Source organism: Azospirillum brasilense (genome assembly GCF_005222205.1).
Classification (GTDB): Bacteria; Pseudomonadota; Alphaproteobacteria; order Azospirillales; family Azospirillaceae; genus Azospirillum; species Azospirillum brasilense_G.
Genome location: NZ_CP032346.1, coordinates 1008960 through 1063060, shown reverse-complemented (window position 1 = coordinate 1063060; position 54101 = coordinate 1008960). Strand labels below are relative to the sequence as shown.

Annotated in this window: 55 protein-coding genes and 1 pseudogene (2 of these 56 cut by a window edge); 29 read left to right on the top strand and 27 right to left on the bottom strand. The window is 69.1% G+C overall.

The window, feature by feature from the left end; translation table 11 throughout:
• Positions 1-881: the 3' portion of an ornithine--oxo-acid transaminase gene (gene rocD / locus D3869_RS18950; RefSeq protein WP_137141433.1), read on the top strand. The gene continues 337 nt to the left of window position 1, outside the view; the window shows 881 of its 1218 coding nt (coding positions 338-1218); its start codon lies off the left edge, out of view; it ends in the stop codon at positions 879-881.
• A 306-nt stretch (positions 882-1187) separates the two neighbouring features.
• On the top strand, positions 1188-2303 hold the full coding sequence (locus D3869_RS18940; RefSeq protein ID WP_137141432.1) for a M14 family metallopeptidase: 1116 nt from the start codon (positions 1188-1190) through the stop codon (positions 2301-2303).
• A 153-nt stretch (positions 2304-2456) separates the two neighbouring features.
• Here the strand turns inward: D3869_RS18940 and D3869_RS33885 are convergent, their stop codons facing one another.
• Positions 2457-3215: a hypothetical protein gene (locus D3869_RS33885; protein WP_247895783.1), complete on the bottom strand. Its 759-nt coding sequence runs from the start codon at positions 3213-3215 to the stop codon at positions 2457-2459.
• Between the two features lie 234 nt (positions 3216-3449).
• On the opposite strand from D3869_RS33885, the gene D3869_RS18930 reads away from it, so the two are divergent.
• The 5 genes from D3869_RS18930 (at position 3450) to D3869_RS18910 (ending at position 6244) form a co-directional block, all read left to right on the top strand.
• A complete protein-coding gene (locus D3869_RS18930; RefSeq protein WP_247895782.1) occupies positions 3450-4130 on the top strand; it encodes a calcium-binding protein in 681 nt (226 codons plus the stop codon).
• Between the two features lie 121 nt (positions 4131-4251).
• Complete coding sequence (locus tag D3869_RS18925) at positions 4252-4902, top strand: TetR/AcrR family transcriptional regulator (protein WP_137141431.1); 651 nt, start codon at positions 4252-4254, stop codon at positions 4900-4902.
• A complete protein-coding gene (locus D3869_RS18920; RefSeq protein ID WP_137141430.1) occupies positions 4889-5353 on the top strand; it encodes an SRPBCC family protein in 465 nt (154 codons plus the stop codon). The genes D3869_RS18925 and D3869_RS18920 overlap by 14 nt, the downstream gene beginning before the upstream one ends.
• Positions 5354-5402: 49 nt before the next feature.
• Positions 5403-5837, top strand: a complete 435-nt coding sequence (locus D3869_RS18915; protein WP_137141429.1) for a VOC family protein — start codon at positions 5403-5405, stop codon at positions 5835-5837.
• A gap of 41 nt (positions 5838-5878) precedes the next feature.
• Positions 5879-6244, top strand: coding sequence for a DUF1428 domain-containing protein (locus tag D3869_RS18910; protein ID WP_137141428.1), 366 nt, complete (start codon positions 5879-5881; stop codon positions 6242-6244).
• 9 nt (positions 6245-6253) lie between these two features.
• Here D3869_RS18910 and D3869_RS18905 read toward each other — a convergent pair whose 3' ends face one another.
• From D3869_RS18905 to gabD, 3 genes are all read right to left on the bottom strand, one after another.
• Positions 6254-7138, bottom strand: a complete 885-nt coding sequence (locus D3869_RS18905) for a hypothetical protein (RefSeq protein ID WP_137141427.1) — start codon at positions 7136-7138, stop codon at positions 6254-6256.
• Between the two features lie 131 nt (positions 7139-7269).
• Complete coding sequence (gene gabT, locus D3869_RS18900; protein ID WP_137141426.1) at positions 7270-8556, bottom strand: 4-aminobutyrate--2-oxoglutarate transaminase; 1287 nt, start codon at positions 8554-8556, stop codon at positions 7270-7272.
• A gap of 28 nt (positions 8557-8584) precedes the next feature.
• Positions 8585-10045 (bottom strand): NADP-dependent succinate-semialdehyde dehydrogenase, encoded by a 1461-nt coding sequence (gene gabD / locus D3869_RS18895; RefSeq protein ID WP_175426529.1) that lies wholly within the window; start codon positions 10043-10045, stop codon positions 8585-8587.
• Positions 10046-10185: 140 nt separating this feature from the next.
• On the opposite strand from gabD, the gene D3869_RS18890 reads away from it, so the two are divergent.
• Positions 10186-10770 (top strand): cupin domain-containing protein, encoded by a 585-nt coding sequence (locus tag D3869_RS18890; protein ID WP_094306922.1) that lies wholly within the window; start codon positions 10186-10188, stop codon positions 10768-10770.
• 63 nt (positions 10771-10833) lie between these two features.
• Here D3869_RS18890 and D3869_RS18885 read toward each other — a convergent pair whose 3' ends face one another.
• From D3869_RS18885 to D3869_RS18865, 5 genes are all read right to left on the bottom strand, one after another.
• Positions 10834-11664: an ABC transporter permease gene (locus tag D3869_RS18885; RefSeq protein WP_175426528.1), complete on the bottom strand. Its 831-nt coding sequence runs from the start codon at positions 11662-11664 to the stop codon at positions 10834-10836.
• Complete coding sequence (locus D3869_RS18880) at positions 11661-12923, bottom strand: ABC transporter permease (protein WP_137141425.1); 1263 nt, start codon at positions 12921-12923, stop codon at positions 11661-11663. The genes D3869_RS18885 and D3869_RS18880 overlap by 4 nt, the downstream gene beginning before the upstream one ends.
• A 170-nt stretch (positions 12924-13093) precedes the next feature.
• Positions 13094-14140: an ABC transporter substrate-binding protein gene (locus tag D3869_RS18875; protein ID WP_137141424.1), complete on the bottom strand. Its 1047-nt coding sequence runs from the start codon at positions 14138-14140 to the stop codon at positions 13094-13096.
• 96 nt (positions 14141-14236) lie between these two features.
• A complete protein-coding gene (locus D3869_RS18870) occupies positions 14237-15346 on the bottom strand; it encodes an ABC transporter ATP-binding protein (protein WP_094306940.1) in 1110 nt (369 codons plus the stop codon).
• A 278-nt stretch (positions 15347-15624) separates the two neighbouring features.
• The gene (locus D3869_RS18865) at positions 15625-16542 is read right to left on the bottom strand and encodes a LysR substrate-binding domain-containing protein (protein WP_137104748.1); all 918 of its coding nucleotides are present in this window, start codon (positions 16540-16542) and stop codon (positions 15625-15627) included.
• Positions 16543-16650: 108 nt separating this feature from the next.
• On the opposite strand from D3869_RS18865, the gene D3869_RS18860 reads away from it, so the two are divergent.
• The 3 genes from D3869_RS18860 to D3869_RS18850 all read left to right on the top strand — a co-directional run bounded on the left by D3869_RS18860 (position 16651) and on the right by D3869_RS18850 (position 20252).
• Entirely contained in the window at positions 16651-17853 is a 1203-nt protein-coding gene (locus D3869_RS18860) for an acyl-CoA dehydrogenase (protein WP_137141423.1), read from the top strand.
• 185 nt (positions 17854-18038) lie between these two features.
• On the top strand, positions 18039-19241 hold the full coding sequence (locus tag D3869_RS18855; protein ID WP_137141422.1) for a CaiB/BaiF CoA transferase family protein: 1203 nt from the start codon (positions 18039-18041) through the stop codon (positions 19239-19241).
• Between the two features lie 84 nt (positions 19242-19325).
• Positions 19326-20252 carry a DMT family transporter gene (locus D3869_RS18850; RefSeq protein ID WP_137141421.1) on the top strand — a complete coding sequence of 309 codons (927 nt, stop codon included), beginning with the start codon at positions 19326-19328 and terminating at the stop codon, positions 20250-20252.
• On the opposite strand, the gene D3869_RS18845 is transcribed toward D3869_RS18850, so the two are convergent.
• Genes D3869_RS18845 through D3869_RS18835 form a run of 3 tightly spaced genes read right to left on the bottom strand, consistent with a single transcriptional unit; the run spans position 20249 to position 23086 of the window.
• The gene (locus D3869_RS18845) at positions 20249-20629 is read right to left on the bottom strand and encodes a hypothetical protein (RefSeq protein ID WP_137141420.1); all 381 of its coding nucleotides are present in this window, start codon (positions 20627-20629) and stop codon (positions 20249-20251) included. The two genes, D3869_RS18850 and D3869_RS18845, sit on opposite strands and share 4 nt — an antisense overlap.
• A gap of 19 nt (positions 20630-20648) precedes the next feature.
• A complete protein-coding gene (locus D3869_RS18840; protein ID WP_137141419.1) occupies positions 20649-21980 on the bottom strand; it encodes a hypothetical protein in 1332 nt (443 codons plus the stop codon).
• Between the two features lie 2 nt (positions 21981-21982).
• Positions 21983-23086, bottom strand: a complete 1104-nt coding sequence (locus tag D3869_RS18835; protein ID WP_137141418.1) for a hypothetical protein — start codon at positions 23084-23086, stop codon at positions 21983-21985.
• A gap of 188 nt (positions 23087-23274) precedes the next feature.
• On the opposite strand from D3869_RS18835, the gene D3869_RS18830 reads away from it, so the two are divergent.
• Positions 23275-25293 carry an AsmA family protein gene (locus D3869_RS18830; protein ID WP_137141417.1) on the top strand — a complete coding sequence of 673 codons (2019 nt, stop codon included), beginning with the start codon at positions 23275-23277 and terminating at the stop codon, positions 25291-25293.
• 33 nt (positions 25294-25326) lie between these two features.
• A complete protein-coding gene (locus D3869_RS18825; protein ID WP_137141416.1) occupies positions 25327-27108 on the top strand; it encodes an SLC13 family permease in 1782 nt (593 codons plus the stop codon).
• A 102-nt stretch (positions 27109-27210) separates the two neighbouring features.
• On the opposite strand, the pseudogene D3869_RS18820 reads toward D3869_RS18825, so the two are convergent.
• From D3869_RS18820 to D3869_RS18805, 4 genes and pseudogenes are all read right to left on the bottom strand, one after another.
• Positions 27211-27706: pseudogene (locus tag D3869_RS18820) on the bottom strand (IS630 family transposase); the annotation flags it as partial.
• A 20-nt stretch (positions 27707-27726) separates the two neighbouring features.
• Entirely contained in the window at positions 27727-28086 is a 360-nt protein-coding gene (locus D3869_RS18815; RefSeq protein ID WP_137140950.1) for an IS630 transposase-related protein, read from the bottom strand.
• 124 nt (positions 28087-28210) lie between these two features.
• A complete protein-coding gene (locus tag D3869_RS18810) occupies positions 28211-29035 on the bottom strand; it encodes an aldo/keto reductase (RefSeq protein ID WP_137141414.1) in 825 nt (274 codons plus the stop codon).
• A 41-nt stretch (positions 29036-29076) separates the two neighbouring features.
• The gene (locus D3869_RS18805; RefSeq protein WP_137141413.1) at positions 29077-30270 is read right to left on the bottom strand and encodes an MFS transporter; all 1194 of its coding nucleotides are present in this window, start codon (positions 30268-30270) and stop codon (positions 29077-29079) included.
• Positions 30271-30399: 129 nt separating this feature from the next.
• On the opposite strand from D3869_RS18805, the gene D3869_RS18800 reads away from it, so the two are divergent.
• The 6 genes from D3869_RS18800 to D3869_RS18770 all read left to right on the top strand — a co-directional run bounded on the left by D3869_RS18800 (position 30400) and on the right by D3869_RS18770 (position 35716).
• Positions 30400-31299, top strand: a complete 900-nt coding sequence (locus D3869_RS18800; protein WP_137141412.1) for a LysR family transcriptional regulator — start codon at positions 30400-30402, stop codon at positions 31297-31299.
• Positions 31300-31356: 57 nt separating this feature from the next.
• Positions 31357-31821 carry a MarR family winged helix-turn-helix transcriptional regulator gene (locus D3869_RS18795; RefSeq protein WP_137141411.1) on the top strand — a complete coding sequence of 155 codons (465 nt, stop codon included), beginning with the start codon at positions 31357-31359 and terminating at the stop codon, positions 31819-31821.
• Between the two features lie 90 nt (positions 31822-31911).
• Positions 31912-32817, top strand: a complete 906-nt coding sequence (locus tag D3869_RS18790; RefSeq protein WP_137141410.1) for an efflux RND transporter periplasmic adaptor subunit — start codon at positions 31912-31914, stop codon at positions 32815-32817.
• On the top strand, positions 32814-34886 hold the full coding sequence (locus tag D3869_RS18785; protein WP_137141409.1) for an FUSC family protein: 2073 nt from the start codon (positions 32814-32816) through the stop codon (positions 34884-34886). Before D3869_RS18790 ends, D3869_RS18785 begins: the two co-directional genes overlap by 4 nt.
• Positions 34883-35089 carry a DUF1656 domain-containing protein gene (locus D3869_RS18780; protein WP_137104762.1) on the top strand — a complete coding sequence of 69 codons (207 nt, stop codon included), beginning with the start codon at positions 34883-34885 and terminating at the stop codon, positions 35087-35089. Before D3869_RS18785 ends, D3869_RS18780 begins: the two co-directional genes overlap by 4 nt.
• Before the next feature lie 393 nt (positions 35090-35482).
• Positions 35483-35716 (top strand): hypothetical protein, encoded by a 234-nt coding sequence (locus D3869_RS18770; RefSeq protein ID WP_035678364.1) that lies wholly within the window; start codon positions 35483-35485, stop codon positions 35714-35716.
• Here D3869_RS18770 and D3869_RS18765 read toward each other — a convergent pair.
• Positions 35707-36471 (bottom strand): glycosyltransferase family 2 protein, encoded by a 765-nt coding sequence (locus tag D3869_RS18765; protein ID WP_137141407.1) that lies wholly within the window; start codon positions 36469-36471, stop codon positions 35707-35709. The two genes, D3869_RS18770 and D3869_RS18765, sit on opposite strands and share 10 nt — an antisense overlap.
• A gap of 81 nt (positions 36472-36552) precedes the next feature.
• Here D3869_RS18765 and D3869_RS18760 point away from each other — a divergent pair, with 81 nt between their 5' ends.
• On the top strand, positions 36553-38220 hold the full coding sequence (locus D3869_RS18760; protein ID WP_137141406.1) for a tetratricopeptide repeat protein: 1668 nt from the start codon (positions 36553-36555) through the stop codon (positions 38218-38220).
• Between the two features lies 1 nt (position 38221).
• Here the strand turns inward: D3869_RS18760 and D3869_RS18755 are convergent, their stop codons facing one another.
• The 3 genes from D3869_RS18755 to D3869_RS18745 form a co-directional block, all read right to left on the bottom strand.
• Positions 38222-38467 (bottom strand): hypothetical protein, encoded by a 246-nt coding sequence (locus D3869_RS18755; RefSeq protein WP_137141405.1) that lies wholly within the window; start codon positions 38465-38467, stop codon positions 38222-38224.
• Between the two features lie 114 nt (positions 38468-38581).
• A complete protein-coding gene (locus tag D3869_RS18750; RefSeq protein ID WP_137141404.1) occupies positions 38582-40744 on the bottom strand; it encodes a tetratricopeptide repeat protein in 2163 nt (720 codons plus the stop codon).
• A 54-nt stretch (positions 40745-40798) separates the two neighbouring features.
• Positions 40799-41344 carry an RT0821/Lpp0805 family surface protein gene (locus D3869_RS18745; protein ID WP_432613425.1) on the bottom strand — a complete coding sequence of 182 codons (546 nt, stop codon included), beginning with the start codon at positions 41342-41344 and terminating at the stop codon, positions 40799-40801.
• A gap of 149 nt (positions 41345-41493) precedes the next feature.
• On the opposite strand from D3869_RS18745, the gene D3869_RS18740 reads away from it, so the two are divergent.
• The 5 genes from D3869_RS18740 to D3869_RS18720 all read left to right on the top strand — a co-directional run bounded on the left by D3869_RS18740 (position 41494) and on the right by D3869_RS18720 (position 45723).
• Positions 41494-43110, top strand: a complete 1617-nt coding sequence (locus D3869_RS18740; protein ID WP_137141402.1) for an acyl-CoA synthetase — start codon at positions 41494-41496, stop codon at positions 43108-43110.
• 186 nt (positions 43111-43296) lie between these two features.
• Positions 43297-44040, top strand: a complete 744-nt coding sequence (locus D3869_RS18735; protein WP_137141401.1) for a sulfite exporter TauE/SafE family protein — start codon at positions 43297-43299, stop codon at positions 44038-44040.
• 93 nt (positions 44041-44133) lie between these two features.
• The gene (locus tag D3869_RS18730; RefSeq protein ID WP_094306858.1) at positions 44134-44838 is read left to right on the top strand and encodes an ABC transporter ATP-binding protein; all 705 of its coding nucleotides are present in this window, start codon (positions 44134-44136) and stop codon (positions 44836-44838) included.
• 92 nt (positions 44839-44930) lie between these two features.
• A complete protein-coding gene (locus D3869_RS18725) occupies positions 44931-45344 on the top strand; it encodes a MerR family transcriptional regulator (protein ID WP_137141400.1) in 414 nt (137 codons plus the stop codon).
• The gene (locus tag D3869_RS18720) at positions 45295-45723 is read left to right on the top strand and encodes a carboxymuconolactone decarboxylase family protein (RefSeq protein WP_137141399.1); all 429 of its coding nucleotides are present in this window, start codon (positions 45295-45297) and stop codon (positions 45721-45723) included. The genes D3869_RS18725 and D3869_RS18720 overlap by 50 nt, the downstream gene beginning before the upstream one ends.
• Before the next feature lie 3 nt (positions 45724-45726).
• Here D3869_RS18720 and D3869_RS18715 read toward each other — a convergent pair whose 3' ends face one another.
• Both D3869_RS18715 and D3869_RS18710 read right to left on the bottom strand, forming a co-directional pair.
• Positions 45727-46005: a GNAT family N-acetyltransferase gene (locus D3869_RS18715; protein WP_175426527.1), complete on the bottom strand. Its 279-nt coding sequence runs from the start codon at positions 46003-46005 to the stop codon at positions 45727-45729.
• 43 nt (positions 46006-46048) lie between these two features.
• Positions 46049-46681 carry a trimeric intracellular cation channel family protein gene (locus D3869_RS18710; protein ID WP_137141397.1) on the bottom strand — a complete coding sequence of 211 codons (633 nt, stop codon included), beginning with the start codon at positions 46679-46681 and terminating at the stop codon, positions 46049-46051.
• A gap of 168 nt (positions 46682-46849) precedes the next feature.
• Between D3869_RS18710 and D3869_RS18705 the strand changes: the two genes are divergently transcribed.
• On the top strand, positions 46850-47548 hold the full coding sequence (locus D3869_RS18705; RefSeq protein ID WP_137141396.1) for a pirin family protein: 699 nt from the start codon (positions 46850-46852) through the stop codon (positions 47546-47548).
• 36 nt (positions 47549-47584) lie between these two features.
• Here D3869_RS18705 and D3869_RS18700 read toward each other — a convergent pair whose 3' ends face one another.
• From D3869_RS18700 to D3869_RS18690, 3 genes are read right to left on the bottom strand one after another with little or no spacing between them, the layout of a single operon-like run.
• Positions 47585-48145, bottom strand: coding sequence for a hypothetical protein (locus D3869_RS18700; protein ID WP_137141395.1), 561 nt, complete (start codon positions 48143-48145; stop codon positions 47585-47587).
• Between the two features lie 58 nt (positions 48146-48203).
• Entirely contained in the window at positions 48204-48641 is a 438-nt protein-coding gene (locus D3869_RS18695; protein ID WP_137141394.1) for a hypothetical protein, read from the bottom strand.
• A gap of 14 nt (positions 48642-48655) precedes the next feature.
• On the bottom strand, positions 48656-49495 hold the full coding sequence (locus tag D3869_RS18690) for a TIGR02587 family membrane protein (protein ID WP_137141393.1): 840 nt from the start codon (positions 49493-49495) through the stop codon (positions 48656-48658).
• A 174-nt stretch (positions 49496-49669) separates the two neighbouring features.
• On the opposite strand from D3869_RS18690, the gene D3869_RS33460 reads away from it, so the two are divergent.
• From D3869_RS33460 to cueR, 3 genes are all read left to right on the top strand, one after another.
• Positions 49670-49876: a heavy-metal-associated domain-containing protein gene (locus D3869_RS33460; RefSeq protein ID WP_137141392.1), complete on the top strand. Its 207-nt coding sequence runs from the start codon at positions 49670-49672 to the stop codon at positions 49874-49876.
• A gap of 78 nt (positions 49877-49954) precedes the next feature.
• Positions 49955-52354 carry a heavy metal translocating P-type ATPase gene (locus D3869_RS18680; protein WP_137141391.1) on the top strand — a complete coding sequence of 800 codons (2400 nt, stop codon included), beginning with the start codon at positions 49955-49957 and terminating at the stop codon, positions 52352-52354.
• Between the two features lie 11 nt (positions 52355-52365).
• Positions 52366-52785 (top strand): Cu(I)-responsive transcriptional regulator, encoded by a 420-nt coding sequence (cueR, locus tag D3869_RS18675; RefSeq protein WP_175426526.1) that lies wholly within the window; start codon positions 52366-52368, stop codon positions 52783-52785.
• A gap of 103 nt (positions 52786-52888) precedes the next feature.
• Here cueR and D3869_RS18670 read toward each other — a convergent pair whose 3' ends face one another.
• Together D3869_RS18670 and D3869_RS18665 are read right to left on the bottom strand one after the other, a co-directional pair.
• The gene (locus tag D3869_RS18670) at positions 52889-53866 is read right to left on the bottom strand and encodes an NAD-dependent epimerase/dehydratase family protein (RefSeq protein ID WP_137141389.1); all 978 of its coding nucleotides are present in this window, start codon (positions 53864-53866) and stop codon (positions 52889-52891) included.
• 18 nt (positions 53867-53884) lie between these two features.
• Positions 53885-54101, bottom strand: the final stretch of a protein-coding gene (locus D3869_RS18665; RefSeq protein ID WP_247895781.1) for an ABC transporter substrate-binding protein. 449 nt of this gene lie beyond the right edge of the window; 217 of the gene's 666 nt are visible here — the last part of the coding sequence; the start codon falls outside the window, past its right edge; it ends in the stop codon at positions 53885-53887.

The window sequence follows — 54101 nt, the reverse complement described above, 5'->3', positions numbered from 1 at the left end:
CGGCGATCAAGACGGTGCGCAAGTGGGGCTACGAGGTGCGCGGCGTGCCGGAGAACCAGGCGGAGATCATCGTCTGCTCGGACAATTTTCACGGCCGCACCATCTCCATCGTCAGCTTCAGCACCGACCCCGACGCCCGCGGCGGCTTCGGCCCCTTCACGCCGGGCTTCCGCACCGTGCCCTTCGGCGACGCGGCGGCGCTGGAGGCGGCGATGACCCCCAACACGGTGGCCGTCCTGCTGGAGCCGATCCAGGGCGAGGCCGGGGTGGTGATCCCGCCCGCCGGCTATCTGCGCCGGGTGCGCGACCTGTGCACGGAGCGCAACGTCGTGATGATCCTGGACGAGATCCAGACCGGGCTGGGCCGCACCGGCAAGCTGCTGGCCGAGGAGCATGAGGGGGTGGAGGCCGACGTCACCCTGATCGGCAAGGCGCTGTCCGGCGGTTTCTACCCGGTGTCGGCGGTGCTGTCGAACTCCGAGGTGCTGGGCGTGCTGAAGCCCGGCCAGCACGGCAGCACCTTCGGCGGCAACCCGCTGGCCTGCGCCGTCGCCCGCGCCGCCATGCGGGTGCTGGTGGAGGAGGGCATGATCGACAACGCCGCCGCCCAGGGCGCCTATTTCCTGGAGCAGCTCGGCGCCATCCGCAGCAACGTGATCCGCGATGTGCGCGGGCGCGGCCTGATGCTGGCGGTGGAGCTGCACCCGGAGGCGGGCGGGGCGCGCCGCTATTGCGAAGCGCTGCGCGCGCGCGGGGTCCTGGCGAAGGACACCCACGACCACACCATCCGCATCGCCCCGCCGCTGGTCATCACCCGCGAGCAGGTCGATTGGGCGCTGGAGCAGTTCGACGCGGTTCTGACGGGAACCGCCGTTCCGTAAAGGGCCTGAGTCATCGCATTCGCCCTTTTTAACCCTCTCCCCCCTGGGGAGAGGGTGGCCCGGAGGGCCGGTGAGGGGGGTGTGCATGGCGGTACGTCCGGCAGACGCGCAACCCCCTCACCCTGACCCTCTCCCCGCTTTCGGCGGACCAAAGGTCCGCCTGTCGCGTCAGCGCAAACTGTGTTTGCGCGTGAGCAGGGGGGAGAGGGGATTTCAACGAACCGCCCAGCGCAAAAGGCGCTTGCGGCCCGCCCCGGCCTTCGCCACGGTGGGGCGGGCTTCCCATCCATCCAGCAGCGATCCGCCATGCACAGCGCCATCATCGACCTCCCGTCCGCCACCCCCGGCACCCGGCGGACCCTGACCGTCCAGCGCTTCGGCACGGCGGGCGCGCGGCCCTGCGCCTACATCCAAGCGTCGCTGCACGCCGACGAGATCCCGGCGATGCTGGTGGCCGACAAGCTGCGCCGCATCCTGATCGCGCTGGAGGCCGAGGGGCGGATCGCCGGCGAGGTGATCCTCGTCCCGGTCGCCAACCCGGTGGGTCTGGGCCAGTCGCTGATGGACCATCACCTGGGCCGCTTCGACCAGGACGACGGCAAGAACTTCAACCGCGACTACCCCCACCTGACCGAGGCGGTGGCCGAGCGCGTGGCCGATCGGCTGACCAACGACGGCGAGGCCAACAAGGCCGCCATCCGCGCCGCCCTGGCCGACGCGCTGGTCGAGCGCACCCCGCGCACCGAGACGGAGCACATGAAGCACCGTCTTCTGGCCCTGGCGCTCCAGGCCGACTGGGTGCTGGACCTGCATTGCGACCTGGAAGCGGTGATGCACCTCTACACCCTGACGCCCTCGGCGGAGGTCTTCGCCCCGTTGCAGCGGCTGCTGGGCGCGCGGGCGGTCTTCCTGGCCGAGGAATCCGGCGGCGACCCCTTCGACGAGGCGGTCAGCCGCCCCTGGAACGAGCTTGCCAAGCGCTGGCCCGACCGCCCGATCCCCTTCGGCTGCCATTCCGTGACCGTGGAGCTGCGCGGGCAGGCCGACGTGGAGCACGCCCAGGGCGAAGCGGACGCCCAGGCCATCGCCGGCTTCCTCACCCATGTCGGCATCCTGTCCGGCGAGCCTCCGGCCCTGCCGGAGCCGCTGTGCGCCCCGACCCCGCTGGAATCCTCCGAACCGCTGACCGCCCCGGTGGGCGGCGTGGTGGTCTTCCATCACAAGGCGGGCGACCGCGTGGAGGCCGGCGCCGTGGTCGCCGACATTCTCGACCCGCTGACCGGAGAGGTGACCCCGGTGCGCAGCGGGTCGGCGGGCGTGCTCTACGCCCACAGCGCGACCCGCTTCACCCTGGCGGGCAAGCGGATCGCCAAGGTGGCGGGGACGACGCTGCGGCGGACGGGGCCGTTGTTGAGTGCATAATTCAGTTGCACGATGATGGCCTCGTCATTGTCCAACCGTGACATCCGGCAGATCAAAGCATTGGCGCTGATTGAGATGACTACGCCGGCAGCGCCTTGCGGGACTGCCGGCATGAGGTGGCAACCTTGACCATGCTCGCTCTCCCGATCCGTGTCACCACGCCGATCCGGATTTGATTTTATCGAGGATCTTTTCGTTTTCCTTCGCGTGATTGTTTACGTCCGCTTCGGCCAACATCTTGATGGCGGATTCGAATTTTTCCGATTTGAAGCCAAGTTCGTTCAAGCGCTGTCCGGCTTGGCGCTCTTCGTCACTCTGCACGTAGCGTTCATCGCCAGCGCTCATAAAATACGGCGTGCTGACATTTCCAAACGATCTTTTGGCAGCTTCGAAGTCCGCAGAGCCCTCGGCATTCTTGCCGAAGATTTCGCTTTGCATTTGCTGCATCGCGGCGATTTCCTGAGCGCCGGTCATGCCACTGTTTTTGATCGCGTTGCGCCGCGCGGAGGTCTGACTCATCTGTTCTGCCGAAATGTCGAGTGGGCCGGGCGTCCCGGATGCACGGCCCGAAAGGGACTCAACGGCATCGGATGCCTTGCCCCAGAATGTGTTGGCGCGTTGCTGCTTCAAATGACTGGACAGAGCAAGTCCCAGGTCCCGCGCGCTCATCGCTCCGGAGGAAACCAAGTTTCCGAGTTTGCTGCGATCCTCGGTTGAAAGCTGTGAGAAGACCTCAAGGGAGTCTCCCTTCAATTCCGAGGCGAGAGGGCTGAGGACAACCGAGTCCTGTTGAGAGCCGGCGCGGCTGGAGGCCTGAGCGCCATCGCTTTTCGTCGATGCAGCGCCGGGCGGGGGCGTGGCCGGGATTGTCTTTGCTGCGCTGGTGGCTCCCGATAAATCGGAGACAATCATATCGATCTCCTTCGTCTGCGAAATTGCCAAATGGCGTTTCGGGGGGCGTCTCTTCGATATCTAAGTATTAGATTTCGAATGATCGCGTCGTCTGCCTTGTATGCTCTCATTGCGCTGTTAATAAAAACTTAAAATGATCGACTACTATAGTAGTCTAATGATTTGAATTCTAAGTAATGCAAGCGTATTAATAAAAATATGTTGCCGGTTTATAATTTTTGTGGGATAGGTGCGTTGCTGTATTATTCGTCTATAACTATGATGATGGGGGCTGTTATGGGTGTTTATGTTCTTCCTTCTACGCAGTACAACTGGAGCGCAACCAACGTCAGTGAGTCGTGGTCTGTGTACGGAAATAATCTTGATAACTATATTATTGGCGGTAATCTTGGCGATTACATTGACGGTGGTGCCGGAAATGACAAGATAGACGGCAATCCCGGTAACGATACGCTCAATGGTGGCACCGGCAACGATACACTGCTTGGCTGGACCGGCGATGACAATCTCATCGGGGGCAGTGGCGAGGATTGGCTTGAAGGGGAGGCCGGCAACGACACGCTCAACGGTGGCGCCTCGGGATTTCGTGATGTTCTCCTCGGTGGCGACGGAAATGATACATATATTCACTATTACAACGATACCGGACTCTCTTGGATCGCTGACAGCAGTGGGTCAAGTGACAAGATCGTAATCAACGATGTTTCATCCATCTACGATCTCCGTTTCGCTCTGGATTCGAGCAATGCCAACAACTTGGTTATATACACCGATGCGGACGCGGTTAACGGTATCGGCGATGGCGTGGTGATTCAGGATTACTTTAGCGGCGGCGGGCATGGCGCTGGAGAAGTCGAGTATATTCAGGTGGGCAGCTACACCACTTCCCTCTGGGGCTTCCTCGGTCTGCCGTAAGCTTGGTATGCATTTGTGGTCGAAGAAACTGGTGAAGGGAATCCTCGCCAGTTTCTTTGAGTTCATCCGAACGCCCGAACGTGTTTGACAAGCATACCAACCGTACGGTATGTTTCGGCCTATGCCGAGACCTGCCAAACATCACCCTGAACGCGGCGATGCCCGCACCCGGCTCCTCGAAGCGGCGCGGGACGTCATCCGGGCCAAGGGCTTCGCGGCGACCTCGGTCGATGATCTCTGCAAGGCGGCGGGGGTCACCAAGGGCGCGTTCTTCCACCATTTCGAGACCAAGGAAGCGCTCGGCGTCGCCGCCGCCGCCTATTGGGCGGAAACCACCTCGGCCTTCTTCGCGAACGCGCCTTACCATCGGCTCAAAGACCCGCTCGACCGGCTGTTCGGCTATGTCGACTTCCGCAAGGCGATCATCGACGGCGATCCCGCCGAGTTCACCTGCCTCGTCGGGACCATGACGCAGGAGGTCTACGGGTCGCACCCGGCGATCCGCGACGCCTGCGCCGCCAGCATCTTCGGCCACGCGGCGACGCTCGAACCGGACATCGCGGCGGCCATGGCGGCGCGCGGCATCGAAGCCGACTGGACCCCGGCGAGCCTCGCGCGGCACACCCAGGCCGTGCTCCAGGGCGCCTTCATCCTCGCCAAGGCGACGGGCGGGCGCGAGGACGCGCTGGACAGCGTCGATCACCTGAAACGCTACCTCACGCTGCTCTTTTCACAGCCCCGCTCGAAAGGGAATCCCCATGACGGAAGGTGAGCGCGACCTCGTTCTGACCCGCAGCCTCGACGCGCCGCGCGGCGCGCTGTGGCGCTGCTGGACCGAACCCGAGCTGCTGAAACAGTGGTTCTGCCCCAAGCCCTGGTTCGTGTCCGAGGCACGGATGGACCTGCGGCCGGGCGGCGAGTTCTTCACGCTGATGAACGGTCCGAACGGCGAATCCTTCGGCGAGCCCGGCGTCTTCCTCGACGTGGAGGAGGGGCGGCGTCTGGTCTTCACCGACGCCTTCCGCCCCGGCTGGCGGCCGTCGGGCCGGGCCTTCATGACCGCCGACGTGCGGTTCGAGGACGCGGGCGCCGGCCGGACCCTCTACACCGCGCGCGCCATGCACTGGAGCGCCGAGGCGCGCGACGAGCACGAAAAGATGGGCTTCCACGAGGGCTGGGGCAAAGCGACCGACCAGCTCGAAGCCCTCGCCAAGACGCTTTGACCCAAGGCGCTCTGACCCAAAAACAGTCTGACCGGGAGGAAACGACACCATGGAACCGACGATCTACCTGTTCTTCAACGGGACCTGCCTGGAGGCGATGACCCACTACGCCGAGACCCTCGGCGGCGAGGTCGTCTATGTGTTTCGCAACGGCGACGCCCCGGATGCCGACAGCCGGATGCCCGGCGGCGATCACCTCGTGATGAACATGATGGTGAAGCTGGGGGCGACCACGGTGATGGCGTCCGACTCGCCGGACAGCATGTACAGCACGCCGCAGGGATTCCGGGTGCAGATCGCCCCGCCGTCGCTCGCCGAGTTCGACCGCATCTTCGCCGTGCTGGCGAAGGACGCCCGCGCCGTGGAGATGCCGCCGGGCGAGACCTTCTGGGCCGAGCGCTTCGCCATGTTTACCGACCGCTTCGGCACGCCCTGGATGTTGAACCACACCGGCGCGAAGTGCCCGGACGCCGCGGCGTCCTGACGGACGGGGGCAAAGGTTCAAACAAACAAGGGAGGAAAGACATGGCGTACATCGACGGGTTCGTCATCGCGGTTCCGACGGCCAACAAGCAGGCCTTCATCGACCACGCGAACAAGGTCGACGTTCTGTTCAAGGAGCTTGGCGCGACGCGCATCATCGAATGCTGGGGCGACGACGTGCCCAACGGCAAGCTCACCGATTTCCGCCGGGCCGTGCAGGCGACGGACGACGAGACGGTCGCCTTCTCCTGGATCGAATGGCCGGACAAGGCGACGCGGGACGCCGGCATGGGGCGGATCGAGGAGCTGATGAAGACCGACGAGCGGTTCAGCCCGGAGAAAAACCCGATGCCCTTCGACGGCAAGCGGATGATCTTCGGCGGCTTCGCGCCGGTCGTCGAGCTGTGAGCGGGCGCTTCAGGAGCCAGTGAGCGCGCCGGCCTCGCCGTGTGAAAGCCCGAGGTCCGCGGCGGCGCCGCGCATCAGCGCCGCCGCGTCCCGGTCCCTCATGCGCCGGTATCCCGCCTCGGCCAGCGCCTCCCGCCGCGCACCGTCGGCGACCAGCGCGCAGGCGGCCTCGACCAGCCCGTCGTAGGGGGCGAAGGCCATGGCGTCCAGCAGGTCGGGGTCGATCTCGGTGCCGGGGTGGCGCTCGGCCAGCACCGCCTTGCGGTTCGACAGCAGATGCGAGACGCGGACGATCTCGAAGATGCCCGCCTCGTGGTAATGCAGGTTCAACACCAGCTTGGCGTCGGCGACGAAGCGGTCGCGCAGCTCTCCGTAATAATGCTGGAGGCTGACCACGGTCAGGCCGCGCTCGCCCAGCGCGTCGAGGATGGCACGGCGGCGCGGATTCACCGCGCCGTAGAACAGCACGTCGATGCCGGGGGCGGGGTTGTTCGGGATGCGGGTCATTTCGTCCACATGCCCGATGGGGACGAGACGCGCCCGGATGCCCTGGCGGGCCAGATCGGCGATGTTGCGCGGGCTGTAGTCCCACACCCGGCAGCGGCGCAGCAGGTCCAGGTAATGGGCGTTGCGCGGGTGGAGCGTGGCGATCTGCTCAAGATTGTAGAGGATGGTGCCGCTGGGCAGCCGGTCGCCCTCCTCCGGCGTCAGGTCGTGCCCGCCCAGGACGATGGCGCGGCGCCGGCGGCCGACGCGGTTCCACACGATTTCCGCGTCGATGCCCAGGCGGCGCAGCGCGAAACGCAGGGTTTCCGCGACCTCTGAAAAGACGCTGGCCCCGGCGTCGCCCAGACCGTTCTTCTTGATGATGACGATGTCGATCCCGCCGGCCATGCGTCCGTCCCTCCGCTCCGCGCCCTCATCCTAAAGCGTGGGCGGGCGGGCGCACAAAAAGAAACCCTCCTTCCCTTGTGGGAAGGAGGGCGTGCAGTCAGGGGACTTCGCTGAAAAATCAGGTCGCAGCGTCAGGCCGAGACCAGCTCCTCCAGGGAGCGCTCGATGATGTCCAGGCCCTCGTCCACCAGCGCGTCCGACGCGGTCAGCGGAACCAGGATGCGGATCACGTTGCCGTAGGTGCCGCAGGACAGCAGGACGAGGCCCTTTTCCGCCGCCTTGGCGACCAGCGCCTTGGTCAGCTCCGGCGCCGGCTCCTTGGTGCCGCGGTCCTTCACCAGCTCCATGGCGATCATGCCGCCCAGGTTGCGCACGTCGCCGATCACCGACAGCGTGTTGCGCTGGGCCATGCTGCGGAAGCGGCCGGCGATGCGCTCGCCCAGGTCGTTGGAGCGCTGGATCAGCTTCTCCTCCTCGATGACGTCCAGCACGGCCAGCGCCGCGGTGGTCGCCAGCGGGCTGCCGGCGTAGGTGCCGCCGATGCCGCCGGGGATCGGGGCGTCCATGATCTCCGCCTTGCCGGTGACCGCCGACAGCGGGAAGCCGCCGGCCAGGCTCTTCGCCATGGTCATCAGGTCGGGCTCGACGCCGGAATGCTCGATGGCGAACATCTTGCCGGTGCGGGCGAAGCCGGTCTGGATCTCGTCGATGATCAGCAGAATGCCGTTGTCGTCGCAGATCTTGCGCAGGGCCTGCAGGAACTCCGGCGGGGCGATGTTGAAGCCGCCCTCACCCTGCACCGGCTCCACGATGATCGCGGCGACGCGGGTGGCGTCCACGTCCGACTTGAACAGGGACTCCAGCGCCTTCAGGCTGTCCTGGACGCTGACCCCGCGGTAGGCGTTGGGGAAGGGCGCGTGGTAGACCTCGGCCGGGAAGGGGCCGAAGCCGACCTTGTAGGGCACGACCTTGCCGGTCAGCGCCATCGCCAGCAGCGTGCGGCCGTGGAAGGCGCCGGAGAAGGCGATCACGCCCGGACGGCCCGTGTGGGCGCGGGCGATCTTCACCGCGTTCTCGACGGCTTCCGCGCCGGTGGTGAAGAAGGCGGTCTTCTTCGGCGTGGAGCCCGGAACCAGCGCGTTCAGCCGCTCCGCCAGGGTCACGAAGGACTCGTAGGGCGTGACCATCGCGCAGGTGTGGGTGAAGCGGTCGAGCTGGGCCTTCACCGCCTCGATGATCTTCGGATGGCGGTGGCCGGTGTTCAGCACCGCGATGCCGCCCGCGAAGTCGATGAAGCGGTTGCCCTCGACGTCCCACAGCTCGGCGTTCTCGGCGCGGTCGACATAGACCGGCATGGCGTTGGCGAGGCCGCGCGGAACGGCGGCGTTGCGACGATCCTGGAAGGACTGGTTGCTCATCTCAAACCCCCGATTGGAAAGGATGGCGTCAGGCGCCCAGGCCGACGCACAGGTACTTGATCTCCAGGAAGTCCTCCACACCGTACTTGGAGCCTTCCCGCCCGATGCCCGACTGCTTGATGCCGCCGAACGGCGCGACCTCGGTCGACAGGATGCCTTCGTTGATGCCGACCATCCCGTATTCGAGCTGCTCGGCCACGCGCCACACCCGGCCGATGTCCCGGCTGTAGAAATAGGCGGCCAGACCGAACTCGGTGTCGTTCGCCATGCGGATGGCGTCGGCCTCCGTCTCGAACTTGAACAGCGGGGCCACCGGGCCGAAGATCTCCTCGCGGGCCACGCGCATGTCGGTGGTGACGCCGGTCAGGATGGTCGGCTCGAAGAAGGTGCCGCCCAGGCCGTGGCGCTTGCCGCCGAGAGCGACCTTGGCGCCCTTGGCCAGCGCGTCGCCCATCAGCTCCTCGACCTTCTCGACGGCCTGGCCGTTGATCATCGGACCCTGGGTGACCCCGGCCTCCATGCCGTTGCCGACGCGGATCTGCTTCACCGCCTCGGCCAGCTTGGCGGCGAAGGCGTCGTAGACGCCGGCCTGGACCAGCAGGCGGTTGGCGCAGACGCAGGTCTGGCCGGAGTTGCGGTACTTGGACGCGAGCGCGCCCTTGACCGCCTCGTCCAGGTCGGCGTCGTCGAACACGATGAAGGGCGCGTTGCCGCCCAGCTCCAGCGACACCTTCTTCACCGTGTCGGCGGACTGGCGCATCAGGATCTTGCCGACCTCGGTCGAGCCGGTGAAGGACAGCTTGCGCACGATCGGGCTGGCGGTCAGCTCGCCGCCGATGGCGACCGGGTCGGACCCGGTGACGATGTTAAACACCCCGGCCGGGACGCCCGCGCGCTCGGCCAGCTCGGCCAGCGCCAGGGCGGACAGCGGGGTGTCCTCGGCCGGCTTGACCACGATGGTGCAGCCGGCGGCCAGCGCCGGGCCGACCTTGCGGGTGATCATCGCGTTGGGGAAGTTCCACGGGGTGATCGCCGCGACGACGCCGATCGGCTCCTTCAGGACGACGATGCGCTTGTTGCCGGCGAAGCTGGGGATCACATCGCCGTAGACCCGCTTGCCTTCCTCGGCGAACCACTCGATGAAGCTGGCGCCGTAGGCGACCTCGCCACGGGCCTCGGCCAGCGGCTTGCCCTGCTCCAGCGTCATCAGGACGGCCAGATCCTCCTGCGCCGCCATGATCAGCTCGAACCAGCGGCGCAGGATGGCCGCGCGCTCCTTCGCGGTCTTGGCGCGCCAGGCGGGCAGGGCGGCGTCGGCGGCGTTGATGGCCTGCCGCGTCTCTTCCGCGCCGACGTCGGCGACCCGGGCCAGCTCCTCGCCCGTCGCCGGGTTGGTCACCGCGAAGGTCTTGCCGGAGAAGGCGTCGCGCCACGCGCCGTTCACATAGGCTTGTGTCCGAAGAAGGCTCTGGTCGTTCAGCGACAGCATGGGAATCAGCCTCGATTTGCGATGTGAAGGGAGCGTACCCATGTTTAATAAATTAAACAACCCTAATCGGGTGTTGAGTTTTTGATGACGCACACACGCGAATCCGGTATGCCTTCCGGTCAGGAGCGAGGAACCGATCCATGGATGTGGACGCTGTCGATTTCAACGTGGGCGCGCGCCTGAAGCAGGTTCGCGAAGCACACGGACTGTCCCAGCGCCAGTTGGCGCAACGGGCGGGCGTGACCAACGGGACCATCTCGCTGATCGAGCAGAATCGGTGCAGCCCCTCCGTCTCCTCGCTGCGCAAGGTGCTCCAGGGCATTCCGATGACCCTGGCGGAGTTCTTCTCCTCCGACGACCTGCCGCCGCGCGAGCAGATCTTCTTCAAGGGCGGCGATCTGGTCGAACTGACCGGGCTGGTGAAGAGCCGGGTCGGCTCCATCTCCTTCCGGCAGGTGGGCGACCTGCGCGGCCGCAACCTCCAGGTCCTGCACGAGAAATACGCCCCCGGCGCCGACACCGGCGGCCGCACCATGCTGCAGCACGAATCGGAGGAGGGCGGCATCGTCATCAAGGGCCGGATCGAACTGACGGTCGGCGACCGCAAGGAGATCCTCGGCCCCGGCGACGCCTATCTGTTCGACAGCCGCATCCCGCACCGCTTCCGCAACCTCGGCGACGAGGAATGCGAAATCATCAGCGCCTGCACCCCGCCGTACCTGTGACATCACTCCACCGGATTTGAGGAAAGGCCGGGCCGCCCATCGGGGCCGCCCGGCTTTTTCGTGTCAGCGCAGGTTGCCCTTCAGCCGCTCGTTGCGGCGGCGCAGCGCCTCCAGCGTGGCGAGCAGGATGACCGAGATGGTCGTCAGGATGACCGCTGCCGCCGTGATGGTCGGGCTGATGTTCTCGCGGATGCCGCTGAACATCTCGCGGGGCAGGGTGCGCTGCTCCGGACCCGCCATGAACAGCACCACCACCACCTCGTCGAAGCTGGTGGCGAAGGCGAACAGGGCGCCCGAGGCCAGACCCGGCAGGATCAGCGGCAGGATCACCCGGCGGAAGGCGTAGAGGGGCGAGGCGCCGAGCGAGGCCGCGGCCCGCGCCAGGTTCATGTCGAAGCTCTGCAGCGTCGCGCTGACCGTGATGACCACGAAGGGCGTGGACAGCGCGGTGTGCGCCAGGATCAGCCCGGCGTAGCTGCCGGTCAGCCCCAGCGGCGCGAAGAAGAAGTACAGGCCGACCGCGGTGATGACGCCCGGCACGACCACCGGCGACAGCACGATGGCCAGGACCAGCGGCTTGAACTTGCTCTTCCACTGGGCGAGGCCGAGCGAGGCCAGAGTGCCCAGAACCATCGACAGGATGGTCGAGGCCACCCCGATGATGACGCTGTTCTTCAGCGACGACACCCAGCGCGGGGAGTTCAGGAAGTCCTCGTACCAGCGCAGGGAGAGGCCCGGCAGCGGGTAGGTCAGGTAGGAGCCGGAACTGAAGGACAGCGGCATGATCGCCAGGATCGGCGCCATCAGGAAGACCAGCACCAGCGAGGCGACGACCACCGTGGTGATCCAGGCGATGCGCTGGCTGGCCGTGCGGGGGGCGTGATTGTCGCTCAATTCTTCATCCCTCCCGTGACCTGCTGGCCGTGGACCAGCTTTCCATAGACGACGGCCAGCAGCAGCGTGGCGAGCAGAAGCACGGCACCCAGCGCCGAGGCCAGACCCCAGTTGACGGTTTCCGTGGTGTAGAAGGCGATGAAGTAGCTGATCATCTGGTCGGCAGCACCACCCACCAGGGCCGGCGTGATGTAGTAGCCGATGGCCAGGATGAAGACGAGCAGGCTGCCCGCCCCGATGCCGGGCACGGTCTGCGGCAGGTAGATGCGCAGGAAGGCGGTGACCGGCGAGGCGCCGAGCGACGCCGCGGCCCGCATGTAGGCCGGAGAGATCGAGCGCATGCTGCTGTAGAGCGGCAGGATCATGAAGGGCAGCAGCACATGCGTCATCGCCACATAGACGCCGAAGCGGTTGTAGATCAGCCGCAGCGGCTCGTCGATCAGGCCGATCCAGCGCAGGCTGTCGTTGACGATGCCCTCGCTCTGCAGCACGACGATCCAGGCGCAGGTGCGCACCAGAAGCGAGGTCCAGAAGGGCAGCAGCACGAAGATCATCAGCAGGTTGGACTGGCCCGTGGGCAGCGTCGCCAGCATGTAGGCGACCGGGAAGCCCAGGATCAGGCACAGCGCCGTGACGCCGAAGCTGATGGTGAAGGTGCGCCCGAAGACGTCGCGGTAGATCGCCTGCTCCTCGGGGGCGGCGACGATCGCGCCGTCCACGTTGCGCGTCAGGTCCAGCGCGCCCAGCAGGTAGAAGCTGGTGAGCGGCCCGCTGGCGCCCTTGATCGCCGCCCAGGTGGCGCGCTCGCCCCAGGCCGGGTTGATGCCGATCAGCGTGTCCTTGGCGGTGCCCGGCTCCGGCAGGGTCTTCAGATTGCGCGCGGTGCCCGCCATGATGGTGCGGAAACCGTTCAGCGCGTAGTTCAGCCGCTTGGACGCGATGGCGACGGTGCCGGCGTCGCGCGCCGTGCGGATGTCGCCGGCCAGCGCGGCGAAGGCCGGCTCGCCCGGAACGTCCTTGCCGTCCCAGTCGGCCAGGGCCGCGACGGTGTGGGGCAGGACCTGTCGCACCTCCCAGTCGTCGACCGACCGCCAGAGCATGCCGGCGATGGGACCGAGAAAGGTGAAGAGCAGGAAGAGGAGAAGCGGCAGGATCAGCGCCAGGGCCTTGAGCCGGCGCGTCCGCTCCGCCCGTTTCAGGCGGCGCTTGAGAGGCACCTCGGACGACGCATCGGCGCCGGCGACGAACGCGGCTGTCATGGGCGGCCTATTTCGAAAAATGCGGTAGAGATTGTGTGTAGGTGGTCGAGGAGGGCCCCCTCCCTAACCCTCCCCCGCTTCGCAGGGGAGGGGACCAATCTCCCTCCCCTGCGTCAGCGGGGGAGGGCCGGGGAGGGGGCCCGTCGCAACCACTCAAGTACGGGAGCGGCTTACTTCGCCGCCCACTTGTTGAAGCGCTCGGTCAGGCGGTCGATGTTCTCCAGCCAGAAGGGAACGCTGATCTCGACCGCGTTCTTCATGTTGTCCGGGGCGGTCGGCAGGTCCTTCAGGACGGCCGGGGCCAGCTTGGACGGAGCGTCCTTGTTGGAGGTGCCGTAGGCGATGTTCTCGGACAGCTTGGCCTGGTTCTCCGCCTTGCCGACGAAGTCGAGGAACTTGTAGGCGGCTTCCTTGTTCGGGCTGCCCTTCAGGATGACCCAGCTGTCGATCGTGTAGAGCGCGCCGTTCCACACCATGCCGAAGTTCTTCTTCTCGGCCTTGTTGGCGGCGTCGATGCGGCCGTTGTAGACCGAGGTCATCGCCACCTCGCCCGAGGCCAGAAGCTGCGGCGGCTGGGCGCCGGCCTTCCACCAGACGATGTCGTTCTTGATGGTGTCCAGCTTCTTGAAGGCGCGCTCCAGGCCCTCTTCGGTGCCCAGGACCTTGTAGACGTCCTTCGGCGCGACGCCGTCGGCCATCAGGGCGATCTCAAGGGTGGTCTTGGCGCCCTGGCGCAGGCCGCGCTTGCCCGGATACTTGGTGGTGTCGAAGAAGTCGGCCCAGCTCTTCGGCGCGTCCTTCAGCTTGTCCTTGTCGTAGCCGAGCACGAAGTCATACACGATCGCGCCGACGCCGCAGGCATCGACGGTCTGCGGCAGGTAGGCCTGCTCGCCGCCGATCTTGCTGAACTCCATCGTCTCGAACAGGCCCTCTTCGCAACCGACGGCCAGCTCCTCGCTCTCCACCTGGACGACGTCCCAGGTCGCCGCACCGCCCTGGACCTTGGCGCGCAGCACGCCGATGCCGCCGTCCCAGGACTCGTCGTTCATCGGGGTGCCGGCCTTCTTGAACGGCTCGAAATAGACTTTCTTCTGGGCTTCCTGATAGGCGCCGCCCCAGGACACGACCGTCAGGTCGCGGGCCTGCGCGGCGGTGGCCAGCGCCACACCGGCGGTGAACGTCGCAAGGAACCCAACTGCCACCTTAAGCTTCGACATCGTCCCCGTTCCTTCATTATGTGTGGTTGCGTCAGGAGGTGGTGCGCGCCCCCGGTCCCCCCTCCCGGAGAGACCGGACGGACGGGTTGCTGCCGATCACACGGGATCGAGCGCCCGGCAGTCCTCGGGGCGGAAGCCGATGGACACGCTCTGGCCGTGGCTGAGGCCCGCGTGGGCGCCCGGCGGCAGCTTGACCATGAATTCCCCGTTGCCGGCGACCTTCAGCACGGCCAGCGCGTGGTCGCCGAGATAGATGGTGTCCTGCACCTGGGCGGGCAGGGCGTTCATGCCGTCCGGCGCCTGCCCGTCGGTCAGGATGCTGATGCGCTCCGGCCGGACCGACAGCGCGGTGGCGGCCCCGGCGCCGGCGACGTTGACCGCCTGGGCCACGACCGAACCGCCCGACGCCAGAGCCACCCGGCAGAAGCCCTGTTCGATATTCTCGACGGTGCCGGCCAGCACGTTGTTCTCGCCGATGAAGTTGGCGACGAAGCTGTTGACCGGCCGTTCGTACAGCGCGTCCGGCTTGTCGATCTGCTGCACGATGCCGTCGTTGAACACCGCGATGCGGTCCGACATGGTCAGCGCCTCGCTTTGGTCGTGGGTGACGTAGACGACGGTGATGCCCATCGTCTCGTGCAACTGCTTGATCTCCAGCTGCATGTGCTCGCGCAGCCGCTTGTCCAGCGCGCCCAGCGGTTCGTCCATCAGGACGAGCTGCGGGTTGAAGACCAGCGCGCGGGCGAGCGCCACGCGCTGCTGCTGGCCGCCCGACAGCTGGCCGGGATGGCGGTGCGCCAAGTTCTCCAGCTTGATCATGCGCAGCGCCGACCGCACCCGCTCCTTCACCTCGGACCGCGGCATCTTGCGCACGGTCAGCGGGAAGGCGACGTTCTCCTCGATCGTCAGGTGGGGGAACAGCGCGTAGTTCTGGAAGACCATGCCGATGTCGCGCTTGTGCGGCGGCATGTTCTTGATCGGCCGGTCGGCGAGATAGATCTCGCCATGGGTGGGGACCTCGAAGCCGGCCAGCATCATCAGCGTGGTCGTCTTGCCCGAGCCCGACGGGCCGAGCAGGGTGACGAACTCGCCCTTCTTGATGTCGAGGTCGAGGTTCTTCACCACGAGATGCTCGCCGTCATAGGTCTTCTGGACCCCGACGAAGCGCACCAGTGCCTGTGCGGTCGTGACCATGCCGCCGTCCATCATCCTCCCCCCGTCCGAGGTGTCCCGAGCGCGGTCCGGGGTCAGGGTTGCGTTCCCGACACAGGACCTATGCAATGGGTCAGACGGTATACCCGTTTAATAAATTCGACAAGCCCGTTGCTCGCATCGCGATCAATTCAACGGTCTGGCGAAAATTTGTGCATCTGCGAAGGCCGTGCACGCGGTTTGAACGGGAGTTTGCTCCTTCCTTGACCGCTTGAAAACCCAGACTTTGGGAGGCTTGGGGTCCGGACGGGCGATTTTTCCCGAGTCGCCGCTCACGCGCCGGGGATGGGCGGAACAAACGGAACGATCCGCTCCACCAGACCGGTGAATTTTTTCACCAGGGGTGAGCTTTCGTTGCTCCGTTGCGCCAGTTGCAGGGTGGTGACGGCGTCCGGCGTGTCGAGCGGCCGGTACACCACCCCTTCCAGCGCCACCTGCCGAAGCTGACCTGGAAGAATCGACACGCCCAGCCCGGCGGCGATCAGTCCGATGATGGTGAAAGCCTCGCGCGCGTCCTGGGTCACGTTGGGGCGGAATCCGGCGGCGGCGCACAGCGCGAAGACCTGCTCGTGCGTGCTGGTGCCGAAATCGGCGGGGTAGAAGACGAAGGGCTCGTCGCGCAGGGCGGCCAGCGGCACGACCTCCCGCCCGGCCAGCGGGTGGTCGGCGCGCATCACCGCGAGCAGAGGCTCCCGCACCACGTCGTGGAAGCGGAAGGACTCGGGATCGGGGACGAAACGCGGCTCGCGGATGAAGCCGACGTCCAGCCGGCGGTCGGCCAGCGCCGTCAACTGCTGCTTGGACGGCAGCTCGACCAGGGTCAGATGCACGTCGGGATGGGCGCGGCGGTAGGCGTCGATGATCCGCGGCACCATCGGCAGGAAGGGGGCCGCCGCGGTGAAGCCGACGCGCAGCTCGCCGACCTCGCCCTTGGCGGCTCGGCGGGTCAGCACGGCGGCGCGCTCCGCCCGCGCCAGGATCTCCCGCGCCTCGCCCAGCAGGAGCTGGCCTGGCTCGGTCAGCTCGACCCGGCGCTTGGTGCGCTCGAACAGGCGGGCGCCCAGTTCGGCCTCCAGCGCCTGGATCGATTGGCTGAGCGGCGGCTGCCCGATGCCCAGCCGGGCGGCGGCGCGGCTGAAATGCAGCTCCTCGGCGACGGCGACGAAATGGCGGAGATGGCGCAGGTCCATACCCGTGTCTTATATGAGGATCATATTAAAGTCCCCTGATAAATGTATTTGAACCATGAAAGCGACCGCGCCATGTTGGGGCGCATCGGACCTAGGGAGATTTCAAACATGGCCGCCAAGACCGGAGCCGCCTCCGCCAAGCTCGCTTCCTTCGCCTGGGAGGACCCGCTGCTCCTCGACGAGCAGCTGACCGAGGACGAGCGGATGATCCGCGACGCCGCGCGCAGCTATTGCCAGGACAAGCTGCTGCCGCGCGTGACCGAGGCCAACCGGCACGAGATCTTCCACCGCGAGATCATGAACGAGATGGGCGAGCTGGGCTTCCTCGGCTCCACCATCGACGGCTACGGCTGCGCCGGGGTCAACTACGTCTCCTACGGTCTGGTCGCCCGCGAGGTCGAGCGGGTGGACAGCGGCTACCGCTCCGCCATGTCGGTGCAGTCCTCGCTGGTCATGCACCCGATCTACGCCTACGGCAGCGAGGCCCAGCGCGAGAAGTACCTGCCCAAGCTCGCCACCGGCGAGTGGGTCGGCTGCTTTGGCCTGACCGAGCCGGACGCCGGCTCCGACCCCGCCGGCATGAAGACTCGCGCGAAGAAGGTCGCGGACGGCTACATCCTCAGCGGCGCGAAGATGTGGATCACCAACTCGCCGGTCGCCGACGTCTTCGTCGTCTGGGCGAAGAACGACGAGGGCAAGATCAACGGCTTCGTGCTCGAGAAGGGCATGAAGGGCCTGTCGGCGCCGAAGATCGAGGGCAAGTTCTCGCTGCGCGCCTCGGCCACCGGCGAGATCGTCATGGACGAGGTCTTCGTGCCGGAGGAAAACCGCCTGCCGAACATCGAGGGCATCGTCGGCCCGTTCGGCTGCCTGAACCGCGCCCGCTACGGCATCGCCTGGGGCGCCATGGGCGCCGCGGAGTTCTGCTTCCACGCCGCCCGCCAGTACCAGATCGACCGCAAGCAGTTCGGCCGCCCGCTGGCCGCGAACCAGATCCCGCAGCTCAAGCTCGCCAACATGCAGACGGAGATCGCGCTCGGCCTGCAGGCCGCGCTGCAGGTCGGCCGCCTGCTCGACGAAGGCAAGGCGGCGCCGGAGATGATCTCGCTCATCAAGCGCAACAACTGCGGCAAGGCCCTGGAGATCGCCCGCGTCGCCCGTGACATGCACGGCGGCAACGGCATCGCCGACGAGTTCCACGTCATCCGCCACGTGATGAACCTGGAGGCGGTGAACACCTACGAGGGCACGCACGACATCCACGCCCTGATCCTGGGCCGCGCCATCACCGGCATCCAGGCCTTCGCGTGAGGTGATGTTGTCCCTCTCCCGCCTCGGGAGAGGGAAGGGGCCCACGCCCCCCGGCGTGGGAAGGGTGAGGGTGCCGCCAAGGATCAGCGCGACGATCCTCATCCGACCCTCACCCGCCCGCTGACGCGGGCACCCTCTCCCGGGACGGGAGAGGGAATGAGGCGCTTTTCCATAAGGACCCCACCATGCCCGGCCCGCTTTCCCATGTCCGTGTCCTGGAACTCTCCCGCGTGCTCGCCGGGCCGTGGGCGGCGCAGACGCTGGCCGATCTCGGCGCTGACGTCATCAAGGTCGAACGGCCCGGCGCCGGGGACGACACGCGCGCCTGGGGTCCCCCCTGGGCCGGGGAGGAGTCGGCCTATTTCCTCTCCACCAACCGCGGCAAACGGTCGATCACCATCGACTTCGAGCGCCCGGAAGGCCAGGAGCTGGTGCGCAAGCTGGCCGCCCAGGCCGATGTCGTCATCGAGAACTTCAAGGTCGGCGGGCTGGTCAAGTACGGGCTGGACTATGACAGCCTGAAGGCGATCAACCCGGGCCTCGTCTACTGCTCGATCACCGGATTCGGGCAGGACGGCCCCTACGCCAAGCGCGCCGGCTACGACTTCATGATCCAGGGCATGGGCGGGCTGATGAGCATCACCGGCCAGCCCGACGCCGAGGCGGGCGGCGGGCCGGTCAAGGTCGGCGTCGCGGTGACCGACGTCTTCACCGGCCTCTACGCCACCATCGGCGTGCTCGGCGCGCTGGCCCACCGCGACCGGACGGGTGAGGGGCAGTGGGTGAACCTCGCCCTGCTCGACGTGCAGGTGGCGGTGCTGGCGAACCAGGCCATGAATTATCTGGTTGGCGGCAAGGCGCCGCAGCGGCTGGGCAACGCCCACCCGAACATCGTTCCCTACCAAGCCTTCGCCACGCTGGACGGCCACATCATCCTGGCGGTCGGCAACGACGGACAGTTCGCCAAGTTCTGCCAGGTCGCCGGACGTCCGGAGTTGGCGCAGGACCCGCGCTACGCCACCAACCCGGCCCGCGTCGCCAACCGCAAGGAGCTGGTGCCGATCCTGGAGCTGCTGCTGGAGCAGCGGACCAGCCGCGACTGGCTGTCGGCGCTGGAGGCGGTGGGTGTGCCCTGCGGGCCGATCAACGACGTGTCGCAGGTCTTCGCCGACCCCCACGTCCAGGCCCGCCACATCCACCAGGACCTGCCGCACCCGACCGCCGGGACAGTGCCGACGGTGGCGAGCCCGATCCGCTACTCCGCGACCCCCATCGAGCACACGGTGGCCCCGCCGACGCTCGGCCAGCACACCGACGCCGTGCTGGGGGAGGCGCTGGGCCTATGCGCGGCGGACATCGCGGCCCTGCGGGAGAAGGGCGTGGTCTGAACCGCGCGCACCCGTCATTTTGCCGCCCCGATCCCATCCCTTCCCCCGCCGCTCGCGGGGGAGGGATTTTTTGCGTGAATCGAGATGATCGCCTCCAGCACCCCGTCCTCCGCCGCCACTGACACCCGCCTGGGCATCCTGCTGATGCTGCTGGGCATGTCGCTGTTCACGATCAACGACGCGCTCGGCAAATGGCTGGTCGCCGACTATCCGGTGGCGATGCTGCTGGCCATCCGCAGCCTGTTCGGCGCGATGCTGCTGGCGTCCCTGATCCTGCGCGAGGGGGTGCGGTCGGTCTTCGCGGTGAAGCGGCTGCCGTTGCATCTTCTGCGCGTCGGCTGCGTGGCGGGGGAGGTCGCCTGCTTCTACTGGGCGGTGCGGTCGCTGCCGCTCGCCAACGTCATGACCATCTACATGGCCGCCCCGCTGATCGTCACCGCCCTGTCGGTGCCGCTGCTCGGCGAGAAGGTCGGCTGGCGCCGCTGGGCCGCGGTGGTGGTCGGCTTCGCCGGTGTGGTGATCGTGCTGAACCCGACGGGCCAGTTCGACGCCGTGCCGTCGCTGGTCGCCCTGTTCGGCACGCTGGTCTTCTCCACCGGCCTGATCTCCACCCGGCTGCTGCGCGAGTCGAGCAACCTGTCGCTGGTCAGCTTCCAGACCTTCGGCACCGGCCTGCTCGGCGGCGCGGCGCTGCCGCTGGTCTGGGTGCCGCCGCCGGGGCTGGACTTCCTGCTGCTGGGGGCGCTGGGCGTCACGGCGCTGGCCGGACACGCGGCGATGAACCGCTCCCTCCAGCTCAGCCCCGCGGCGGTGGTGGTGCCGTTCCAGTATGTGTCGATCATCTGGGCGGTGGTGCTGGATCTGCTTGTCTGGGGCACGGCACCAACCCTGCGCATCATCGTGGGCGCGCTGCTCATCATCGGCAGCGGTCTGTTCGTCTTCCACCGCGAGCAGGCGCTGAACCGCGGTGCCGCGGCGGAGGCCAACGCCAGCGGCGGTCCCGGCGCTTAAAGCGGGAAGAAGCGAGGCTCCAGCCGGACGGCGACCGGTTCCACCGGAGTCCAGCCGAGGCGCGCGATTACCGCGTTCGACTCCACGGCGCGGCGGCCCGGCCCCAGCGACCATGTGACGTGGTAGGCCCCGCCGCCGGGGCGGTCGGTCGTCCCGGCGATGGCGACCACGAGGGCCTGCACGCCGTCCCCGTCATCCGCCAGCCCGACAACGGTCCCCTCACGCTCCGTGGGCAGCGGATGACGTGCCCCGACGCCGTGGGCCAGCGTGACGTGATGGGCGACGGCGCGGGCGTAGCGCGCCGGGAACCGCGCCAGCAGACGGGCGCGCTCCGCCTCCGGCAGCGCCCAGCCGACATAGCCTCCGCGACGCGTCATGCGATCTCCCCGGCGTCCCTCAGCGGCGGTCACCTCTCAGGATGTCGTCCATGACTTGGTTCGCCTCCGCCGGTCCGGCAATCAGCTCGATCATGCGGATGGCGGTGTAGCCGGTCCGCGCGTCGCCGACGCCGTCGGCCAGCGATTGCCGCGCCGTGCCGGTCAACGAGGCGGTGGCCTGCTGGGTCACGCTCTTCAACTCGCCGCGCAGGCCCAGCGTGTCGGCGATGGTCGAGCATTTGCGCAGGGCGCGGGCCTGGTTCTCCGCCTGCGCCATCCGGGCCGTGTCGGTGCCGGGAACCAGCGTCTCCACCGCGGCGAGGATTTCGGTCTCCGCCCCGTCGAGCACCTGGGTGCGCACCAGCTCGTGCACGGAGTTCCGGATCGTCTTCAGCCGCTGATCGAAGTCCTTGTTGCGGCTGTGCTCCATGGCGTTGCGGGTGGCCTCCAGGCTGGCCACCAGATCGACCGCGAGGGTGGCGGCGGCCATGCGGTCCACCGTGCCGCCGGAGGCCGAGGCGACGCCGCGCGACCGTTCCTCGATCTGCGCCACCACCGTGCCGCTGAGGTCCAGGAACAGGGCGGCGCGGTCGCTGGATTTCTGGCCCAGATCCATGTCCCACAGGCTGCCCAGCAGGATCGACGGGTCGGACAGGCGGGCCGCGGCCAGCAGGACGAACAGCTTCAGCGCCTCCGGCCGCGCGCGCGCGACCTGCCGCCCGATGGCCTGGATGCCGTCCAGATGGTCCTTGTGCAGCTTCTGGATCGGCTTGGGCGACAGGACGGCCTTCAGCTCGGCCACCGGCTGGGCGATGGTCAGGATGCGGGCGATGTCCTCGATGGTGCGGATGCGGTCGGGGTTCAGCCGCAACCCCAGATCGTCGGCGAAGCGGCCCGTTTCCGTCTGCTCCCGGATGTCGGCCACGGCGGCGGCGGCCATCGACCAGAAGGCGCGGGCCTTTTCCGCCTGCTGGGCGCCGCCAGCAGCGCCGCCGGAGGCGCTCCCCAAGGCGGCGTCGACGGCGCGCAGCCGTTCCTTGCCGATCTGCCCTTCGACCAGCGGCCACAGGGCGTTGACCACCCCGCGGTCCAGCTTGTTCAGGGGGGCGGGCTGGTCGCCACCGGGAAGCTGGAACAAATCCTCGAACGGCTCGCAGAACAGCCGCTTGAAGGTCGGGCGCCGCCTGGGCCGCACCTCCGCCAGACGCGGGCGGATCAGCGAGAAGGTGTGCTGGACCTCGGGATGGTCGCCGATCTGCTGGAGCAGGTCGACCACCTGCCGGAAGCGGGCCTCGTCGATGTCGAGAAGCTTGCTGCCGAGGCTGAGAAGGGCCTTGGGGTCGGTGGTCATGGTCAGGCCGCCTTCCCCTTGATCGCCTCGATCCGCATCACGAGGTCCGTGTCGAGCTGACCGCTGCGCCAGTCCACATAGGCGCGCACCGTGCGCCGGTTCGAGGCCAGAAGCCGGTCGGCCTGCAGCGCATGGTCGGACTTCTCCTCGTCCTTGGGCAGCAGCGGCAGGACGCGGAACAGCTCGTGCACGGTCATGTCCTGCTCGTGCTTGCTCCGCGTCTGGGCCTCCGCCCAGCTCGTGATGATGAAGTCCCAGCCGTCGAGCAGCCAGGACAGCCGGGTGGTCGACTTGCGCACCAGCGTGCGCTTGGTGTCCCATTGGCGCAGCAGCGTCTCGAAGGCGGCCACCGACTGGTCGAGTTGGCTCACCACGTTGCGGACTTGGTTGAGCGTGTGCTCCGCCACCTCCGCGCAGAAGGTGCCGATGGGGGCGGCCTCCGACACGCTGCCGTTCGCCCAGTCGGTCATGCTGTCGCGGAACTGCAGCAGGTCGCGCGCCAGACGGCGCAGCCGTGCCGGCTTCGGCGAGGTGGCGATGCCCACCGGCTCCATGAAGGTCGCCAGTTCCGCCACCCGCGCGTACAGCTCGGTCGGTTCCAGGGCGAGGCTCTGCGCCGCCTTGGTCATGTAGCTGCGGGTCAGCTGCTCACCTTTTTCGGAGCCGAGGCCGGCGCGCAGGATGTCCGTCGATTCCAAACCGACCGCCTTCAGCACCTCTACGATGAGCTGGTAGTTGATGAGCAGCCGCTGCTCGTCCTCGTCGCGCAGCGCCGCCTCCGCCGCCTCGACGGCCAGCGGCCCGGCAAGGCCGCAGCGCGCCGCCTGGAGCACCGCCTTGCGGATGTCGTCCGGCGAGCAGCCGTCCGCCTTGCGGATCAGGTCCTGCAACATGCGGTCGTGGACGGTCATCGGGAAGGCAAGCGGCAGGCCCTTCCACGGCACCACATAGACCCCGTGCCCGTCCGACAGGTTGGGGATCAGGACCTCCAGCTTGTCCCGGTCGTCCTTGCGCACCCGCGTTTGCGCCAGCACCGGGGTGGTGAAGGCCACGGCGGCGCCGCGCTCCTCGAAGGTGGAGGGGGCAAAATTCGTAAGTGAACGCATGGTTCTCGGATCGGGAGGAAAGTGGAACGCCGTGCGGTACCACCCCTAGCATGATTCGCTCAATTTTCGTTAAATCCGCACAAGATCATCCTCTTCCCAGCCCTTTGGAGGTAAGGCGCCACATCGGCGGTCATTTGCCCGTTATTCAGCCAGAGGGTGCGGTGCGGACAGGCAAGGGGGCGTGGCGGATGGCCGTGGTGAAATGGATCGGCTACGGCCTTTTGGGGCTGGTGGTGACGGTGGCGGCGGGCGTCGGCATCGCCCTGGCCGTCTTCGACTGGAACGACGCCCGCGGCTTCATCGCCCGGCAGGCGTCCAAGGCGTTGAACCGCGAGGTCGCCATCGACGGCGACCTCAACGTCCGGCTGGGTGACCCCCTGCGCATCCGCGTCGAAGGGCTTCGGGTCGCCAACGCGGAATGGAGCGACGACAAGACGATGGCGGAACTGCGGGTGCTGGACCTTCAGCTTCGCCCCTGGCCGCTGCTGCGCGGTGACTTCGAGTTTCCGGAAATCCGCCTGACCGGTCCCAAGCTGCTTCTGGAAAAGAACCGGGAAGGGGCCGCCAACTGGAATTTTGGCGGGCCCGACCCGCGCAAGGAAGCGGCGAAAGAGACGGTCAAGCCGGAAGACCGCACCGACCTGCCAATCATCGAGACGCTTGTGGTCGAGGAGGGGCGCCTGCGCTTCCGCGACCCCATCCGCAAGATCGACATCGACAGCGGCGTCAACACCGCGGTCGGCGGCAACGGCGACCAGGAGGTCCGGCTGGAGGGCAAGGGCGACTTCGCCGGCAAGCCCTTCACCCTGGCGGCCGCCGGCGGCTCGCTGGAGTATCTGCGAGACGATCCCAAGCCCTATCCCTTGCGGGTCGAGACCGCCATCGGCAAGACCCGCGGCAAGATCGAGGGCTCCATCGCCGAGCCGGTGCTGCTTGAGGGCGTGGATTTGTCGGTGGAACTGCGCGGCGACGATCTGGCCGACGTCTTCCCGATCCTCGGCATTCCCGTGCCGACGACGCGGCCCTACGCCATCTCCGGCCATCTCGGGCGCGAGGGCGACGTCTGGCGGTTCGAGGGGATGAACGGCAAGGTTGGGGAGAGCGACCTGTCCGGTCAGGTGGCGGTCGATCTGGGCGGCGAGCGCCCGCGGATCACCGGCGACCTGACCTCGCGCAAGCTGGCGGCGATCGATCTGGCGGGCTTCATCGGCGCCTCTCCGGAAGGCCGCGGCGACTACCCGACCAAGGGCCGGGAGCGGATCATCCCGGCCACCGAAGTCCCTCTGGAAAAGCTGCGCACCGCGGACATGGACGTGAAGTTCCGCGGCGAGCATGTCGAGGCGCCCTTCTCCACGCTGGACGCCCTCGACGCGCGGGCCAAGCTGGAGAACGGGCGGCTGGTGCTCGACCCGCTGTCGCTCGGCGTCGGCGGCGGGCGGGTCGCCGGGACGGCGGTGCTGGACGGCGGGCGCAAGACCCCGGCGCTGGACGTGAACTTGGACGTCCGGCAGATCAAGCTGGCCCGCCTGTTCCGCGAGACGGCCTTCGCGCAGGAGATGGGCGGCACGGCCAGCGGGCGCATCCAGCTGAAGGGTCAGGGCACCACGGTCGCCAACATCCTGGGGTCCTCCGACGGCAAGCTGGGCGTCGCGGTGGACGGCGGGCGGATCACGAGCTACGCGGTCAAGGGACTGAAGACCAACATCCTGGAGACGCTGGGCGTCGTCCTGTCCGGCGACAAGCCCTTGCCCTTCAACTGCCTGGTCGCCGACGTGACGGTGAAGAACGGGCTGGTGGAAAGCCGCGCGCTGGTGCTCGACACGCCGGAAACTCTGGTGACGGCGGACGGCACGGTCAACCTGCGCAACGAGGCGATGGACATGACCGTGCTGGGGCGCGCCAAGAGCCCCCAGATCTTCGCCACCCATGTCCCGGTCCATGTCCGCGGCACGCTGGGGTCGCCGGACATCGGGGTGAACGCGACGGAGTCGGCGGCGCGCGGTGCGGCGGCGGTGGCGCTCGGCGTTCTGCTGACGCCGCTCGCCAGCGTCCTGCCTTTTCTTGACCCAGGCAGTGACGAGCAGCCACACTGCGGCGAACTCGTCCGGAACGCCCGGTCCCCGTCGAACTCCAGCACCGGTTCCAGCGGCACCGGCAAGGGGCGCGACGCGGCTCCCTCGGGCTCCCCGTCCGGCAAATCGCAGTAACGACGCACCAACAATTCCCCAAAAAAGGGCTGCATGACGCTCGACCAGGGACTCGCCTTCGGCATCATCGGCGCGGTGATCGCGCTGCTGATCTGGGACAAGCTGCGCTACGATCTCGTCGCCATGCTGGCGCTGCTGGCGGCGGTGGCCGTCGGGATCGTCAAGCCAAAGGACGCCTTCAACGGCTTTTCCGACGACATCGTCATCATCGTCGGCTCGGCGCTGGTGGTCAGCGCGGCGGTCGGCCGCTCCGGCATCGTCGAGGAGGTTATGCGCCCCCTCAGCGCCCGCATGAAGACCGTGCCGGCGCAGATCATCGTGCTGACCGGGGCGGTGACGCTGCTGTCCGCGGTGGTCAAGAACATCGGGGCGCTTGCCATCTTCATGCCCATCGCCATGCAGGTGGCGCGGCGCAACGGGACGAAGGTGTCGGCGCTGCTGATGCCCATGGCCTTCGGCTCGCTGCTGGGCGGCCTGATGACGCTGGTCGGCACCTCCCCCAACATCATCGTCAGCCGCGTGCGCAGCGAGATGGTCGGCGAACCTTTCGGCATGTTCGACTTCACGCCGGTCGGGCTGATCGTCGCGGTGGCGGGGGTGGCCTTTTTGGCGGTCGGCTACCGCCTGCTGCCCACGGGACGTCAGGCGGCCTCGGGCAGCGCCGGTGGCTTCTCCATCGACGACTACACGGCGGAGGCGCTGCTGCCGGAGAAGTCGCCCTTCGTCGGCAAGACGGTCGCCGACCTGGAGGCCTACGGCGAGGGCGACGTGACGGTCGCGGCGATCATCCGCGAGCGGCACCGCCGCTACATCCCGTCCGGCCATTGGGTGCTGCTGGCGGGCGACGTGCTGGTGCTGGAGGCCGACACCCAGGCGCTGGGCGACCTCGTGAAGCACGCCGGCCTGGAGCTGATGCACGAGAAGGAGCTGGAGGGGGTGCAGAGCGACGAGGATCTGGCGGTCCTCGAAGCGGTGGTCGAGCCGCGCTCCCCCCTGATCGGCAGCAACGTGGAGGACGTCGAGTTGCGCGAGCGCTACGGCGCCAACCTGCTGGCGCTCAGCCGGCGCGGCCGGCCGATCCGCCAGCGGCTGCGCCGCGTCCGCTTCCAGCCGGGCGATCTGGTGGTGCTCCAGGCGCGGGCGGCAGGGCTGTCGGACACGCTGAACGAACTTGGCTGCCTGCCGCTGGCCGAGCGCAACCTGTCCATCGGGCGGCGGCGCAAGCGGCGGATCGCGCTGGCCGTGATGGCGGTGACCATCGGGCTGGTGGCGACCAGTCTCGTCCCGGTGACGCTGGCCTTCTTCGGTGCGGCGGTCGCCATGACGGCGCTGCGGGTGATCACGCTGAAGGAGGCCTACGAATCGATCGAGTGGCCGATCCTGGTGCTGCTGGGCGCCCTGATCCCGGTCAGCGAGGCGTTGCGCACCACCGGCGGGACGGAGCTGATCGCCGGCTGGCTGTCCATCGCCGCGCAGGGGCTGCCGCCCGTCGGGGCGCTGGCCCTGATGCTGGTGGCGGCGATGGCGGTGACGCCCTTCCTGAACAACGCGGCCACCGTGCTGGTGATGGCCCCCATCGCGGCCAGCCTCGCCAACCATCTGGGCCTGCGGCCCGACGCCTTCCTGATGGCGGTGGCCGTGGGGGCGGGCTGCGACTTCCTCACCCCCATCGGGCACCAGTGCAACACGCTGGTCATGGGGCCGGGCGGCTACCGTTTCAGCGACTACGCGCGCCTTGGCCTGCCGCTGTCGCTGATCGTCATCGTGCTGGGCACGACAGCGATCGCGCTGTTCTGGCCCCTGATGCCGCATTAAAGCGGATTTCGGCTCAGTTTAGATTCGGGTAGCCGCATAGCTTGAACCACGCTTTGGCGTCGGTGGCGGTGATTGCATTGAGGGCTGGGCCGAGTTCCTCGTTGAGGGCCTCGACGGTGCGGGCTTCCTTGGCGCGCAGGATTCCTTTGAGCTTGGCCCAGCCGGGCTCGATGGGCGAGAGGTCGGGCGAGTAGCGCGGGAGGAAGCGGACACGGATCCCTGCGGTCTCAAAGGCGGCGAGGATATCGGCCCGCTTGTGAGCGGAAAGGTTGTCCATCACGACCACGGCGCCGGGTTTGTCGCGCCGGAGCACGGGCAAGAGCACCTGCTCGACAAAGGCGAGAAACACGGCCGAGGAGGTAGACGCCTCGATGCTCATGGCGGCCAGCATGCCTTCGGCGCTCAACGCCCCGAGCACCGTGACGCGGTGCCACGACCCACAGGGCACGGACCCGAGCGCCCGCTGGCCGCGCGGCGCCCGGGCCTGGGTGGGCGTCATCTGGGTGTTGATGCCGGTTTCATCGAGGAAAACCAAACGCGCCGGTTCGTGGACCACCGCATCGTCCCGGTAGGCCGCGCGTTCCGCGGCGATATCCATGCGCTCTTGCTCGCTGGCCCTCAGCGTCTTTTTTTGCGCGCCAACCCCAGCCGCTTCAAGGTGCGGCACACCACCGCCGGGCTCAGCGCGATGCCGGTGCGTGCGGCCAACCGGTCGCGGTACTGTGCCAGTGTCGCGTCATTATCCTCCCGCACCAAGGCCCGCAGCACGCTCACGCCCTCCGCGTCCAGTTTGGCTGGTACGCCGCCGGCATGGGGCTTGGCGACCCGCCGCCCCTCAAGGCGCGCGGCCCGCACCCAGTTGTACGCGCAGGCTCGGCTGATCTGGAAGCGCCGCGCCAGCAACTCGGGGCCGCCCTCGTGGCGCTCATAAGCCAGCAGAACCCGTTCGCGCAGATCGGCGGAATATGGCTGGCCCATGGCGCGCGGTCCTTCAGCGGTGTCTTCCTCCAACCGCTCAGGCCAGCCAAAATTCCGTCTATACTCAGCGACAATCCGCTTTAGACGCCCTCTCCCGTCCCGGGAGAGGGAAGGGAATGTTCCCTCAATCCCAGGCGGGGGCCAGACCGTCCGGGCTGACGATCCGCCCATCGGGGCGGGCGAGGCCATGGATGGCCGCCATGTCGGCCGCCGACAGCTCGAAGTCGAAGATGGCGAGGTTCTCGGCGGCACGCTTCTCGCCGACCGTCTTCGACAGGGCGATCACCCCCTCCTGCTGGACCAGCCAGCGCAGAACCACCTGGGCGGGGCTCTTGCCCAACCGGGCGGCGATGTCGGTCAGCACCGGGTCCTTGAAGACCTTGCCGTCGGCCATCGCGTAATAGGCGGTGATCGACTGGCCGTGGCGGCGCGCCGCCTCCAGCATCACCGATTGGTCGAGATAGGGGTGGTATTCGATCTGGTTGGTCACAATGGGCGCCGCGCTGAGGCGCACGGACTCGTCCAGCAGCTTGCGGTTGAAGTTGCTGACGCCGATGTGGCGGGTCTTGCCGGCGGCCCGGACGGCGTTCAGCGCCTCGATCTGCTCGGCGAGCGGGACGGCCTCGTTCGGCCAGTGGAGCAGCAGCAGGTCCACGTAGTCGGTCCGCAGCTTCGCCAGGCTCTCGTCCACCGAGCGGCGGAAATCATCGGCCTTGTAGTTGCTCACCCAGACCTTGGTGGTCAGGAAGACCTCGCCGCGCGGCAGGCCGGACGCCTTGATGGCCTCGCCGACCTCGCTCTCATTGCCGTAGATCTGGGCGGTGTCGACGTGGCGGAAGCCGAGCTTCAGGACCTCCGGCACCATGCGCAGCACGTCGGGGCCGCTCATGCGGAAGGTGCCGAAGCCGAGGGCGGGGATTGAGGCGCCGTTGGCGGTCACGTTGTGCATTGGTCTCGATCCTCTCGAATGCGGTGTTCTTCTCAGTATAATCAAGCCGGCTGGGCGACGGCCTCGCCGCGGCGCCCGTCCTTGCGGTCCAACGCGCCGCTGAGCAGGGTCAGCGCCAGCCCACCCAGCACGAACAGCCCACCCACCCACGGTGTTGCCGCGAGGCCGAGCGCGCTGTCCACCACCCGCCCGCCGAAGAAGGCGCCGGCGGCGATGCCCAGGTTGAAGGCGGCGATGTTCAGGGCCGAGGCGACGTCCACCGCGCCCGGCGCGTGGCGCTGCGCCAGCTGCACGACGTAGAGCTGGAGTCCCGGCACGTTGGCGAAGGCCAGCGCGCCCATGCCGGCCAGGGTGACCAGCGCCGGGACCGGGCTGGAGGCGGTGAAGGTGAAGACGATGAGCACCACCGCCTGAAGGGCGAACAGCCACGCCAGCGCGCGGACCGGGTTGCGGTTGGCGAGCTTGCCGCCGACCATGTTGCCGACCGCGATGGCCGCCCCGTAGAGCACCAGGACGAGGCTGACCGTGCCGCTGGAGAAGCCGGTGATCGTCTCCAGGATCGGCGCCAGATAGGTGAAGGCGACGAAGGTGCCGCCATAGCCCAGCGCCGTGATGGCGAAGGCCAGCAGCAGGCGCGGCTTGGCCAGCACCCGGACCTGCGTGCCGAGCCCGGCGGCGGGCGGCTGGCTCAGCTTCGCCGGGACCAGCGCCGCGACGCCCAGCGCGCCGATCACGCCCAGCGCGGAGACCGCCAGGAAGGTGGCGCGCCAGCCGAAATGCTGGCCGATCCAGGTGCCCATCGGCACGCCGGTCACGATGGCGATGGTCAGGCCGGAGAACATCATGGCGATGGCCGAGGCCCGCTTGTCCTCCGGCACGAGGTCGGCGGCGATGGTCGCGCCGACCGAGAAGAACACGCCGTGCGCGAAGGCGCTGAGCACGCGGGCGGCCAGCAGCGTCTCGTAATTGGGGCTGACCCCGGCCAGCAGGTTGCCGGCGATGAAAAGGCCCATCAGGCCGAGCAGCAGCGGCTTGCGCCGCAGCCGCCCGGTCAAGGCGGTCAGGACCGGGGCGCCGACGGTGACGCCCAGCGCGTAGACGCTGACCACCATGCCGGCCATCGGCAGGCTGACGTTCAGGTCGGTGGCGACGGTTGGCAGCAGGCCGACGATGACGAACTCCGTCGTCCCGATGGCGTAGGCGCTGATCGCCAGCGCCAGCAGTGCGAGAGGCATGACTGAAGGCTCCATCCATGCGAGCTGTGCAGGACGCATCAGATGAGCCAAAAATCCGGGATGCGGAATGCCGTCCGTTTTCGCATGATCGTGTCATTGAATGACAAGATCGGCGAAGGGGCGGACAGGATGAGCGACAGCCGGGCCTGGGACATGAGGGTCTTCCTGCGCGTCGCGGCTCTGGGCAGCTTCAGCGCCGCCGGGCGCGAGGTCGGCATGACCCCGTCCTCCACCGCCAAGCTGGTGACCCGGCTGGAGGAGCGGCTCGGCGTGCGGCTGGTCGAACGCTCCACCCGCCGGCTGCGCCTGACCGCGGAGGGGGAACTCTACCGCGAGCGGGCCGAGAGCCTGCTGGGCGACCTCGACGCCATGGAGGCGGAGGTGGCGGGGGGCGCCCGGTCGCCCACCGGGACGATCCGCGTCAGCGTGTCGGTGCCCTTCGGGCGGCATTGCCTGCTGCCGCTGCTGCCCGACTTCACGCGTGACTATCCCGGCATCCGGCTGGACCTGACCCTGACCGACGAGGTGGTGGACCTCTACGCGGCGCGAACCGACGTGGCCTTCCGCGCCGGACGGCTGTCCGATTCGGCGCTGCTGGCGGTGCGGCTGGGCGACGTGCGGCGGCGCATCGTGGCGTCGCCGGACTATCTGGAGCGCATGGGCACGCCGGAGAGCGCGGCGGACCTGGAGCGCCACGACTGCCTGGGCTTCAACTTCCGGCGCGCCGCCGCGGTCTGGCCGCTGAAGTCCGGCGGGCGGCTGGTCGACCGCGAGGTCGACACGCGCATCGTCGCCAACAACGGCGAGACGGTGCGCCATATGGCCCTGCTCGGCCTCGGGCTGGCGCGGCTGGCCGAATACCACATCCGCAACGACCTCGCCAACGGACGGCTGGTCAGCGTGCTCGATGACGTCCTGGTGGACAGCGAGGAAATCCACGCCGTCTATACCGGCCGGGAACGGGTGCCGCACCGGGTCCGCGCCTTCCTCGATCACATGACGCCGCGGATGCGCGCATGCCTGCAATGACCGGGCGGCGGGGTGGGGCGTCTTGCCGAAAATAGATAGCAAAGCTATTAAATAGGCATGCAATCGAATAGCCCGTCCACCCCCGCCCCGGACTTTCCGTCCAACTTCGGCATCCACCTGTTCCGCGCCGCCCATCTGTGGCGGCGCGAAGCGAACAAGGTGCTGGCGGAGAGCGGCTTTTCCTCCTCCGTCATCTCGCCGCTGATGCTTCTGAACGAACTCGGCGACGGGATGCGCCAGCGCGAGCTGGCGGAGGAGATGGGGGTGGAGGGGCCGTCGCTGGTCCGGCTGCTCGACAGCCTGGAGGCCGCGAAGCTGGTCGAGCGCCGGGAGGCCCCGGACGATCGGCGGGCCAAGACGCTGCACCTGACGGACGAGGGCCGCGACCTGCTGGCCCGCGTCAACGCCGCGCTGAACGACGTGCGCCGCCGCCTGCTCCAGGGCGCCTCCGGCCCGGAGATCGCGGGGGCTGTGCGCGTCATGGCGGCGATTGAGTCGAACGCCCGAGCCATGAAGGGCTGACGGCGGTTCTACACAGCAGCGCGTCCCGCAGCGGCGGGATACGGAACGATCGCTCCCGGCCGTGCCGGTGGAGCGCAAGGACGAACCACGGTGAAACTCTTCTCCCTTCTCATTCGGATCACGGTCACGCTGGTCGTCACGCTGGGCGCCGTCGGCGGTGGCTGGTGGCTGTGGGACTACTACATGAACGAGCCCTGGACCCGCGACGGGCGGGTGCGGGCCGACGTGGTGCAGGTGTCCTCCGACGTCGCCGGTCTGGTGACCGAGGTGCGGGTCATCGACAACCAGGCGGTCCGCAAGGGCGACGTCCTGTTCGTCGTCGACCCCAGCCGCTACCGCCTCGCCGTCGATCAGGCCGAGGCCAACCTGGAAAGCGCGCGCGCCGAGCTGTCCTTCCGCAAGGCCGAGGCCGACCGCTACGCGCAACTCGGCAACAACGTCGTCTCAACCGCCCAGCGGCAGGAGGTCGCTGCCGCCCAGGCGAAGGCCGCCGCCGCCGCGCGCCAGATGGAGGCGGCGCTCGACCTCGCCCGCTTCAACCTGGAGCGGACGGAGGTGCGGGCGACCGTGGACGGCTTCGTCACCAACCTCCAGCTCAAGGCCGGCAACTACGTGACGGCGGGCCAGCCGGTGGTCGCGGTGATCGACCGGAATTCCTTCTACGTCGTCGGCTATTTCGAGGAAACCAAGCTGCCGCGCATCCGCGTCGGCGACCCGGTCCGCGTCACCATCATGGGCGAGCCGGAGCGGCTGACCGGACGGGTCGACAGCGTGACCCACGCCATCGTCGACCGCGACCGCACCGATGGCACGGGCCTGCTGCCCAACGTCAACCCGACCTTCAACTGGGTCCGTCTGGCCCAGCGCATCCCCGTGCGCGTCGCGCTGGAGCAGGTGCCCGATCCCCGCGACCTCGTCGCCGGGCGCACCGTGACCGTCGAGGTGGTGCGGGAGACCGAGCAGGGAGCGCCCGCCAAGCGGGTGGCCGGGCAATGAGGACTCCCGCCTTCACGATGGTCTCGCTGAACGAGGCGCTGTTCTCGGTCAAGGCCTTCGCGGCGGCCATGGCGGCGCTCTACATCGCCTTCTCCATGGGGCTGCCGCGGCCCTTCTGGGCGATGGCGACCGCCTACATCGTCTCCGGCCCGCTGTCGGGCGCGGTGCGGTCGAAGGCGGTCTTCCGCGTCGCCGGGACGGCGCTGGGCTGCGCCGGGGCCATCGCGCTGGTGCCGGCGCTCGCCGATTCGCCGGAGCTGCTGACCCTCGCTCTGGGGCTGTGGGTGGCGGTCTGCCTGTTCATCTCGCTGCTCGACCGCACGCCGCGCAGCTATCTCTTCATGCTGGCCGGCTACACGATTGGCCTGATCGGCTTTCCCGCGGTGACCGATCCGTCGACCATCTTCGACACCGGTCTGGCCCGCGTCGAGGAGATCCTGATCGGCATCGTCTGCGCCACCGTGGTGCACAGCGTGGTCTTTCCGCAGAGCGTCGGGCCGGCGCTGCTCGGCCGGCTGGACGCCACGCTGCGCGACGCGGAGCGCTGGACCCGCGAGGCCCTGTCGCGCGAGACGGCGCCGGAGGGCGCGGCCAACGCGCAGGAGCGCCAGAAGCTGGCCCGCGACATCACCGAACTGCGCGTCATGGCGACCCATCTGCCCTACGACACGTCGGAGGTGCGCTGGATGACGCGGGCGGTCCGGGCGATGCAGGACCGCATGGCCTATCTGCTGCCGCTGACCGCGGGCATCGAGGACCGGCTGGATGCCCTGCGCGGCCAGTTGCCCGCCGAGATCTCGGCGCTGCTGGCCGATCTCGACCGCTGGGTGGGTGGTGATGATGAGGAGGGTGGCGCCGACCGCCTGCGCGCGGAGATCGCCCGGCTGTCTCCGGTCATCGGTGCGGACACCGGCTGGAAGGAGGCGACGCTTCTCAACCTGCTGACCCGGCTGCGCTCGCTGGTGGACATCCATCAGGACTGCCGCGACCTGCGGGCGCACATCCGCGATGGCAAGAGCAGCCTGCCGGAGCGCCTCGATCCGCTGACCCGACGCCGCTCGCGCGACGTCTTCCATCTCGACGCCGGCATGGCGCTGTGGTCGGGCTTCGCGGCGCTGCTCGGGATCGCGGTGGTCTGCGCCTTCTGGATCGGCACCGGCTGGTCGTCGGGATCGGCGGCGGCGATGATGACGGCGGTCTTCTGCTGCTTCTTCGCCTCGCTGGACGACCCCGCGCCGGGCATCCGCCTGTTCCTGGTCTTCACCCTGCTGTCGGTGCCGCTGGCCGCCTTCTACCTGCTGGTCGTGTTGCCGTCCTTCGACAGCTTCCCCATGCTGGTGCTGGGCCTCGCTCCGACCTTCCTGACTCTGGGGGTCTTCGTGGCGCGGCCGGCGACCATGGGCAAGGCGATGGCCCTGCTGATGGGGGTGGTCGGCTCGCTCAGCCTGCTCGACCTCGGGACGGGGGATTTCGCCTCCTTCCTCAACAGCAACGTCGCGCAGGTGGTGGGCATCGCCACGGCGCTGCTGGTCACCCAGCTCTGCCGCTCGGTCGGCGCGGCCTGGAGCGCCCGGCGCCTGCTCCGCGCCGGCTGGAGCGAGATCGCGGCGATGACCGCCGCCCGCTCCGGCATTCCGGTGGGCAGCTTCGAGAACCGGATGCTGGACCGCGTCGGGCTGCTGTCCTCCCGTCTGGCGCTGGCCGGTCCGCAGCAGGATCTGGCGGCGGCGGACGCGGTGAACGACCTGCGCGTCGGGCTGAACGTGGCGGAGCTGCAGCGCGCCCGCCGCGCCCTGGGCGGCCCGGCGGCGCCCCATGTGGCGCGGCTCTTGGGCGCGGTGGGGCAGCATTTCCGCGGCCTGTCCAGCCGCCGCCTCGGTACGCCCCCGGCGGAGGTCCTGCCGATGATGGACGCCGCTTTGTCCAACCTGTCCGCCGAGCCGCGGTCGGCGGAGCGTGACCGCGCGGTGATTGCGCTGGCCGGGCTGCGCCGCGCGCTGTTCCCGCACCTGACCTTCGCCGCCCCCGACCCCTCCAGCGAATCGCTCCGCGAACCGGTGACCGCATGATCGGCGAAATCGACATCTACGGGCTGTTCATCCCCCCGCTGCTGATCCTGGCCATTGTGGCCTGGTTCGTGTCGGGCCTGCTGCGGCGCGGCTTGCGCGCGGCGGGGTTCTACGGCTGGGTCTGGCACCCGCCGCTGTTCGACCTGGCGCTTTATGTGCTGGTGCTGAGCGCGTTGACGGCGCTGACCGCCTGGCTGCGGTGAAGGGGAAAAGGCGGATCGGGGCGCTTATTGTTATGGACTTCCCTCCGACGCCCCGAACCACCTATTCCCATCCAAACCGTAAGGTTTAGAGACGTATCGGTTACCGCTGATATAACAGTTTGTCAAGCGAGGGGGCCGGTTGAGGTCAGTTCCCTCTCCCGTCCCGGGAGAGGGTGGCCGCAAAGCGGCCGGGTGAGGGTCGTGCGAGGATCAAACCGCCGCTCCTTGGCGGCACCCTCACCCTCCCCACGCTTCGCACGGGTCCCTTCCCTCTCCCGGGGCGGGAGAGGGCTATCAATGCCGCCGTGCTTTGGCGTCTCCCATGCGCGACAACGGATGGACCGCGCCGGCTCCGCCTTGCCGATGGGACGGAATTTGCTGTAGACATTCAGCATGGTTGAAACACGACGCACCGGTGACCGCTCCAACGAACCGATCCGCTCCGAGGTCGGCGGCGGGCGCGTCGCGTCGCCGGGCGCGGTCGGCGTCCGCAACCGGGCGGAGCAGGTCGGCGGCGGGCGCCAGCGCATCCCCAGCGTCCGCGAACTGGCGAGCCTTCTGGTGAACGGCATCCTGACGCTGCCGCGCAATTACCGCCGCGGCATGTATCTCGACGTTCAGGTCTGACCCCCGCCACCCCCGGTGTACGCCGCGATGTCCGGTCCGAACAGGCGCTCCAGCAGCAGGGGCGGCAGCTCGTATTGGGGCAGGCACAGGCTGGTGCTGCGAGCGTGCAGGGTGTGCAGGCACAGCCCCTCGGCGTCCGGAAAGGCAGCGACGCGGAAGCGTTCCCGCGCGCTCTTCATGAACGGGGCGTCCTCACAGGCGTTGACCGGCGGGAAGCGCACCGCCTCCCACACCGACCGCCGGTAGGCGTAGGAGAAGCCATAGCCCAGCAGATTGTCGTCGGACGGCGGCGCGTCCGGCGCCTCGACATAGGCGCGCGTCGTCCGGCCCCAGCGATGGTGGGAGCCGCCGCGCGCCGTGTCCCAATAGCCGAAGGTCCCGTGCACCATGCTGTGCAGGAACCAGCCGGACAGGGTCACCGCATCGTGGCCCGCCTCCAGCCAGCCGAGCAGCCGCTCCACATAGTGGGGGGCGTAGAAGTCGTCGTCGTCGAAATGGACGATGATCTCGCCGCGCGCGTGCTCGGCCAGGATGTTGCGCTTCTCCCCGATGGCGTAGCGGCGCGGTGCATAGAAATACTTCAGCCGCGGCCCGGCGAGCGGCTGGAGATAGGCGGACGGGCGCGGGCTGTCGTCGAACACCAGCCATTCGATGTCGGGGACGGTCTGCGACAGCACGCGCGCGTGGCACAGCGGCAGGACATCCTCCCGTCCCCAGCTTGGCGTGATGACGCTGACGAGCGGCCGGTCGGCCATGGTCTCTCCTTCGCAACAGGCGGCGCCCCCGACCGCTGCGCCGCATGGACTCCGGCCCGGCGGCGCGTGTAGACAGGCGGCATGGTGACACTTCGGGATGCCCTGGCCGCCGCGGTCGGCCACCATCAGGCGGGCCGGCTGGACGCGGCCCGGCCCCTCTATCATAGCATCCTGCGCAGCCAGCCGGGCCATCCCGACGCGCTTCACCTGCTGGGCGTCCTGGAAAGCCAGAGCGGCCGGCCGGGAGCGGCCCTGCCGCTGCTGCGCCGTGCCGTGGCGCTGCTGCCCAGTGACGCGGATTTCCTCGGCAATCTGGCGCGGACCCTGCGCGCGGCGGGGCAGTCCGACGCGGCGGAGCGCGCCTACGCCCGCACGGCGGCGCTCGACCCTGCGGATGTCCAGACCGCCTTCACGCTGGGTGGGCTGCGGCTGGAGCACGGCGACGCGGCGGGTGCCGCGGCGGCCTTCGCCCAGGCGCTGGCCCGGCGGCCCGACTTCGCCGAGGCGCGCGTCAACCGCGCCAACGCCCTGGCGGCGCTGGGCCGGGCGGAGGACGCGGCGCGGCTGCGCCGGCAGGCGGTGGCCCTGGCGCCTGCCCATCCCGACGCGCTCCACAACGCCGCGGTGAGCGCGCTCGCCGAGGCCGGGCTGGACCGCCCGCTGTCGCACGCCCGGCGTCTCGATCCGGATTTGGTGGAGCGCGCGGGGCGTGCCCTGGCCCGCGCCCTGGCCGCCGATCCGCAACACGGTGCGGCGGCGGATGCGTTGATCGGGGCGGCGCTGGCGCTCGTCCAGGCCGGGCAGGCGACGGAAAGCCTGCTCGACCGCGCCGCCCGGACCGCCCTGACGGTTCTGCGCCGCAACCCGCGCGACACGCGGGCGGCGGCCGTGGTCGCCTACCGCTTCTACCGGTGCGGACGGACGGACCTCGCCGCCCGCTTCATGCGGCGCGTCTCCCGGCGCTTCACGGCGGCCGAGGTTGAAGCGGATTTCGAACTGCGCCTGTGGTCGATGGTGCGGGCCGGACGGCGGGGGCTGGACAGGCTTCCCGACGCCGACTCGCTGCTCGGCGCCTTCCCGCCGCTGGAACTGCTGGCTGAACCGCCCACGCGGAACGGGCCGCTGCTGGCGGTGTCCTGCGACGACGGCTATTACCGGCGCTTCGCCACGGCCCTGCTCGATTCGGTGGAGGCGGCGGGCGGCGGCGTGGCGGTCCACGTCCATGTCGTGAACCCCTCGCCGGAGACCCTGGCCGACCTCGCCCGGCGGCGGGAGCGTCTGCCTTTAAGCTGCAGCCGGGAACGGGTGGACTTCACCGGGTGGGACGACCATCGGCGCACCACCTACTACGCCTGCATCCGGTTCCTGCGCTGGCACCAGCTCATGACGCGCTGGGGGCGGCCCCTGCTGCATCTGGACGCCGATTGCACGCTGGACGGGGACCCGGGCGCGGTGGCGGCGCTGCTGGAGGGGGCCGACGTCGGGCTGCTGCGCGACGCCCGCTGGCGCGGCCCGACGCGGGAGATCACCGTCTGCTTCGCCGGGTTCCAGCCGACTCCGTTGGGACGCGCCTTCCTCGCTTCGACCGCAGCCTACATCGGGGCCTATCTGCGGGAGGGGCGCGGGTTCTGGATGCTGGACCAGGCGGCGCCCTTCGCGGTGCTCGACGCGCTGGAGCGGCAGGGGCTGCGGGTGCGCTGGTTCGACATTCTGGATTTCCCCTGGGTCCGCTTCATCGGCGAAAAGTGACTCAGGAGGGAAGGCGGGCGCAGCGTCCGTCCGGGCAGTCGCGGCAGCATTGCCCGCAGATGTCGTCCAGATCCACGGAGATGCCGTGCCGCTTGAGAAGCCCCTGGGCATAGGCGGTGTAGAGACGCGCCAGCGCCCGCCGGTTGGTGGCGACCGTCTTGGCGGCCAGCGTCTCCGGCGCCAGTGTCGCGGCGATGGCTTGCTCCACGTCCTCGATGGCCGTGCGAACAGCCAAAAGGTTCAGCATCCAGGACCCCCTGGGCGTCACGACCCTTGATGAATCTGATATACAACATGTGACGAAAATTCAGTGACCAAACAACCCCCAATTTAGGGGTTTGGGGTGTCCTATCCGGAAAGGCTAGGCGTCTTTCGCCACATCGCGCAGAGACGCCGCCAGCGCCTCGGCCAAGCGCCGCCCGTCGCACAGCGGTCCGGCCGCCATGCGCGGGCGCAGGGTCCGGCGCAGCTCCGCCAGCCGCGCCGGGGCGGCGGCCCAGCCGGCGGCGAGGCTCACATAGTCCGCCGGGTCGCGGGCGATGCAGCCCTCCACCCCCGTCACGCTCAGGAACGCCAGGGAATGGCGGCTGGAAAAGGTCTCGCCGGGCAGGGTGACGACCGGCACGCCCATCCACAGGGTCTCCAGAGTCGTCGTGCTGCCGGCGAAGGGGAAGGGGTCGAGCGCCACGTCGACGCGGGCGCACCAGCCCATATGCTCCCGGCTGGGGGTCGCCCCGGCCAGGATCAGCCGCTCCGGCGCGATGCCCGCCGCGGCCAGCCGTCCGCGCCACTGGGCGGCGGTTTCCGGGCAGGACAGCGCCTTGGTCTTCAGCAGCAGGCGCGACTCGGGCACGTGGGCGAGCAGGGCGGCCCAGGTGGACAGCACCTCGTCGGTCAGCTTGGTCAGGATGTTGAAGACGCCGAAGGTGACGGGCTGGCCGGTCAGGCAGGGCGGCGGTCCGGGCTCCGGCGCGTCCGGCGGCGGGTCGTAGGCGATGAAGGCGTCGGGCATGCGCAGGATGCGCTCGCTGTAGAAGCGCTCCGCCCCCTCCGGCACATGGTGGGCGTCGGCGACCAGCGCGTCCATGGCGGCGAGCCCGGTGGTCGCCATGTAGCCCGACCACGCCACCTGGACCGGCGCCGGCTTGCGCGCGAAGACGCCCAGCCGCCCACGGGCGTTGTGCCCGGCGAGGTCGATCAGCACGTCCAGCCGGTCGTCGCGGATCGATGTTGCAAGTTCAGCGTCGGTCCGGTCGGCGACCGGCACCCAGCGCGCCGCTGCGGCGCGGAAGCGGTCGGTCAGGTCGTCCGCTTCCAACTGGTTGGCGTAGAGGGTCAGTTCGACGCCGAAGTCCGGCAGCGCCTCCACCGCCCGCACGGCGAACTGCCCCGCCGGGTGGCGGCGGAAGTCACCGGACAGGATGCCGACGCGCAGCGGGCGGGTGCCGTCCCGCACCGCCGGGGCGCGGGGCGCCCATTCGGCGCGCAACGGCGCGCCGTGCAGGGCGTTCCAACCCCGGTGCGCCTCCAGCACGCGGGCCAGCGTGACGCCGGGCCGGAACAGCTCCAAATAGGCGAGGTTGGAGCGCACCTCGGCCAGATCGGGCCGCAGCGTCAGCGCGCGGCGGTAGCCGGCCTCAGCGGCATCCAGGTCGCCTTGCGTCTGGCGGACCAGCGCGAGGTTCGCATAGGCCTCCGCCAGATCGGGGCACAGGGCGGCGGCCCGGGCGTAGGCGCGGGCGGCCTCGGCCAGACGGTTGCGCTTTTGCAGCGCGTCGCCCCGGCGCAGCGCGGCCTCTGCGAAGTCCGGGCGCACGCGTTCGGCGCGGCGGGCCGCCCGCTCGGCGTCCATGGGGGCGTCGAGGGCGATCAAGGCGGCCGACAGGTTGGCGAGCGCCGTGGCGTGGTCGGGGCGCAGCGCCAGCGCGCGGCGCAAGGCTCCCTGCGCGTCCGCCGCCCGGCCGCGTTGCAACATCAGCGAGGCCCGGTTGGCGTGCGCTTCCCCGAATCCGGGATCGTCGGCCAGTGCGGCGCGGAAGGCGTCGTCCGCCTCGGCCAGCCGCCCGAGCGCCGTCAGCGTGTTGCCGAGGTTGAAGCGCGCCCGCGCGTAGCCGGGGCGCAGCGCGGCGGCCTGCCGGTAGGCGTCCGCTGCCTCCTCCAGCCGGCCCAGCCGGTCCAGCGCGTTGCCGAGGTTGTAATGGGCCTGCGCGAAGGCCGGGCGCAGGCGGATCGCCGCGCGGTGGGCGTCGGCCGCCTCCGCCGCCCGGTCCAGGGCGCGCAACGCGCTGCCGAGGTTGTCGTGGTAATCGGCGACGGTGGCGTCGGCGCGGAGGGCGGCGCGGATGCGCGGCTCGGCCTCCGCCGGGTGCCCGGCCTGGAGATAGACGACGCCCAGCAGATGCAGGGCGTCGGGATGGTCGGGCAGGGTGTCGAGGACGGACTGATAGCCGGCGGCGGCCTGCGCCAGCCGGCCGGCCTGATGGTGGGCCAGCGCCGCGGCCAGCACGTCCTTGATCGTCGCCATGCCCGTCTGTCTAGAGCATTTCCCCGCCTGGTTGAAGGGCGTGCGTGGGGTGCGTCAGCTCACCATGCGCCAGCTTCCGTCCGACTGGCGGCAGGCGGTGCCGTAGCCCTGCTGAAGCTGCCCGCCGACCACGATGCTGGTCTGGAACTCCCGGCACGGCTCGCCATAGGGGCCGGTGCCGTCGCGGGTGGGGGTGTAGGTGCCCCAGTTGCCGGTCTGCGGGTTGTTCCACTGCACGGTGGCGCCGGTCGGCGCCATGTAGGCCTGCCCCGCGGCCTGCTGCGCGTACATCAGGTCGGCGCGGTCCATCGACTGGCCGGCGGCGTTGCCGAGCGCGGCGCCGAGCAGCGTGCCGACGCCGACCGCCACCAGCTTGCCCGTGCCGCCGCCGAAGCGCGACCCGGCGAGGCCGCCGGCCACGCCGCCGAGCAGCGTTCCCGCCGTCGCCTTGTTGCCATAGCCGGGAGCGTAGCCGCCGCCGTAATTGGCTCCGTACCCGCCGCCACCATACCCGCCGCCATACCCATAGCCATAGGGGCTGGCGCAGCCGGCCAGCAGGCCCACGGACAACACAACCACAACAATCCCCTTGGCCTTCATCTCGAACCCCACGGAACGGAACCTGCCCCCGTAAACATGGCAGCCCCGCAAACTATTCCGTTCGCGTGACGGAACGCCGCCGTTGCCCCTATGATGAAACCAAATGGCCGCGTCCAAGCGGCCGGCAAGAACCTGTCGGGAGGAAAAGCATGCTGCCGGAAGCGGACAGCTACGAGGGCCTGCGCGACCGTTTCGTCTGGTCGGTGCCGGAGCGTTACAACATCGGCGTGGACGTCTGCGACAAGTGGGCGGAGCGCGACCCGGACCGCACCGCCCTGATCCACAAGCGCCGGGACGGCGCGGTGGAAACCTACAGCTTCGCCGACATCCGCCGCCTGTCGAACCGCCTTGCCAACGCGCTGGCCGCCCATGGGGTGGCGCGCGGCGACCGGGTGGGCATCCTGCTGCCCCAGGCGCCGGAGACCGCGGTCAGCCACGTCGCCGTCTACAAGATGGGCGGCGTCGCCGTTCCCCTCTTCTCGCTGTTCGGGGTGGAGGCGCTGGAATACCGCCTCGGGAATTGCGGGGCGCGGGCAGTGGTGACCGACGCCGTGGGTGCGGCCAAGATCGCCGAGATCCGCGACCGCCTGCCCGAGCTGAAACTCGTCCTGCGCATCGACGAGGCCGGGGAGGGCGAGCTGGATTGGCACGCGCTGGTCGAGGCCGCGTCGGAGGACTTCACGCCGGTGGACACGGCGGCCGACGACCCGGCGGTGATCATCTACACCTCCGGCACCACCGGCCAGCCGAAGGGGGCGCTGCACGCGCACCGTGTGCTGCTCGGCCATCTGCCGGGGGTGGAGATTTCCCACGACCTGTTCCCCCAGCCGGGCGACCGCATCTGGACCCCGGCGGACTGGGCGTGGATCGGCGGCCTGCTGGACGTGCTGATGCCCGCCTGGCACCATGGCGTGACCGTAGTCTCCCACCGCTTCGAGAAGTTCGACGCGGAGGAGGCCTTCCGCCTGATCGCCGATTTCCAGGTGCGCAACGCCTTCCTGCCGCCGACCGCGCTGAAGATGATGCGCGCGGTGAAGGACCCGCAGACGCGCTGGGCCTACAGCATGCGCTCCGTCGCCAGCGGCGGCGAGACGCTGGGGGCGGAACTTCTCGACTGGGGCCGCCAGACCTTCGGGCTGACCATCAACGAGTTCTACGGCCAGACCGAGTGCAACATGATCGTGTCCTCCTGCGCCAAGGTCATGCCGCCGAAGCCCGGCGTCATGGGCCGCCCGGCGCCCGGCCACGACGTGGCGGTGATCGACGGGCAAGGCAAGCGCCTTCCGCCCGGTGAGATCGGCCTGATCGCCGTGCACCGCCCGGACCCGGTGATGTTCCTGCAATACTGGAACAACCCGGAGGCCACGGCCGCGAAGTTTGTCGGCGAGTGGCTGGTCACCGGCGACCAGGGCGAGCTGGACGCGGACGGCTACATCCGCTTCGTCGGACGGGACGACGACGTCATCACGTCGGCGGGCTACCGGATCGGCCCCGGCGAGATCGAGGATTGCCTGATCGGCCACCCCGCCGTCCGCATGGCCGCCGTGGTCGGCGTGCCCGACCCCCTGCGCACCGAGATCGTGAAGGCCTTCATCGTCCTCCAGGACGGCGTGCGCCCCAGCGACGAACTGGCGGCGGAAATCCAGGCCCATGTGAAGACCCGCCTCGCCGCCCATGAATACCCGCGCGCCGTGGAGTTCGTGGACAGCCTGCCGATGACGACCACGGGCAAGATCATCCGGCGTGAGCTGAGGGGGAGGGGGTAGGCTTCCCAACCCCCTCTCCCGTCCCGGGAGAGGGAGGGACCCGCCGCACAGCGGCGGGAGGGTGAGGGCGCGGCCAAGAATAAGGCATCGATCCTCGTGCGACCCTCACCCGGCGCCTTCAGCGCCACCCTCTCCCGGGGCGGGAGAGGGACTTAAAAACAACAAGAAACGACAACGACCCGAACGATGGTGACGACATCCCTGCTCCTGCTCGCCGCGGCCTTTCTGGCCGGGGCGATGAACGCGGTCGCCGGCGGCGGCAGCTTTCTCACTCTTCCCGCGCTGATCTACGCCGGGGTTCCACCCGTGGCGGCGAACGCCACCGGCACGGTGGCGCTGCTGCCCGGCTACGCCAGCGGCGTCTACGGATACCGCCACGACCTGGAGCCGGTGGGCGGGGTCGGGCTGGTCACGCTGTCGGTGGTCAGCCTGACCGGCGGGCTGATCGGGGCGGCGCTGCTGCTGGTGACCCCGGATTCGGTGTTCCGCAGCATCGTGCCCTGGCTGCTGCTGGTCGCCACCGCGCTGTTCGCCTTCGGCGGCGTGCTGGCGGCCCGGCTGCGGGCGGTGGGGCTGCACGGGACGGGGGCGATGCTCGCCACGCTGTTCGCGGTGTCGGTCTATGGCGGCTATTTCAACGGCGGCCTCGGCATCCTGCTGCTGGCGCAGCTGAGCCTGTTCGGGATGACCAACCTGAACGCCATGAACGCGCTGAAGAACCTGTTCTCCGCCGTGCTGACCGCCATCGCCGTCGCCGCCTACGCGGTCGGCGGGGCGGTGGAGTGGTCCTACGCCGCGCTGATGACCGTGGCGGCGGTGGCCGGCGGCTATGTCGGGGCGCGGGTCGGACGGAAGATCCCGTCGCGCATCCTGCGCGCGGGCATCATCGCCGTGGGCTTGGCGATGAGCGTCCTGTTCTTCCTGAAGTAAGGGCGGGCTGAAGCAAAAGCCGTTCGGTTCCGGCGGCGCCTGCGCTAAGGTGGCGGCCCTCTCCATGATGGCCGCCACGACGCAAGACCCCGCATGCTGACCGTATCCGACCTCGACCTCTTCTACGGCGACGCCCAGGCGCTCGACGGCGTGTCCATCGCGGTGGCGGAGGGCACGACGACGGCCATCGTCGGCGCCAACGGGGCGGGCAAGACCTCGCTGATCCGCACCATCTCCGGCATCCTGAAGCCGGCCCGCGGCACCATCCGCTTCCGTGGCAAGGACATCGCCGGCCTGCCGAGCCATGTCGTCTGCGACCTCGGGATCGGGCAGGTGGCCGAGGGGCGGCAGATCTTCCCGACGCTCAGCATCCGCGAGAATCTGGAGATGGGCGCCGTCATCCCGCGCGCCCGCGCCGGGGCGAAGGAGACGTTCGAGCGGGTGCTGACCCTCTTCCCCCGCCTGCAGGAACGGCTGGAGCAGGCCGCCGGCACCCTGTCGGGCGGCGAGCAGCAGATGCTGGCCATCGGGCGCTGCCTGATGGGCAAGCCCGACCTGATCATGTTCGACGAGCCGTCGCTCGGCCTCTCCCCGACCATGGTGCAGGAGCTGTTCCGCACCATCCGCGCGCTCGCCGCCGAGGGCATGACCATCATCCTGGTGGAGCAGAACGTCGCCGCCTCGCTGAAGCTGGCGCAGCGCGCCTATGTGCTGGAGAACGGGCGCGTCGTTCTGGCCGGCACGGGCGAGGAGCTGCTGGCCGATCCCGCGGTGAAGCAGGCCTATCTCGGCCTGTAAAGTCTCGGCGGTCATGGTGACGGAATCGCTCTTGACTTAGAGCGCGCTCGAACCCGTAGCGTCCTGTGCATCGTGATGAGAAGCAGACGCGCATGAAGATCGGAGACCTCGCGAGACGTTCGGGACTGACGGCCCACACCATCCGCTACTATGAGCGGATCGGGCTGCTGCCCTACGCCGACCGGAACCAGTCCCGCCACCGCGATTACGACGCCTCGATCCTGACCTGGATCGAGTTTCTCGGCCGTCTGAAGACGACCGGCATGCCGATCCGCGACATGCTCCGCTACGCGGCGCTTCGTGAGGCGGGCGCCGGGACCGAAGCGGAGCGGCGGGCGTTGCTGGAGCAGCACCGCGAGCGCGTGCGCGCCCAGGTCGATGAGCTGAACGCCTGTCTTCTTGTCCTCGATACCAAGATCGACGGCTACGTCGAAACGGAACAGAGGAAGATTGACGATGACGCACCTGTCCAAAATCGAATCCGGGATCGAAGAAAGCCGGCTTGAGCGCGGGCAACGGGCGCTTGCCGAAATCGACGGCGAGGCCGGCCATAAGGTGGTGGCGGCGCTTGCCGACATCGCGCCGGACTTCGCGACCTATCTGTTCGAATTCTCCTTCGGCGACATCTACTCGCGGCCCGGACTCGATCTGCGCTCGCGTGAGATCGCCACCATCGCGGCGCTCGCCGCCATGGGGAACGCGGCACCCCAGCTCAAGGTGCACATCGAGGCCGGGTTGAATGTCGGGCTGACCCGCGACGAGATCGTCGAGGTCCTCATCCAGATGGCGGTCTACGCGGGGTTCCCGGCGGCCCTCAACGGGCTGTTCGCGGCCAAGGAGGTCTTCGCGATGAAGGACGGGCAACGGCCGCAGGGAGCGTCATGAGGCCTACCGCGCCAGCAGGTCGTGATGCTCGCGGTGGCGGTGCATCCAGTTGGCGGCGTAGCCGCAGATCGGGACGATGGTCAGCCCCTCGGCGCGGGCGATGGCCATCACCCCCTCCATCAGCCGCCCGGCAGCCCCGGTGCCACGCAGAGAGGGCGGCGCCTCCACATAGGGGATGTGCAGGATGGTGCCGCGGCGGCGGTAGGTCGCGAAGACCGTCTGGCCGTTCACGTCTAGTTCGAACCGGCTCAGCGCCGGGTTGTCGGTCACGGTGTCGCTCATGCCCATTCCAACAGCCGAAGCCTTTGGTTGTTCACTGGAAATGTCATGAACCGGGTGCGCGCGGCGCGCTCCAGCCGCGCAGCACGCTGACCACCCGCAGCAGGAAGGCCGCCGCCGCCCCGGCGATGGCGACCGGCGCCTTCGGCAGGTCCAGCATGGCTCCGGCGATGACGATCGCCGCCCCCAGCAGGGCGGCCACCGCGTAGATCTCCTCGCGCAGCACGCGCGGCACCTCGGCCACCAGCACGTCGCGCACCAGCCCGCCGCCGCAGGCGGTCAGCACGCCGAGCAGGACGGCGGGCAGCGGGCCCAGCCCATAGGCCAGCGCCTTGCCGCAGCCGGCCACCGCGAAGATGCCCAGGCCCGCCGCGTCCAGCACCATCACCGGTTTGACCAGACGGTTGATGAAGGGGTGGAAGAAGAAGGCGAACAGGCCCGAGGCGAGCGCCGTGATCAGGTAGCGCTCGTCCTGCATGGTGGCCGGCGGGATCGCCCCGATCAGCAGGTCGCGCAGCACGCCGCCGGCCAGCGCCGTGACCAGCGCCAGCACCATCACGCCGAAGATGTCCAGACGGTGCCGCACGGCCAGCGTCCCTCCCGTCAGCCCGAAGATGAAGATCCCGGTGAGGTCCATAGCGAGGAGGAGGGGCGAAACGTCGGGCAGGATGACGGGCATGATGGCGGTCGGCGAAGCTGGTTGAGAGAGACCCCATCATAGCCGTTTGTTGCATATCATGGAACAGATAAGCCGCAACTCCGGCAATTGTTGTTTTGCGGAAACGGGAGCACATTCCTCTCCAGACGAGGGGCCACAGGGCCTCACAAGGGAACAGGAGGACCAGAGATGATCACGATCCGCAACCGCGACGAACGGGGCGCCGTCAACATGGGCTGGCTGAACAGCAAGCACAGCTTCTCGTTCGGCCACTACTACGACCCGGCCCATATGGGCTTCCGCGCGCTGCGCGTCATCAACGACGACCGCGTGATCCCCGGCGCCGGCTTCCCCACCCACGGGCACGCCGACATGGAGATCGTGTCCTACGTCCTCGACGGCGCGCTGGAGCACAAGGACACGCTGGGCACCAGCTCGGTCATCCGTCCCGGCGACGTGCAGCGGATGAGCGCCGGGTCGGGCATCCGGCACAGCGAGTACAACGCGTCCAAGAAGGACCCGGTGCACTTCCTGCAGATCTGGATCCTGCCCAACGAGGAGGGGATGGTCCCCGGCTATGAGCAGAAGGCCTTCGAGCGCGAGGAGAAGCAGGGCCGCCTGCGCCTCGTCGGCTCTCAGGACGGGCGCGACGGCAGCGTGACCATCCACCAGGACGTGGACCTCTACGCCACGCTTCTGGACGAGGGCGACAGCGTGACCCATGAGCTGCGTCCGGGCCGCCACGCCTGGGTGCAGGTCGCCCGCGGTCAGGTCCGGCTGAACGGCGCGGTCCTGAAGGAAGGCGACGGCGCTGCGATCAGCAATGAAACCGCCCTGACGCTGGACGGCGTGGTCAGCGCCGAGGTGCTGCTGTTCGATCTGGCCTGACGAGCGGAAGGCCCTTGCCCCAGCGGGTGGGGGCCTTCACATCCCCTGCGGGACCGCCAGACGGATGCCCATGCGGCGGGCCTCCAGCATGAAGGCGCGGGTCATCTGCACGAGGTCCGTGCGCCAGTAGAGCTGCTCCAGGGGGTTGTCGAGGAAGTCCTCCGGCAGCATGGCGTAGCAGTAGGTCTCCACCGCGCGCCGGTCGGGTTGCCAGGGGTCGGTGCCGTCGCGCCAGCCGATGGTCCAGCCGGCGTGGCCGGCGCCGATGGCCCAGCGCTCGAAATGCGGGGAGATGGTGGCGCTGGCCACCGGATCGGCGACCGGCACCTGATAGATCGCCACGAAGCGGCGGACGTTCAGTTGCAGCCGCATCACCAGCGATTCGTCGAAGGCGTCGACGCGGTACAGGCAGTCGGACGCCCCCTCGACATGGCTGAAGCGCACCGCGGCCCGCCGTGCCGCCTCGAGCGTCAGGCCGGACGGCTGGTCGGCCAGCGGCGGGGATTCATAGTCCACGGCGCGCAGCGCCTCCACCATGTCGCCGGTCAGGAAAAGGCGGATGCGCTGCTGCGCCTCGTCGATGGTCAGGCGGTTCATCGCGGGGTCGGTGTCCTCTGTTTCCAGTGAATGGACAACAGGCAGGGACCCGCTTGGTTCAGGGCTCGATGTAGCCGAGCACGCGCAGGCGCACGTCGTGCGCCCTCGGGTCGCGGTCGAAGAACAGGCCGCCCTTCTGTTCGGAGCCGGCGGGCACATAGTCGAACTCGGCCACGGACGTTTCCAAAGCCTCGTCGCCCGCCATCAGTTGGCCCTCCACCTGGACCTTCGCGCCGGTCTTGCCGCCGTCGTTGGTGACCTGGATGTGGGCGAGCCAGCGCGGGCCGGCGGGAACCACCGCCTCCACCGTGGCGGTGATCACCGGGGGGCCGTTGCCGCGGGTGATGCCCTCATAGCCCAGCACCCCCACCGAGCCCAGGAACAGCAGCAGCCCCAGCCCCGACGAGATCCAGGCCAGCCGGGAGACCGAGGCGCTGCCGTCCTCGTCCCTGGAGGCGCTCCCGGATGCGATGTCGTTTTCCCGGATGTCGGCCATCGGCGTCCCTCCCGTCACACGATCAGGCGGGCGGTGGCGGCGCCCAGCGCGCTGGGGAAGCCGAGCACCACCGTGGCGGTCACCAGCTCCATCATCGACAGGCCGGCGATCCGCTCGAAGGTCCACAGCAGATAGAGGCTGATCAGCAGGGCGATGCCGTAGCCGGCGACCGAGAAGCGCAGGAAGACGGATACGAACCCGTCGTCCCCGGCGCTCTCCTGCCCGGCGAAGCCGACCGTGTAGACGAAGATGTGCAGCAGCCCCAGCGACAGCACCGCCAGCGCCACCGCGTGCCAGGGCGACATCTTGTAGGAGATCAGGATCATCTCCTCGGTCGGGGCGACGTTGAAGCCGACGAACAGCGCCCCCGCCCCCATCAGGAACAGCTCGCCGGGATAGCTGGAGCGGATGCGCCGCTCCCTGTCGGCGTCGTCCTGCTGGCCGAGCTGCTTGCGCGCCAGCATGGCGCCGATGCTGGCCGGCACGGACTGGAGCGCGATCTTGCCGATGATCTCCGGCAAGGGCTGGTCCAGGCGCACGATGGCGAAGACGGTCAGCAGCGCCGCCGACATCAGGAAGCCGACGGCGAAGGCCGACAGCGCGTCGATCAGGTCGTCCTGCCAGCAGAAGGTTTCCTCGAATCCGGCGAAGTAGGACAGGCCGAACAGCACCGGCAGGGTCACCAGGATGAACAGGGCCAACCGGAAGCGGTCCATGTAGAAGCCCAGCTCCCACATCTCCATGGTCATCAGCAGGGGCAGGGCGAAGATGATCGCCCCCGCCGCCGCTCGGGCCAGCGCGCGGGCGAATTGCGCTTCGTCATGGAGAAAGCTGCGCTGGCGGGTGATGTCCATGACCCATGAATGCGCGAGCGGAGCGGTTGGTTCCGGCGGTACCACGGCAGCGATGGGGGCAGCGATGGGGGCCGTGATCGGAACCATGATCAGAGCAGCGAATTTCCTCTTGACCTTCCAATCGTTGGAAGGCGGACGCTGACGGCAACACCACTTCGTGGGAAGGAGTTCGTCATGATTGCGTTCAAGGTTCCCGGCATGACCTGCGGCGGGTGCGCCGCCTCCGTCCGCCGCGCGCTCGGCGCCGTCGCCGGGGTCGAGGATGTGCGGATCGACCTGGACTCGAAGGACGTCCGCGTCGACGGGACGCCCAGCGCCGACGCGCTGCGGACGGCCCTGGACAAGGCCGGCTTCGAGGCCGAAGGGCTGCCGGCTGCGTAACGGGTTTCGGTGCCCTTGACCTTCCAGTCATTGGAAGCCTTATCTGGGGTGCCGGTTGACGACAAAGAAAGGACGATCATGTCCGCCACCACCACCGACCTCGACATCGGCATTTCCGGCATGACCTGCGCTTCCTGCGTGGGGCGGGTGGAAAAGGCGCTGTCGCGCCTACCGGGCGTCACCGGCGTGTCGGTCAACCTCGCCACCGAACGGGCGCGGGTCGCCTTCGCGGGTGACCCCGATCCGCGGGCGGTGGCGGAGGCCATCGAGAATGTCGGCTTCGAACCGCAGAGGCAGGAGTTCGACCTGACCGTCGGCGGGATGACCTGCGCCTCCTGCGTCGCGCGTGTCGAAAAGGCGCTGCTGCGCGTGCCGGGGGTGGAATCCGCCGCCGTGAACCTCGCGACGGAGCGGGCGCACGTCATTGCCTACGCCGGAACGGTGGACGCCGCCCGGCTGGCCGAAGCGGTGGAGATGACCGGCTTCACCGCCGCCCCCGTCGCCGATGCCGCATCCGCCGTGGCGGCGGAGGACCCGGCGCAGGACCGCAACCGGCGGGACCTTCACCATGTGCTGATCGCCGCCGCCCTGTCGGCGCCGCTGGTTCTCGGCATGGCGGGGGACCTGCTGGGGCTGAACCTGATGCTGCCGCCCTGGGCGCAATTCCTGCTGGCGACGCCGGTGCAGTTCTGGTTGGGCTGGCGCTTCTACCGGGCCGGCTGGATGGCGGCGCGCGCCGGGTCCGGCAACATGGATCTTCTGGTGGCGCTCGGCACCTCGGCGGCCTGGGGGCTCAGCGTCTACATGATGCTGACGGCGCTTCCGGGCCACACGCCGCACCTCTATTTTGAGGCGTCGGCGGTGCTCATCACCTTCGTGCTGCTCGGCAAGTGGCTGGAGGCCCGCGCCAAGGGCCGGACGGCGGCGGCGATTCGCGCGCTGATGCGGCTTCGCCCGGACACCGCCCGCGTCCGCCGCGACGGCGTGGAGGTGGACCTGCCCATCGCCCAGGTGCGCGTGGGCGACCGTGTGGCGGTCCGCCCCGGCGAGCGCATTCCCGTCGATGGGCGCGTCGCGGAGGGGGCGGGCAGCGTGGACGAATCCATGCTGACCGGCGAAAGCCTGCCGGTGGAGAAGGCGCCGGGCTCCCGCGTCACCGGCGGGTCGATCAACGTGGACGGGCTGCTGCTGGTCGAGACGGTGGCGGTGGGCGCCGAGACGATGCTCGCCAAGATCGTCCGCATGGTCGAGGGCGCCCAGGCGTCCAAGGCGCCGATCCAGCGGCTGGTCGACAAGGTGGCGGCGGTCTTCGTGCCGGTCGTGCTGGTCATCGCCGCGGTGACGCTCGCCGGCTGGTGGATCGGCACGGGGAACGTCGAGACGGCGATCATCACGGCGGTGTCGGTGCTGGTCATTGCCTGCCCCTGCGCGCTGGGCCTCGCCACGCCGACCGCGATCATGGTCGGCACCGGCGCGGCGGCCCGCCACGGCATCCTCATCAAGGACGCGGAGGCTCTGGAGCGCGCCCACGCCATCACCGCCGTCGCCTTCGACAAGACCGGCACGCTGACCGAGGGCAAGCCCCGCGTCACCGATCTGGTGCCCGCGGATGGCGTCGATAAGGCGGAGGTGCTGCGGTTGGCCGCGGCGCTGCAATCCGGCAGCGAACACCCGCTGGCCCGCGCGGTCCGCGACCGTGCGGCGGAAGGGGGCGTCCCGGCGGCGGCTCCGGAGGGCTTCAAGGCGCTGGCCGGGCGCGGCGTGTCGGCGACGGTGGAGGGCCGTGCCCTGCTGCTGGGAAGCAGCCGGCTGATCGCGGAAAGCGGCCTGTCCGACGCGGCGCTGGAGGCGCGGGGGGCGGCGCTGGAATCCACCGGGCGCACCGTGTCGTGGCTGGCCGAAACGGCGCCGGAGCGGCGGGTGCTGGGCCTCGTCGCCTTCGGCGACACGGTGAAGGAGAGCGCCCGCGCCGCCGTCCGCTCCCTGAGGGCGCAGGGGGTGGAGACGGTGATGGTCACCGGCGACGGCGCCGGGGCCGCCCGCGCGGTGGCCGCCGACCTGGGCATCGACCGTGTCTTCGCCGAGGTGCTGCCGGACGGCAAGGCCGAGGTGGTGACGACGCTGAAGGCGGAGGGCAAGGTCGTCGGCATGGTCGGCGACGGCATCAACGACGCTCCGGCGCTGGCCGCCGCCGATGTCGGAATCGCCATGGCGACCGGCACCGACGTGGCGATGCACACCGCCGGGGTCACGCTGATGCGCGGCGATCCGGCGCTGGTCGCCGGCGCCATCGACGTGTCGCGCCGCACCTACTCCAAGATCCGCCAGGGGCTGTTCTGGGCCTTCATCTACAATCTGGTGGGCATCCCGCTGGCGGCCTCGGGCCTGCTCAGCCCGGTGCTGGCCGGGGCGGCGATGGCGCTGAGTTCGGTCAGCGTCGTCCTGAACGCCCTGTCGCTGCGGGGGTGGAAGCCATGAGCGTGGGCGGCATGACCATCGGGGACGCGGCGAAGGCGTCCGGCGTCAACGCCAAGCTGATCCGCTACTACGAATCCATCGGCCTGATCCCCGAGGCCGGGCGGACGGCGGCGGGCTACCGCGTCTATTCGTCCAACGACGTGAATGTCCTGCGCTTCGTCAAGCGCGCGCGGACGCTGGGCTTCAGCATCGAGCGCATCCAGATCCTGGTCGGGCTGTGGCAGGACCGCAGCCGCTCCAGCGCCGAGGTGAAGCGCGTGGCGCTCGACCATGTGGCGGAGCTGGAGGCCAAGATCGCCGAGCTGCGCGCGATGAGCGACACGCTGAAGCACCTCGCGCACGCCTGCCATGGCGACGAGCGGCCGGATTGTCCGATCCTGCGGGATTTGGAGGAGGGTGGGGTGAGTTGCTGCCACGAGCCCCCTCCCTGACCCTCCCCCGCTGGCGCAGGGGAGGGGATGAACTCCCTCTCCCGCCCAGCGGGGGAGGGAAGGGGCCCGCGGCGCGAGCCGTGGGAAGGGTGGGGGCGAGCACCTACCCCAACGCCGCCCTCAAACTCGCCTCCAGCGGCCTGACCGTGTAGCCCAGCTCCCGCATCGCCTTGCTGCTGTCGAAGCCGCTGCCGCCCAGCGCCAGCCGGACGCCCGTCACCGACGCGGTGGGCGGACGGCGCGTCACATGGTCGGACAGCCATTCCTCCACCCGCGCCGCCGCCAGCGCCAGGGCGGGCGGCACGGGGCGGCGGCGGACCGGAACCCTGCCGCACAGCCGGTCGATCCGCTCCGCCAGATCGCCCAACGCGATATCCATTCCCCCCAGGATGTAGCGCTCGCCGACCCGCCCACGCTCGGCGGCCAGGATCATGCCCTGCGCCACGTCGCGCACGTCCACGAGATTCAGCACGCAATCGAGGATCAGCCGTGGCCCGCCGCGCCGGAACAGGCGCAGCATGGCGTTCGGCGGGGTGGGCAGCCGGTCGCCGGGGCCGATGGGCGCCGTGGGGTTGACCACCACCACCGGCAGCCCCCGCGCCGCGGCGGCCAACGCGTCCTGCTCCGCGAGATACTTCGACCGGCAGTAGGGACCGGCCAGCGCCTCCAGCCCCGGATCGGCGCGCTCGTCCAACCGTTCGGGCAGCCGGCGGGACGGCGGATGGCCGATCATCACGGCCTCGGTCGAGCAATGGACGAAGCGCCGCAACGCCGGCGCCCGCGCCGCCGCGTCCAGAACCACCATTGTGCCCTGCCGGTTCACCCGGTCGAAGACCGTCGGGTCGCGGTCCCACAAGGTCGCCACGGCGGCGAGGTGATAGACCCGCTCCACCCCCTCGAGCGCGCGGGCCACCGTCGCCGCGTCGAGGATGGAGCCGTGCCGGACCTCGACGTCCGGCGGCAGGCCGTCCAGCGGGTCCTGGAGGTCGAGGATGCGCACCCGCTCGCCCCGCGCGGCCAGCGCCGCCACCAGATGCCCGCCGATGAATCCGCTGCCCCCGGTGACGAGGGTGATGCCCATGCGCCTCCGCCTCCGCCTCTAGGCCCCGCCGAGGATGCGGTCGGCGTTGCTGTTGAGGTCGCGCGTCAGGGCGGCCAGCCCGCCGCCGCGCAGCGTGTTCTGGAACTCCGAGCGCTGGGTGGCGAGCTGGCTGACCGTGCCCTTCGCCAGAACGTCGAGGATGCGCCAGCGGTCGCCTTCCGGACGGAGCAGGTAGCTGAGCCGCACCGGCGTCTTGCCCGCGCGCACCAGATCG

What these genes read in the sequence shown, in the direction of transcription:
- D3869_RS18940 (WP_137141432.1), top strand. Translation starts at nt 1,188, where the DNA reads ATGCACAGCGCCATCATCGACCTCCCGTCCGCCACCCCCGGCACCCGG.
- D3869_RS33885 (WP_247895783.1), bottom strand. Translation starts at nt 3,215, where the DNA reads ATGATTGTCTCCGATTTATCGGGAGCCACCAGCGCAGCAAAGACAATC.
- D3869_RS18925 (WP_137141431.1), top strand. Translation starts at nt 4,252, where the DNA reads ATGCCGAGACCTGCCAAACATCACCCTGAACGCGGCGATGCCCGCACC.
- D3869_RS18920 (WP_137141430.1), top strand. Translation starts at nt 4,889, where the DNA reads ATGACGGAAGGTGAGCGCGACCTCGTTCTGACCCGCAGCCTCGACGCG.
- D3869_RS18915 (WP_137141429.1), top strand. Translation starts at nt 5,403, where the DNA reads ATGGAACCGACGATCTACCTGTTCTTCAACGGGACCTGCCTGGAGGCG.
- D3869_RS18910 (WP_137141428.1), top strand. Translation starts at nt 5,879, where the DNA reads ATGGCGTACATCGACGGGTTCGTCATCGCGGTTCCGACGGCCAACAAG.
- D3869_RS18905 (WP_137141427.1), bottom strand. Translation starts at nt 7,138, where the DNA reads ATGGCCGGCGGGATCGACATCGTCATCATCAAGAAGAACGGTCTGGGC.
- gabT (WP_137141426.1), bottom strand. Translation starts at nt 8,556, where the DNA reads ATGAGCAACCAGTCCTTCCAGGATCGTCGCAACGCCGCCGTTCCGCGC.
- gabD (WP_175426529.1), bottom strand. Translation starts at nt 10,045, where the DNA reads ATGCTGTCGCTGAACGACCAGAGCCTTCTTCGGACACAAGCCTATGTG.
- D3869_RS18890 (WP_094306922.1), top strand. Translation starts at nt 10,186, where the DNA reads ATGGATGTGGACGCTGTCGATTTCAACGTGGGCGCGCGCCTGAAGCAG.
- D3869_RS18880 (WP_137141425.1), bottom strand. Translation starts at nt 12,923, where the DNA reads ATGACAGCCGCGTTCGTCGCCGGCGCCGATGCGTCGTCCGAGGTGCCT.
- D3869_RS18875 (WP_137141424.1), bottom strand. Translation starts at nt 14,140, where the DNA reads ATGTCGAAGCTTAAGGTGGCAGTTGGGTTCCTTGCGACGTTCACCGCC.
- D3869_RS18870 (WP_094306940.1), bottom strand. Translation starts at nt 15,346, where the DNA reads ATGGACGGCGGCATGGTCACGACCGCACAGGCACTGGTGCGCTTCGTC.
- D3869_RS18865 (WP_137104748.1), bottom strand. Translation starts at nt 16,542, where the DNA reads ATGGACCTGCGCCATCTCCGCCATTTCGTCGCCGTCGCCGAGGAGCTG.
- D3869_RS18860 (WP_137141423.1), top strand. Translation starts at nt 16,651, where the DNA reads ATGGCCGCCAAGACCGGAGCCGCCTCCGCCAAGCTCGCTTCCTTCGCC.
- D3869_RS18855 (WP_137141422.1), top strand. Translation starts at nt 18,039, where the DNA reads ATGCCCGGCCCGCTTTCCCATGTCCGTGTCCTGGAACTCTCCCGCGTG.
- D3869_RS18850 (WP_137141421.1), top strand. Translation starts at nt 19,326, where the DNA reads ATGATCGCCTCCAGCACCCCGTCCTCCGCCGCCACTGACACCCGCCTG.
- D3869_RS18845 (WP_137141420.1), bottom strand. Translation starts at nt 20,629, where the DNA reads ATGACGCGTCGCGGAGGCTATGTCGGCTGGGCGCTGCCGGAGGCGGAG.
- D3869_RS18840 (WP_137141419.1), bottom strand. Translation starts at nt 21,980, where the DNA reads ATGACCACCGACCCCAAGGCCCTTCTCAGCCTCGGCAGCAAGCTTCTC.
- D3869_RS18835 (WP_137141418.1), bottom strand. Translation starts at nt 23,086, where the DNA reads ATGCGTTCACTTACGAATTTTGCCCCCTCCACCTTCGAGGAGCGCGGC.
- D3869_RS18830 (WP_137141417.1), top strand. Translation starts at nt 23,275, where the DNA reads ATGGCCGTGGTGAAATGGATCGGCTACGGCCTTTTGGGGCTGGTGGTG.
- D3869_RS18825 (WP_137141416.1), top strand. Translation starts at nt 25,327, where the DNA reads ATGACGCTCGACCAGGGACTCGCCTTCGGCATCATCGGCGCGGTGATC.
- D3869_RS18815 (WP_137140950.1), bottom strand. Translation starts at nt 28,086, where the DNA reads ATGGGCCAGCCATATTCCGCCGATCTGCGCGAACGGGTTCTGCTGGCT.
- D3869_RS18810 (WP_137141414.1), bottom strand. Translation starts at nt 29,035, where the DNA reads ATGCACAACGTGACCGCCAACGGCGCCTCAATCCCCGCCCTCGGCTTC.
- D3869_RS18805 (WP_137141413.1), bottom strand. Translation starts at nt 30,270, where the DNA reads ATGCCTCTCGCACTGCTGGCGCTGGCGATCAGCGCCTACGCCATCGGG.
- D3869_RS18800 (WP_137141412.1), top strand. Translation starts at nt 30,400, where the DNA reads ATGAGCGACAGCCGGGCCTGGGACATGAGGGTCTTCCTGCGCGTCGCG.
- D3869_RS18795 (WP_137141411.1), top strand. Translation starts at nt 31,357, where the DNA reads ATGCAATCGAATAGCCCGTCCACCCCCGCCCCGGACTTTCCGTCCAAC.
- D3869_RS18785 (WP_137141409.1), top strand. Translation starts at nt 32,814, where the DNA reads ATGAGGACTCCCGCCTTCACGATGGTCTCGCTGAACGAGGCGCTGTTC.
- D3869_RS18780 (WP_137104762.1), top strand. Translation starts at nt 34,883, where the DNA reads ATGATCGGCGAAATCGACATCTACGGGCTGTTCATCCCCCCGCTGCTG.
- D3869_RS18770 (WP_035678364.1), top strand. Translation starts at nt 35,483, where the DNA reads ATGGTTGAAACACGACGCACCGGTGACCGCTCCAACGAACCGATCCGC.
- D3869_RS18765 (WP_137141407.1), bottom strand. Translation starts at nt 36,471, where the DNA reads ATGGCCGACCGGCCGCTCGTCAGCGTCATCACGCCAAGCTGGGGACGG.
- D3869_RS18760 (WP_137141406.1), top strand. Translation starts at nt 36,553, where the DNA reads ATGGTGACACTTCGGGATGCCCTGGCCGCCGCGGTCGGCCACCATCAG.
- D3869_RS18755 (WP_137141405.1), bottom strand. Translation starts at nt 38,467, where the DNA reads ATGCTGAACCTTTTGGCTGTTCGCACGGCCATCGAGGACGTGGAGCAA.
- D3869_RS18750 (WP_137141404.1), bottom strand. Translation starts at nt 40,744, where the DNA reads ATGGCGACGATCAAGGACGTGCTGGCCGCGGCGCTGGCCCACCATCAG.
- D3869_RS18745 (WP_432613425.1), bottom strand. Translation starts at nt 41,344, where the DNA reads ATGAAGGCCAAGGGGATTGTTGTGGTTGTGTTGTCCGTGGGCCTGCTG.
- D3869_RS18740 (WP_137141402.1), top strand. Translation starts at nt 41,494, where the DNA reads ATGCTGCCGGAAGCGGACAGCTACGAGGGCCTGCGCGACCGTTTCGTC.
- D3869_RS18735 (WP_137141401.1), top strand. Translation starts at nt 43,297, where the DNA reads ATGGTGACGACATCCCTGCTCCTGCTCGCCGCGGCCTTTCTGGCCGGG.
- D3869_RS18730 (WP_094306858.1), top strand. Translation starts at nt 44,134, where the DNA reads ATGCTGACCGTATCCGACCTCGACCTCTTCTACGGCGACGCCCAGGCG.
- D3869_RS18725 (WP_137141400.1), top strand. Translation starts at nt 44,931, where the DNA reads ATGAAGATCGGAGACCTCGCGAGACGTTCGGGACTGACGGCCCACACC.
- D3869_RS18720 (WP_137141399.1), top strand. Translation starts at nt 45,295, where the DNA reads ATGACGCACCTGTCCAAAATCGAATCCGGGATCGAAGAAAGCCGGCTT.
- D3869_RS18715 (WP_175426527.1), bottom strand. Translation starts at nt 46,005, where the DNA reads ATGAGCGACACCGTGACCGACAACCCGGCGCTGAGCCGGTTCGAACTA.
- D3869_RS18710 (WP_137141397.1), bottom strand. Translation starts at nt 46,681, where the DNA reads ATGCCCGTCATCCTGCCCGACGTTTCGCCCCTCCTCCTCGCTATGGAC.
- D3869_RS18705 (WP_137141396.1), top strand. Translation starts at nt 46,850, where the DNA reads ATGATCACGATCCGCAACCGCGACGAACGGGGCGCCGTCAACATGGGC.
- D3869_RS18700 (WP_137141395.1), bottom strand. Translation starts at nt 48,145, where the DNA reads ATGAACCGCCTGACCATCGACGAGGCGCAGCAGCGCATCCGCCTTTTC.
- D3869_RS18695 (WP_137141394.1), bottom strand. Translation starts at nt 48,641, where the DNA reads ATGGCCGACATCCGGGAAAACGACATCGCATCCGGGAGCGCCTCCAGG.
- D3869_RS18690 (WP_137141393.1), bottom strand. Translation starts at nt 49,495, where the DNA reads ATGGACATCACCCGCCAGCGCAGCTTTCTCCATGACGAAGCGCAATTC.
- D3869_RS33460 (WP_137141392.1), top strand. Translation starts at nt 49,670, where the DNA reads ATGATTGCGTTCAAGGTTCCCGGCATGACCTGCGGCGGGTGCGCCGCC.
- D3869_RS18680 (WP_137141391.1), top strand. Translation starts at nt 49,955, where the DNA reads ATGTCCGCCACCACCACCGACCTCGACATCGGCATTTCCGGCATGACC.
- cueR (WP_175426526.1), top strand. Translation starts at nt 52,366, where the DNA reads ATGACCATCGGGGACGCGGCGAAGGCGTCCGGCGTCAACGCCAAGCTG.
- D3869_RS18670 (WP_137141389.1), bottom strand. Translation starts at nt 53,866, where the DNA reads ATGGGCATCACCCTCGTCACCGGGGGCAGCGGATTCATCGGCGGGCAT.